This is a genomic window from Halomonas alkalisoli (genome assembly GCF_021412585.1).
Taxonomy (GTDB): domain Bacteria; phylum Pseudomonadota; class Gammaproteobacteria; order Pseudomonadales; family Halomonadaceae; genus Halomonas; species Halomonas alkalisoli.
Genome location: NZ_JAKCMI010000023.1, coordinates 229,939 through 286,479, shown reverse-complemented (window position 1 = coordinate 286,479; position 56,541 = coordinate 229,939). Strand labels below are relative to the sequence as shown.

Annotated in this window: 53 protein-coding genes and 1 other RNA gene (2 of these 54 cut by a window edge); 26 read left to right on the top strand and 28 right to left on the bottom strand. The window is 64.3% G+C overall.

The window, feature by feature from the left end; translation table 11 throughout:
• From LY622_RS09900 to LY622_RS09865, 8 genes are all read left to right on the top strand, one after another.
• Nucleotides 1-126, top strand: partial view of a CoA transferase subunit A gene (locus tag LY622_RS09900; protein ID WP_234290731.1) — the 3' portion only. It extends 576 nt beyond the left edge of the window; the window shows 126 of its 702 coding nt (coding positions 577-702); the start codon falls outside the window, past its left edge; the stop codon is at nt 124-126.
• Nucleotides 116-769, top strand: a complete 654-nt coding sequence (locus LY622_RS09895; protein ID WP_234290730.1) for a 3-oxoacid CoA-transferase subunit B — start codon at nt 116-118, stop codon at nt 767-769. The genes LY622_RS09900 and LY622_RS09895 overlap by 11 nt, the downstream gene beginning before the upstream one ends.
• Complete coding sequence (locus LY622_RS09890; RefSeq protein WP_234290729.1) at nt 769-2,052, top strand: ArgE/DapE family deacylase; 1,284 nt, start codon at nt 769-771, stop codon at nt 2,050-2,052. The genes LY622_RS09895 and LY622_RS09890 overlap by 1 nt, the downstream gene beginning before the upstream one ends.
• Nucleotides 2,049-3,239 carry an acetyl-CoA C-acyltransferase gene (locus LY622_RS09885; RefSeq protein ID WP_234290728.1) on the top strand — a complete coding sequence of 397 codons (1,191 nt, stop codon included), beginning with the start codon at nt 2,049-2,051 and terminating at the stop codon, nt 3,237-3,239. The genes LY622_RS09890 and LY622_RS09885 overlap by 4 nt, the downstream gene beginning before the upstream one ends.
• 40 nt (nt 3,240-3,279) lie before the next feature.
• On the top strand, nt 3,280-4,203 hold the full coding sequence (locus LY622_RS09880; protein ID WP_234290727.1) for a transporter substrate-binding domain-containing protein: 924 nt from the start codon (nt 3,280-3,282) through the stop codon (nt 4,201-4,203).
• 76 nt (nt 4,204-4,279) lie between these two features.
• Nucleotides 4,280-4,936, top strand: coding sequence for an amino acid ABC transporter permease (locus LY622_RS09875; protein WP_234290726.1), 657 nt, complete (start codon nt 4,280-4,282; stop codon nt 4,934-4,936).
• Nucleotides 4,937-5,005: 69 nt separating this feature from the next.
• The gene (locus LY622_RS09870; protein ID WP_234290725.1) at nt 5,006-5,659 is read left to right on the top strand and encodes an amino acid ABC transporter permease; all 654 of its coding nucleotides are present in this window, start codon (nt 5,006-5,008) and stop codon (nt 5,657-5,659) included.
• Between the two features lie 39 nt (nt 5,660-5,698).
• The gene (locus LY622_RS09865) at nt 5,699-6,454 is read left to right on the top strand and encodes an amino acid ABC transporter ATP-binding protein (protein ID WP_234290724.1); all 756 of its coding nucleotides are present in this window, start codon (nt 5,699-5,701) and stop codon (nt 6,452-6,454) included.
• Between the two features lie 88 nt (nt 6,455-6,542).
• Here LY622_RS09865 and mntR read toward each other — a convergent pair whose 3' ends face one another.
• On the bottom strand, nt 6,543-7,016 hold the full coding sequence (gene mntR / locus LY622_RS09860) for a manganese-binding transcriptional regulator MntR (RefSeq protein WP_234290800.1): 474 nt from the start codon (nt 7,014-7,016) through the stop codon (nt 6,543-6,545).
• Between the two features lie 202 nt (nt 7,017-7,218).
• On the opposite strand from mntR, the gene LY622_RS09855 reads away from it, so the two are divergent.
• The gene (locus LY622_RS09855; RefSeq protein WP_234290723.1) at nt 7,219-8,022 is read left to right on the top strand and encodes a metal ABC transporter ATP-binding protein; all 804 of its coding nucleotides are present in this window, start codon (nt 7,219-7,221) and stop codon (nt 8,020-8,022) included.
• Entirely contained in the window at nt 8,012-8,923 is a 912-nt protein-coding gene (locus LY622_RS09850; RefSeq protein WP_234290722.1) for a metal ABC transporter permease, read from the top strand. The genes LY622_RS09855 and LY622_RS09850 overlap by 11 nt, the downstream gene beginning before the upstream one ends.
• Nucleotides 8,924-8,995: 72 nt before the next feature.
• On the opposite strand, the gene LY622_RS09845 is transcribed toward LY622_RS09850, so the two are convergent.
• A complete protein-coding gene (locus LY622_RS09845) occupies nt 8,996-9,301 on the bottom strand; it encodes a hypothetical protein (RefSeq protein WP_234290721.1) in 306 nt (101 codons plus the stop codon).
• A 311-nt stretch (nt 9,302-9,612) separates the two neighbouring features.
• Nucleotides 9,613-9,709, bottom strand: an RNA gene (gene ffs, locus LY622_RS09840) — signal recognition particle sRNA small type.
• Nucleotides 9,710-9,949: 240 nt separating this feature from the next.
• On the opposite strand from ffs, the gene LY622_RS09835 reads away from it, so the two are divergent.
• Both LY622_RS09835 and LY622_RS09830 read left to right on the top strand, forming a co-directional pair.
• Nucleotides 9,950-11,173: a carboxylate--amine ligase gene (locus tag LY622_RS09835; protein WP_234281519.1), complete on the top strand. Its 1,224-nt coding sequence runs from the start codon at nt 9,950-9,952 to the stop codon at nt 11,171-11,173.
• 45 nt (nt 11,174-11,218) lie between these two features.
• Nucleotides 11,219-13,264 carry a hypothetical protein gene (locus LY622_RS09830; protein WP_234290720.1) on the top strand — a complete coding sequence of 682 codons (2,046 nt, stop codon included), beginning with the start codon at nt 11,219-11,221 and terminating at the stop codon, nt 13,262-13,264.
• Nucleotides 13,265-13,286: 22 nt separating this feature from the next.
• On the opposite strand, the gene LY622_RS09825 is transcribed toward LY622_RS09830, so the two are convergent.
• Nucleotides 13,287-14,324, bottom strand: coding sequence for an AbrB family transcriptional regulator (locus tag LY622_RS09825; protein ID WP_234290719.1), 1,038 nt, complete (start codon nt 14,322-14,324; stop codon nt 13,287-13,289).
• 114 nt (nt 14,325-14,438) lie between these two features.
• On the opposite strand from LY622_RS09825, the gene LY622_RS09820 reads away from it, so the two are divergent.
• The gene (locus LY622_RS09820; RefSeq protein WP_234290718.1) at nt 14,439-15,212 is read left to right on the top strand and encodes a TlyA family RNA methyltransferase; all 774 of its coding nucleotides are present in this window, start codon (nt 14,439-14,441) and stop codon (nt 15,210-15,212) included.
• A gap of 10 nt (nt 15,213-15,222) precedes the next feature.
• On the opposite strand, the gene mscK is transcribed toward LY622_RS09820, so the two are convergent.
• Nucleotides 15,223-18,630, bottom strand: coding sequence for a mechanosensitive channel MscK (mscK, locus tag LY622_RS09815; RefSeq protein WP_439649580.1), 3,408 nt, complete (start codon nt 18,628-18,630; stop codon nt 15,223-15,225).
• 150 nt (nt 18,631-18,780) lie between these two features.
• Here mscK and LY622_RS09810 point away from each other — a divergent pair, with 150 nt between their 5' ends.
• The 5 genes from LY622_RS09810 to LY622_RS09790 all read left to right on the top strand — a co-directional run bounded on the left by LY622_RS09810 (nt 18,781) and on the right by LY622_RS09790 (nt 21,433).
• The gene (locus tag LY622_RS09810; RefSeq protein WP_234290716.1) at nt 18,781-19,806 is read left to right on the top strand and encodes a phospholipase A; all 1,026 of its coding nucleotides are present in this window, start codon (nt 18,781-18,783) and stop codon (nt 19,804-19,806) included.
• Nucleotides 19,807-19,903: 97 nt separating this feature from the next.
• The gene (locus LY622_RS09805) at nt 19,904-20,236 is read left to right on the top strand and encodes an ElaB/YgaM/YqjD family protein (protein WP_234290715.1); all 333 of its coding nucleotides are present in this window, start codon (nt 19,904-19,906) and stop codon (nt 20,234-20,236) included.
• Nucleotides 20,236-20,652: a phage holin family protein gene (locus LY622_RS09800; protein WP_234290714.1), complete on the top strand. Its 417-nt coding sequence runs from the start codon at nt 20,236-20,238 to the stop codon at nt 20,650-20,652. The genes LY622_RS09805 and LY622_RS09800 overlap by 1 nt, the downstream gene beginning before the upstream one ends.
• Complete coding sequence (locus LY622_RS09795; RefSeq protein ID WP_234290713.1) at nt 20,633-20,950, top strand: YqjK-like family protein; 318 nt, start codon at nt 20,633-20,635, stop codon at nt 20,948-20,950. Before LY622_RS09800 ends, LY622_RS09795 begins: the two co-directional genes overlap by 20 nt.
• A 15-nt stretch (nt 20,951-20,965) precedes the next feature.
• Nucleotides 20,966-21,433 carry a CopD family protein gene (locus LY622_RS09790; RefSeq protein WP_234290712.1) on the top strand — a complete coding sequence of 156 codons (468 nt, stop codon included), beginning with the start codon at nt 20,966-20,968 and terminating at the stop codon, nt 21,431-21,433.
• A 621-nt stretch (nt 21,434-22,054) separates the two neighbouring features.
• Here LY622_RS09790 and LY622_RS09785 read toward each other — a convergent pair.
• Both LY622_RS09785 and LY622_RS09780 read right to left on the bottom strand, forming a co-directional pair.
• Complete coding sequence (locus tag LY622_RS09785) at nt 22,055-22,705, bottom strand: hypothetical protein (RefSeq protein WP_234290711.1); 651 nt, start codon at nt 22,703-22,705, stop codon at nt 22,055-22,057.
• A gap of 120 nt (nt 22,706-22,825) precedes the next feature.
• A complete protein-coding gene (locus tag LY622_RS09780) occupies nt 22,826-24,031 on the bottom strand; it encodes a BaiN/RdsA family NAD(P)/FAD-dependent oxidoreductase (protein ID WP_234290710.1) in 1,206 nt (401 codons plus the stop codon).
• 341 nt (nt 24,032-24,372) lie between these two features.
• Here LY622_RS09780 and LY622_RS09775 point away from each other — a divergent pair, with 341 nt between their 5' ends.
• The gene (locus tag LY622_RS09775; protein ID WP_369413782.1) at nt 24,373-25,305 is read left to right on the top strand and encodes a helix-turn-helix transcriptional regulator; all 933 of its coding nucleotides are present in this window, start codon (nt 24,373-24,375) and stop codon (nt 25,303-25,305) included.
• 102 nt (nt 25,306-25,407) lie between these two features.
• Here LY622_RS09775 and LY622_RS09770 read toward each other — a convergent pair whose 3' ends face one another.
• The 13 genes from LY622_RS09770 to LY622_RS09710 form a co-directional block, all read right to left on the bottom strand.
• Complete coding sequence (locus LY622_RS09770; RefSeq protein WP_234290708.1) at nt 25,408-26,691, bottom strand: TadG family pilus assembly protein; 1,284 nt, start codon at nt 26,689-26,691, stop codon at nt 25,408-25,410.
• A gap of 2 nt (nt 26,692-26,693) precedes the next feature.
• On the bottom strand, nt 26,694-27,161 hold the full coding sequence (locus LY622_RS09765; RefSeq protein WP_234290707.1) for a TadE/TadG family type IV pilus assembly protein: 468 nt from the start codon (nt 27,159-27,161) through the stop codon (nt 26,694-26,696).
• 32 nt (nt 27,162-27,193) lie between these two features.
• Nucleotides 27,194-28,141, bottom strand: a complete 948-nt coding sequence (locus LY622_RS09760; RefSeq protein ID WP_234290706.1) for a tetratricopeptide repeat protein — start codon at nt 28,139-28,141, stop codon at nt 27,194-27,196.
• Between the two features lie 83 nt (nt 28,142-28,224).
• Nucleotides 28,225-29,193, bottom strand: coding sequence for a type II secretion system F family protein (locus tag LY622_RS09755; RefSeq protein WP_234290705.1), 969 nt, complete (start codon nt 29,191-29,193; stop codon nt 28,225-28,227).
• A gap of 51 nt (nt 29,194-29,244) precedes the next feature.
• Nucleotides 29,245-30,237, bottom strand: a complete 993-nt coding sequence (locus tag LY622_RS09750; RefSeq protein ID WP_234290704.1) for a type II secretion system F family protein — start codon at nt 30,235-30,237, stop codon at nt 29,245-29,247.
• Complete coding sequence (locus tag LY622_RS09745) at nt 30,228-31,592, bottom strand: TadA family conjugal transfer-associated ATPase (RefSeq protein WP_234290703.1); 1,365 nt, start codon at nt 31,590-31,592, stop codon at nt 30,228-30,230. The genes LY622_RS09750 and LY622_RS09745 overlap by 10 nt, the downstream gene beginning before the upstream one ends.
• A 74-nt stretch (nt 31,593-31,666) precedes the next feature.
• Complete coding sequence (locus LY622_RS09740; RefSeq protein ID WP_234290702.1) at nt 31,667-32,857, bottom strand: CpaE/TadZ family protein; 1,191 nt, start codon at nt 32,855-32,857, stop codon at nt 31,667-31,669.
• Between the two features lie 66 nt (nt 32,858-32,923).
• The gene (locus LY622_RS09735; RefSeq protein ID WP_234290701.1) at nt 32,924-33,106 is read right to left on the bottom strand and encodes a hypothetical protein; all 183 of its coding nucleotides are present in this window, start codon (nt 33,104-33,106) and stop codon (nt 32,924-32,926) included.
• Between the two features lie 175 nt (nt 33,107-33,281).
• Nucleotides 33,282-34,832, bottom strand: a complete 1,551-nt coding sequence (locus tag LY622_RS09730; RefSeq protein ID WP_234290700.1) for a type II and III secretion system protein family protein — start codon at nt 34,830-34,832, stop codon at nt 33,282-33,284.
• A gap of 183 nt (nt 34,833-35,015) precedes the next feature.
• A complete protein-coding gene (cpaB, locus tag LY622_RS09725) occupies nt 35,016-35,843 on the bottom strand; it encodes a Flp pilus assembly protein CpaB (RefSeq protein ID WP_234290699.1) in 828 nt (275 codons plus the stop codon).
• The gene (locus tag LY622_RS09720; protein WP_234290698.1) at nt 35,840-37,198 is read right to left on the bottom strand and encodes a DUF8689 domain-containing protein; all 1,359 of its coding nucleotides are present in this window, start codon (nt 37,196-37,198) and stop codon (nt 35,840-35,842) included. Before LY622_RS09720 ends, cpaB begins: the two co-directional genes overlap by 4 nt.
• Nucleotides 37,199-37,315: 117 nt before the next feature.
• Complete coding sequence (locus tag LY622_RS09715) at nt 37,316-37,849, bottom strand: A24 family peptidase (RefSeq protein ID WP_234290697.1); 534 nt, start codon at nt 37,847-37,849, stop codon at nt 37,316-37,318.
• An 81-nt stretch (nt 37,850-37,930) separates the two neighbouring features.
• Entirely contained in the window at nt 37,931-38,104 is a 174-nt protein-coding gene (locus tag LY622_RS09710; protein WP_234290696.1) for a Flp family type IVb pilin, read from the bottom strand.
• 489 nt (nt 38,105-38,593) lie between these two features.
• On the opposite strand from LY622_RS09710, the gene LY622_RS09705 reads away from it, so the two are divergent.
• From LY622_RS09705 to LY622_RS09695, 3 genes are all read left to right on the top strand, one after another.
• Nucleotides 38,594-39,718: an efflux RND transporter periplasmic adaptor subunit gene (locus tag LY622_RS09705; protein WP_234290695.1), complete on the top strand. Its 1,125-nt coding sequence runs from the start codon at nt 38,594-38,596 to the stop codon at nt 39,716-39,718.
• Nucleotides 39,718-42,876, top strand: coding sequence for an efflux RND transporter permease subunit (locus LY622_RS09700; protein ID WP_234290694.1), 3,159 nt, complete (start codon nt 39,718-39,720; stop codon nt 42,874-42,876). Before LY622_RS09705 ends, LY622_RS09700 begins: the two co-directional genes overlap by 1 nt.
• Nucleotides 42,877-43,111: 235 nt before the next feature.
• Nucleotides 43,112-43,594 (top strand): group I truncated hemoglobin, encoded by a 483-nt coding sequence (locus LY622_RS09695; protein WP_234290693.1) that lies wholly within the window; start codon nt 43,112-43,114, stop codon nt 43,592-43,594.
• Nucleotides 43,595-43,789: 195 nt separating this feature from the next.
• Here LY622_RS09695 and LY622_RS09690 read toward each other — a convergent pair whose 3' ends face one another.
• From LY622_RS09690 to LY622_RS09660, 7 genes are all read right to left on the bottom strand, one after another.
• Complete coding sequence (locus LY622_RS09690) at nt 43,790-44,215, bottom strand: DUF3617 domain-containing protein (RefSeq protein WP_234278918.1); 426 nt, start codon at nt 44,213-44,215, stop codon at nt 43,790-43,792.
• A gap of 262 nt (nt 44,216-44,477) precedes the next feature.
• Entirely contained in the window at nt 44,478-45,866 is a 1,389-nt protein-coding gene (locus LY622_RS09685; protein WP_234290692.1) for a putative bifunctional diguanylate cyclase/phosphodiesterase, read from the bottom strand.
• A 356-nt stretch (nt 45,867-46,222) separates the two neighbouring features.
• Nucleotides 46,223-46,615, bottom strand: coding sequence for a hypothetical protein (locus tag LY622_RS09680; protein WP_234290691.1), 393 nt, complete (start codon nt 46,613-46,615; stop codon nt 46,223-46,225).
• A gap of 24 nt (nt 46,616-46,639) precedes the next feature.
• On the bottom strand, nt 46,640-48,190 hold the full coding sequence (locus tag LY622_RS09675; RefSeq protein WP_234290804.1) for a c-type cytochrome: 1,551 nt from the start codon (nt 48,188-48,190) through the stop codon (nt 46,640-46,642).
• A gap of 7 nt (nt 48,191-48,197) precedes the next feature.
• The gene (locus LY622_RS09670; RefSeq protein WP_234290690.1) at nt 48,198-49,553 is read right to left on the bottom strand and encodes an NADH:flavin oxidoreductase; all 1,356 of its coding nucleotides are present in this window, start codon (nt 49,551-49,553) and stop codon (nt 48,198-48,200) included.
• Nucleotides 49,550-50,458, bottom strand: a complete 909-nt coding sequence (locus LY622_RS09665; RefSeq protein ID WP_234290689.1) for a hypothetical protein — start codon at nt 50,456-50,458, stop codon at nt 49,550-49,552. Before LY622_RS09665 ends, LY622_RS09670 begins: the two co-directional genes overlap by 4 nt.
• Before the next feature lie 43 nt (nt 50,459-50,501).
• Nucleotides 50,502-52,313, bottom strand: coding sequence for a peroxidase family protein (locus tag LY622_RS09660; protein ID WP_234290688.1), 1,812 nt, complete (start codon nt 52,311-52,313; stop codon nt 50,502-50,504).
• Nucleotides 52,314-52,663: 350 nt separating this feature from the next.
• On the opposite strand from LY622_RS09660, the gene LY622_RS09655 reads away from it, so the two are divergent.
• The 4 genes from LY622_RS09655 to LY622_RS09640 all read left to right on the top strand — a co-directional run bounded on the left by LY622_RS09655 (nt 52,664) and on the right by LY622_RS09640 (nt 56,467).
• Nucleotides 52,664-53,041 carry a hypothetical protein gene (locus tag LY622_RS09655; RefSeq protein ID WP_234290687.1) on the top strand — a complete coding sequence of 126 codons (378 nt, stop codon included), beginning with the start codon at nt 52,664-52,666 and terminating at the stop codon, nt 53,039-53,041.
• 167 nt (nt 53,042-53,208) lie between these two features.
• Complete coding sequence (locus tag LY622_RS09650; protein WP_234290686.1) at nt 53,209-54,678, top strand: c-type cytochrome; 1,470 nt, start codon at nt 53,209-53,211, stop codon at nt 54,676-54,678.
• Nucleotides 54,679-54,830: 152 nt separating this feature from the next.
• Complete coding sequence (locus LY622_RS09645) at nt 54,831-55,058, top strand: hypothetical protein (protein ID WP_234290685.1); 228 nt, start codon at nt 54,831-54,833, stop codon at nt 55,056-55,058.
• Entirely contained in the window at nt 55,055-56,467 is a 1,413-nt protein-coding gene (locus LY622_RS09640) for a patatin-like phospholipase family protein (protein WP_234290684.1), read from the top strand. The genes LY622_RS09645 and LY622_RS09640 overlap by 4 nt, the downstream gene beginning before the upstream one ends.
• Nucleotides 56,468-56,479: 12 nt before the next feature.
• On the opposite strand, the gene LY622_RS09635 is transcribed toward LY622_RS09640, so the two are convergent.
• Nucleotides 56,480-56,541, bottom strand: the 3' portion of a protein-coding gene (locus LY622_RS09635) for an esterase/lipase family protein (RefSeq protein ID WP_234290683.1). It continues 1,345 nt past the right edge of the window; the window shows 62 of its 1,407 coding nt (coding positions 1,346-1,407); its start codon lies beyond the right edge, outside the window; it ends in the stop codon at nt 56,480-56,482.

Here is a 56,541-nt window from a genome sequence, read left to right as displayed (position 1 = left end):
TACCGGGTCGACGAGCCTGGCAGCCTGGCACTCGAGGCGATCCACACCCCCTGCGCCTTCGTCAGCCAGGTGGTCGAGGTCGCACCCGCCACCAGCGAACAAGGGAGGCGCGCCCATGTCGGCTGATCAGCAGCGGATTCTTGCCCGGGCCGCCCGTGAGGTGGTCGCGGGGCAGATCGTCAACCTGGGCATCGGCCTGCCCACTCAGCTGTTCCACCATCTCCCGGAGGAGATGGAGGTGCTGGTGCACTCGGAGAACGGCGTGCTGGGCTGCTGTCCACGAGCCGTGGGCGAGGCGCCAGACTGGGACATGATCGACTCCGGCGGCGCCTATATCGCCACCCGCCCCGGCGCCAGCGTCTTCGACAGCGCCATGTCCTTCGCCATGATCCGTCGCAGCCGGGTCGACCTCACCTTCATGGGCGCCTTCGAGGTCGATGAACTGGGCAATCTCGCCAACTGGAAGATTCCCGGCAAGTTCTCGCCCGGCATCGGCGGCGCCATGGAACTGGCGCAGAAGGTCAAGCGTCTGGTGATCCTCTGTTCCCACAACGACAAGCAGGGCAACCCCAAGATACTCAAGCGCTGCCGGCTGCCACTGACGGCGCCGACCTGTGTGTCGCGGATCATCACCGACAAGGCCGTAATGGACGTGACCCCGGAGGGGCTCGTCGTGGTGGATATCGCCGAAGGGCTCAGCATCACCGAGCTGCGCGAGGCCACCGAAGCCCACTTGATCGTCGACGAAGCTCGACTGGGGAGGTTCTGATGCTCAACGCCACCGAGAAGCGCATCGTCGAGCGCTGCGAGGCGCTGATGGACGACACCCTGGCGCTGACCTGCGACCTGGTGCGCGACTACAGCGTGCTGGGTGAGGAGCATGGCGCGCTTGCGACCATGGAGCGCTGGTTCGAGCGCCTCGACCTGCCGGTCACCCGGGTACCGCTGGATGCTCCCGGCTTCGCCGAACACCGCCACCGCGCCCCCGCCGACTGGGCCTGTGACGGACGCTACAACCTGGTGGCCCAGCTCAACGCCGGCGCCCCGGGGCCACATCTGGTGTTCAACGGCCACCTCGACGTGGTGCCTGCCGAGCCCACCGACATGTGGACACGACCGCCCTGGGAGCCGTGGCAGAAAGATGGCTGGCTCTACGGTCGCGGTGCGGGCGACATGAAGGCCGGCATTGCCGCCATGGTCATGGCCGTGCAGGCGGTACGCGAAGCCGGCGAGACCATCGACTTCCCCCTGACCCTGCAGACGGTAATCGAGGAGGAGTGCACCGGCAACGGCGCCCTGGCCTGCCTGCACCAGGGCTACAGCGGCGATTTCGTGCTGATTCCCGAACCCTTCGGCAGCCAGATCTATGCCGGCCAGGTGGGCGTACTCTGGTTTCGCATGCGCCTGGATGGCGTGCCGGCCCACGTGCTCGACACCCGCGCCGGCCGCAACGCCATCGAGACCCTGGTCGCGTACCTGCCCGCCTTCAAGGCGCTGGAGGCCGAGATCAACGCCCTGCCGCGCCAGGCGCCCTACGATACGCTCGATAGCCCCTTCAACCTCAGCATCGGCAAGATCGAGGGCGGCAACTGGGCCTCCAGCGTGCCGGCCCACGCCATCCTCGAGGGCCGCGTCGGCTTCCCTCCGGGCATGTCGCCCGACGAGGTGATGGAACGCGTGCGACGCTGCATCGAGGCGCGCCACGCCGAACTTGGTGATGGCAGCCCGGCACCGCGGGTGGAGTTTCACGGCTTTCGCTCCGAGGGCTTTGTGGTCGACCTCGACACGCCGGGCATCGCGCTGCTCTCGCGTTGCCACCAGGACCTGCTGGGTGAACCGCCGAAGAGCTACCTCTCAACCTGCACCACCGACCTGCGCGCCTTCCACGTCAGCGGCGAGATCAACGGCACCTGCTACGGCCCGGTGGCCCAGCGCATCCACGGCGTCGACGAGTGCGTGGAGATCGACTCGATTCGCCACGTGCTCACCACCTACGCGCTGTTCATCCACCGCTGGGCGGAAATGGCCAAAGCTGGGGAGAACGAGTCATGAAAGAGGCCTATCTGGTCGACTACGCCCGTAGCGCCTTCACCCGTGCCCACCCGCGCAAGCCGGAGGTGGACGGTTGGGGCGAGACCCGCGGCGATGCCCTGCTCGCCCGGGTGATCGACGCACTGCTCGCCCGCACCGGACTCGACCCTCAGGCGGTAGAGGATCTCAGTGTCGGCTGTGCACTGCCGGTCAAGGAGCAGTGGAGCTTCGGCGGCCGCTATCCGCTGTGGCTATCGCAGCGGCTGGGCTCCACGGGCCGCGATTGCGCCACTCGACAGATCGATCAACAGTGCGGCTCGGGGCTCGCCGCCCTGCGCAGCGCCGCCCGGGAGATCCAGGTCGGCGGCGTGGAGGTCGCCGTCGCCGGGGGCTTCGAGAACATGACCCAGGTACCCATGGGCCCCGCCCTGTTCAAGGAAGGGGTACTGACTTCACCCGAGGCGCTGAAGGATGCCGAATGGCTCGAGCTCGAGGTGGCGCTGAACATGGGCATCACCGCCGAACGCCTGGCACAGGCGGCCGGCATCGAGCGCGACGCGATGGACGAGTTCGCGTTGACCTCCCATCGCCGAGCCGCCAGGGCCGACGCCGAGGGCCGCTTCGACGGCGAGCGTCTGGCGCTGGCCAACCCCGGCGGGGAGACCATCCAGCGCGATGCCAATATCCGCCCCGACACCGGCCTGGATCGACTGGCCGCTCTCGAACCGGTCTTCCAGGAGGGCGGCCGGGTCACGGCCGGCAACAGCTCGCCGCTGACGTCCGGCGCCGCCGCGGCGATGCTGATGTCATCCGCGGCCCTGGATCGTCACGGCGCCAGCCCGCTGGCACGCATCGTCGCCATCGCCGACTGCGGCGTGCCTCCAGAACGCATGGGCGCGGGTGCCGCCGCCGCGGCGGAGCAGGCGTTGGCACGTGCCGGACTCGTCGCCTCGCAGATCGATGCCTGGGAGATCAACGAGGCGTTTGCCGCCGTGCCGCTGCATGCCATGCGCAAACTCGGACTCGACCCAGGCCGGGTCAACGTCTGGGGCGGCGCCCTCGCCCTGGGTCACCCCCTGGGCGCCACCGGTGTGCGCCTGGCCGGCACCCTGGCGCGAATCCTGGCCCACCGCGGCGGTCGCTACGGCTGCGCCACCGCCTGTATAGGCGGCGGCCAGGGTATCGCCATGGTCATCGAGCGGGTGTGAGTTGAGATATTGCTTGGTGACGTCGAATCGAGTCGTACCCATGGAGGTGACAAGACAGCAAGACCAACTCCGGTTGAATAGCGAGAACCGCAACGTGGCATGTCGCGACGCGCGTGTCGCAAAACCCAAAGCAACAAACCAACATCGAGCAGGAATCGACATGACAAATCACAAGAAAGTATTTCATCGTCCTCTTATCGGCGCCATGGCATTGCTTGGCGTCATCTCCCTCGCAAGCTTGTCGGCCCAGGCGCGAGATCTTCCCGAGATTCAGAACGACGTCTTTCAGGTGGCCAATTCCGGCGCCTACCCTCCTTTCAGCTATGTCGACACGTCCGGCAACCTGGTCGGTTTCGACGTGGATATCGCCGAAGCCCTGGCCGACAGGATGGGTGTCGACGTCAATATCCAGACCTCGCCGTGGAATGGCATCGTCGCCGCCCTGGCCGGCGGCCGCTTCGATGCCTGCATCTGCAGCATGAGCGTCACGGAAGAGCGCAAACAGGCCGTCGACTTCACCGACAGCTATTACAGTTCAGGCCTCTCCATTTGGGTTCAGGAGGGCACCGATGACGTCAACAGCATCGAGGATTTCGCCGGCAAGCGAGTCGGCTCCACCCTGGGAGAAACCGGCAACCAGTGGGCCACCGAAAACAGCAACGGAAACTGGCGCAACCAGACCTTCCAGGGCTTGCCCGACATGCTGAACGGGCTCACCACGGGACGCATCGACGTCATGATCGCCGACGACATCCCCGTTTATGTGGCACTCAATGACGGCAACATGGCCATCAAGCAGGTGGATGTCGGCGAATTGCCCAGCTGGCCGGCCGCCATTGCCATTCAAAAGAACAAGCCAGCGCTCAAGGAAGCTCTCAATACGGCGCTGGCCGAGATCAAGGCTGATGGCACCTATCAACAGATCGTCGACAAGTGGATCGGCGAAGGGGTCGAGTTCGACTAGCTGTTCCAAATGCAGCAGGGCGCAGGCCCTGCTGCATATCAGCATTTCTTAACACAACAATAGAGTAAAGGGGATCATGGATATCACCCTGATGTTCGAAATATCGCCGCTGCTAGTGAAGGCGGCCTGGGTAACCATCGATATATCGGTGCGCGCCCTCTTCTTCGGCTTCTTTATTGCCTCCGCGCTGGTGGCGCTGCGAAGCTCGCGCGTCCCTCCCGTCCGCTGGCTGGCTCGCAGTTATATCAGCGTCGTGAGAGGCACCCCCTATTTCGTCCAGCTATTGCTGGTCTTCTATGGCGGACCCGCCATCGGGCTGCGCCTGGACCCTTTCACCTGCGGCGTGGTCGTCGGCGCCTTCAACATCGGCGCGTATATGAGCGAGGCCATTCGCGGCGCCATCGAATCGGTCGACAGCGGACAGAACGAGGCATCGCGTTCGCTGGGGTTTGGACGCTTCGCGACACTACAGCACATCGTCCTGCCCCAGGCGGCCGGCTTGATGATCCGCTCAATCGGTGTGCTGGCCATCATCCTGGTCAAGAACTCTTCGCTGGTTTCCATTATCTCGGTGGTCGAGCTGACCTACCAGGCTCAACGACTGATCGGCTCCACCTACAAGCCCCTGGAAGTCTTTGCGCTGAGCGCCCTGATGTACATCGTCATCATCTATGCGGTCATGGGCATCGTCGAGTTCCTCTACCGTCGTGCCACGCGATACACCTATCTATAAGAATCAATAGAACGATGAGCCGATGAACCAATAGTACCGCCGGCAATAGTGCAACCAGGACACATCACCATGGAATTCGATTTCAGCCCCGTCATCACCTACTTCCCGACGCTTGTAAAGGGCGTAGGCGCCACACTCCTGATCGGCCTGGTGGTTGCCATCCTGTCGATCATCGGCGGCCAGATCGTCGCCGTGATAACGATTTATACGAAGAAAGCCGTCAGCTGGCCGCTGCGCTTCTTTATCTGGCTATTCATGACGACACCGCTGCTGCTCCAGCTCTACTTCCTCTATTTCGGGATCGGGCAGTGGGTCTTGATCCCGGCCATCGTGGTCGGCGTGCTGGGACTCGGCTTTCATTACATGGCCTATAACGCCGATATCTTCATCGCCACCATCAAGTCGGTGTCCAGTGGGCAGTACGAAGCCTCGCGATCACTGGGTTTCGGGCATCTCGCCACCCTCTTTTACATCATCCTTCCACAGGCCCTCTATCGCGCCATCCCCCAGCTCGGCAACAACATGATCATCATGGTCAAGGATATCTCGGTGCTCTCCGCCATCGGCATCGCCGAGCTGGTCTACATGTCGCAATATGCCATCAGCGTGACGTTTCGACCGTTCGAGTTCTATATCACGATCGCTGTTATCTATTACCTGATCAATATCCTGATGGAAACCGGCCAAGCGTGGGTAGAGCGCCGTGCCGCCATACGTCGTTAACAAGGACCTAACATGACAACAGCGACAAGAGACACTCCCATGGTCGAGCTGAAGGGCGTCAAGAAACGCTTCGGCGACCTCGAGGTACTCAAGGGGATCGACCTCAAGGTCGAGCGCGGCCGGATCATCTCGATCATCGGCCCGTCAGGCTCGGGAAAAAGCACGCTGCTGCGGTCGATCAACAACCTGGAGGTGATCGACGAGGGCAGCATCCTGCTGGATGGCGTGCAGGTCAACCGGCCGGATTTGAAGGGGCTTGCCTTCGAGCGGCATATCAACCATATCCGCCAGAACATGGGCATGGTGTTTCAGCACTTCAACCTGTTCCCCCACCTGTCGACGCTGGAGAACGTGACGCTGGCACCAAGAAAGCTGAAAGGGATGGATGCGAGAAGCGCCCGGGAGCTGGGCATGGAACTGCTGGAGCGCGTGGGGCTGGTGGACAAGGCCTCGGTCTACCCCAGCTCCCTCTCGGGCGGCCAGAAACAGCGCGTCGCCATCGCTCGCGCCCTGGCCATGCGCCCCAAGGTCATGCTGTTCGATGAAGCGACCTCAGCCCTGGACCCCGAACTGGTGGAGGAGGTGAACCTGGTCATGAAAGGGCTTGCCGAAGAACACATGACCATGCTCATCGTCACCCACGAGATGGGCTTCGCACGCGACGTCTCCGACTGGGCCATGTTCATGGACGGCGGCGTGGTGGTCGAGGAGAACACCCCCGACCACTTGTTCTCGCACCCTGACCAGGATCGCACCCGCAACTTCCTGCGCAAGCACCTGGGAAGCCAGGGATAAGAGCAAGGCCAACCCTGACGCAAACGGAGAGGCCACCGGCCTCTCCGTTTGCGATTCAAAGCTTTCCATCAATCATTGCTTGTGACGCCTAGGCACCACGGCCGTTCTGCTCGGAAAAGCGCTGCATGATCGCAAGCGTCTCCTCACTGACATGGTGCTCCATGCCTTCCGCATCGATACGCGCGGTACTGTCGCTGACGCCCAGGGCACGCAGGAAATTGAGCACGATATCGTGTTTCAGTCGTGACTCCTCTGCCATGATCTTGCCTGTCTCGGTCAGGAACAGCGACCGATAAGGCTTGCTCGACACCAGCCCCTGGCTCTTCAGGCGGCGCACCATCTTGGCCACGGTGGCCTGGCTGACCCCCATGCGCATGGCGATGTCGGTCGAGCGCGCTTCGCCCTGATGCTTCAGCAGATCCCCGATCAGCTCGACATAGTCCTCCACCAGCTCGGTTTCATGGGCGTCGCGAACGGCGGCATATTGCTGTGCGTGCTGCTCGCAGGGAGGCAGGGCATCGGGAGATCCAGCAGCGGGAGCGTCTTCAGGGGAATCTATCATGCGGCGAATATAGCCAACCTCCTCCGGCACGGCAACCGGCAATGCGCTCGACACCATGCCGTGGCACGGTTTCATGGCATAGAAAGTTAGCCTAGGCTAAAATACTTGCTGCATGCTCATCCTTGACCTAGATTTCGGTAAAGCAATTCATTCAGCACATGGCAAACTCGCCAGTGGCAGGACCCAATGAACAGGCTCGACCATGTCAGCGGTATATAATAGTCGTTGCCCGGCGATCGAAGCCCGCGGGCTCTATGCGGCTTATCAGGACCAGCCGGTGCTTAGCGATGTCTCGCTGTCGCTGCCCCAGGGCAAGTGGACCGCCATCATCGGACCCAACGGGGCGGGAAAATCCACCCTCTTCAACTTGTTGATCGGCAACCTTGCCCCGCTTCGCGGCGAACTCAGGGTCTTCAACGAATCGGCTGCCATTCACCGCCGGGCCGGCCATATCGCCTACATGGCCCAGCGCGAGAACATGGAGTGGGACTTCCCCATTTCCGTGCGGGAAACCGTGATGACCGGCCGCTACGGCCTGATGCGCAACGATCCGCTGTGGCGCCGGCTGCTACCCCAGCGCTGGTCCAACCCGGCCCACGCCGAAGCCGTCGCTGCCGCCCTGGAAGCCGTCGACATGACCTCCTACGCCAGGCGCCCCATCGGCGCGCTGTCGGGTGGCCAAAAGAAGCGCGTGCTGCTGGCACGTGCCTTGGCCCAGCAGGCCAATATCCTGCTGCTCGATGAGCCACTGGCCGGCGTGGACTCGCCCAGCGAGGCACTGATCCTCGATGTCCTGGACCGTGAGCGCAAATCGGGACGCACCATTGTCATGGTCACCCACGACCTGCCCAGCACGCGGCGCTACGCCGATCAGGTGCTGCTGATCAATCGCGTTGTCGTGGGGGCCGGCTCCCCCGCCGCCATGCTCAGCGATGCCATGCTGGCTCGCCTGGCCTCGGGCCAGACTCCCCTGCCGGATACCGAAGGCATTCACTATGCCGCTTGAGGCGTGGGGCGATGCCCTGATCGATGGCCTGATTGCACTACTGATGGCACTGGTCAACCTGCTGCCCGACACCTTGGCGGCACCCTTCGAATACCGTTTCATGCAGCGCGCCCTGCTCACCTCGATCCTGGTGGGCGCCATCTGCGGCATGCTCTCCTGCTATGTGGTGCTGAAACGATGGTCGCTGCTGGGTGACGCCATTTCCCATGCCGTGTTGCCGGGGGTAGCCATCGCCTACCTGCTGGGATGGCCCTTCTTCGTCGGCGCTTTTCTCACCGGCGCCCTGACCTCGCTCGGCATCGGCGCCATCGAGCGACACACCCGCATCAAGTCGGATGCCGCCATGGGGTTGATGTTCACCGGTGCCTTCGCGCTGGGGATCGTCATCATCAGCAAGATCGCCACCAGCACCCATCTGCTGCACATCCTGTTCGGCAATGTGCTGGGGGTGCAGCAGTCCGCCCTGATGCTCACCCTGGTGGCGGGCATCATCGCGCTGCTGTGTGTGTGGCTGGCCTATCGTCCGCTGCTGCTCTATGCCTTCGACCCGCAGCAGGCCCAGGCACTTGGCTTCAATACCGGCATGATCCACTACGGCCTGATTCTGCTGCTGACGCTCACCATCGTGGCCAGTCTCGAAACCGTGGGGATCATCCTGGTAGTGGCCATGCTGATCACGCCCGGCGCCACCGCACACCTGCTCACCGACCGCTTCCCGGTCATGATGGCAATTTCTGTCACGGTGGGGGTAGTCTCGGCGGTCGTGGGGCTATGGCTCTCGGTGGCACTGGACGTGGCATCGGGGGGCACCATCGTGCTTGTCGCCACCGGCCTGTTCTTCCTCACCCTGGTGGCGGCACCCCGCCATGGGCTGGTGGTACGCCAGCTGCGGCGTCTCTAGCACCACCCCTCCTGACCGGCCACACTCGCGGCACCCAGCGGCTTGGGCCCGATTCTGGCCCTGCATCTGCGCTCAGGCGTAGTCGGCGGCACCCGAACCGAACATGTCGAAGAGCAGCTCGCGACCCAGCGAGGTGAGCACGAACCTGCCTGACTCGTTATAGGAAGCGGCTTCGCTGCGCTCCAACACCTGCTGGCAGGTCGCCCAATCGTCGGACGCCTGGCTGAGCTGAAGGATGGCGCCATGATCGAGGCCGCGATGGGGAACGGTGACCGTCTCGAGGACGTGTCCATGGCGGTACAGGAGTGCGGCCATGTTGGAAATGCACTGGCGCAGGCTTCGCTGAATGCCGGCTGCTGCGGAAGTATCGTGGGTCATGATGTCTTTTGCTCCGCTCGCAAGAGTTTGCTGCGCTGCATTATACCAATCGAAGCGAATTACGACCATAGTCTATTGCGACGAAGGTCGCAGAGGCTGGCACAAGGCAGACAAGAATGGCTTGCCAGGGGCTTATGGCGTGATGTCGACGGGGAGCAAGGGGAAGCAAGGGCGCCGGGCAAGTGAAGTCGCTTCGTCTCGAAGCCGGCGGCAGAGCGTGAAGGCACTCACCGAAAGGCATGCACCGAAAATCAGAGGGGGTATAGAAAAAACCAGAACGAATCCAGGCGTACTACCCTGAATGGAGGCAGCCCCGAAAGCCACATCCCGGCACACGCGACCACCACTACCGTTGCTCCCTTCCGGGCCTGGCGGGGTTTGCGGTTTAGCGTTGCGGGAGGACCCACGGGGCCACCACTGCACGACGTCTGCTGCATGAGCCAGGCCAGGAAAATGGCCCGGTGAGCAGTGCCGAACTCGGCGCGGCATCAACGGCTTGCCGAGTGCGGATGCACTATACCAGCGGCCAGGCAGGCCAGCAAGCGCGGGCTCTCGCTATTGGACCCGACCATGCTAAGCGTTGACGATTCGTGTAGGGTAAATGGGAAAACGACGACGAAAAACACGACATCGCTCAGGAGGCGTACCATGAACAAGGACACCAACAAGGGCTATATCGCACTACTCGGCTGGAGCCTCAGCGCCATCGAAGCCGCCGAGAACTTCGACCGACGCTACGTGGTGGTAGCCCCCGACTGGGCGGAGGAGTATTGCACGAAGCACGACATTCCCTATGTGCCCTGGAATTTCGAGCGTCTCAACGACCGCTCCATGGAGATCGCCGAAACGCTGAATGAGATGGGCGTCGATGTGGCCATTCCCCTGTTCGAGGAAACCGTCGAGTGGGCCGGTGCCATCAACTCCTTGCTCATGGACAAGCCGCGTCTCTACGGCCAGTCGCTGCTGCTGCGTGACAAGGCGCTGATGAAGCGCCGTGCCCAGCTTGGCGGCATCCGCGTGGGTATTTTCGAGGAAGCCCACGACAAGGGCGATGTCATCCGCTTTCTCAAGCGGGTCAACCAGACCCTGCTCAAGCTCGACGGCGACCCCAACGACCCCATCCACCTCAAGGCCTTTGACAAGGCTGGCTGCCTGGGCCACCGGGTGATCCGCACCCCGGACGAAGTCGATACCATTCCGGACGAAGAATTCCCGGTACTGATGGAGTCGCACCTGGACGGCTGGGAATTCGCCGTCGAGGCCTGGATCCACAACGGCAAGATCGCCTTCCTCAACATTTCCGAATACGTGACCCTGGGCTACTCGGTGTTCGTCCCGGCCTCGCCGGAACTCGAGAGTTATCGCCCGCAGATCACCGCTCAGATCGAGAAACTGATCAAGGCCTTCGATATCGACTTCGGCCTGATTCACCCCGAGTACTTCGTCACCAGCGACGGTGAGATGTACTTCGGCGAAGTCGCCTATCGCCCGCCGGGGTTCAAGGTGTTCGAACTGCTGGAACGGGTCTACGGCTTCAACGCCTACCAGGCCAGCATGCTGGTCTTCGACCCCAAGACCACACCGGATGAGGTAAAGGCCTTCTTCCCCAGGGAAGTGGAGGATGCCAAGTGCTACGCCGGTTGCTTCGGGGTGTATCCGCGGCGCCGCGTGGTCAGCCGCCTGGAGATTCCGGAGGAGGTCGAGGACGACCCCTACTTCGAGTCCCATGAACTGACGCCGCCCATGGAGGAGACCGTCACCAAACGGACCGCCTTCGGCACCCACTGGGGGCTGATCTACTTCAAGGGCGACGAGGCTGCACGCATGAAGGAACTGCTCAAGAATATGGAAGAGCTTGATTTCTATGTCTGATCAAGGCGTCATAAGCACAATGACAGCCTGACAAAAGGAGTCGGCGTGACCACGCACCGACACACGCAAGAGATAAGCGGCTCACCGGCAGGCGACGACAAGCTTCAAGGCCTGCTGGTGAAGCTCGACGAGGCGACCACCCTGCTCGCGGAAGCGCGCGCGTTCACCAAGCCGACGAAGCTACCCCGGGTGCTGGATACTGCACGTCGGGTGCTGATGCAGGAGGGTGGCGCCGCCGAAGTCGAGGCCCGCTCCCAGGCACTGGAGGAAGCCGGTATCTTCACCGGCTCCGACTGGGAAACGCCGCAGTACCTGCTGCCCTCCCTGACCACCCATGCTCTCAAGAGCGCCGATCCCAACATGGTGGTGATCGAGTCGCTGAGCGAACTGCGCCTGGTGGCGGTGGCCAAGGGCGAATACCTGCACCCGCTGATATCCGCCGAACAGGCCCACCACTACTTGACCCAGGTGCTGGCGCTCAACCTGTGGCTGCTGTTCAGCACGCCGAGCGAGGCCGAGCGCGAGACGCAAGGCAGGCTGGCACAGATACCGCGAAACCTGTTTCGCCACCTGGCCGATCGCATCGGCTATGAACACATCATCGACAAGCTGATCGAGGAGATCTGGCGTATCCTCCAGCAGCGCCCGATCCAGGTCGATTCGGTCAAGCAGATGATCACCCAGATCGCCATCTGCCAGGCTGACCCATCGATCGACCTGGGTCTCAGCGGCCAGGGCGCCGACCGCCTGGTCAGTTCGCTGTTTGGTCCAACCCAGGCGTGTCGCGAGGATCCCGGCGTGGAGATCTATCGTGAGCGGCTCTCCAGCATGGACAGCTCGGCGCTGCAGAGCGAGGCCACCGGCTTTGCCCGCGCCATGCACGATACCGGCCTGGCATCGGCCTACCATCCGGTCCTGCTACGCCACCTGCTCGATCACGGCGACCACCTGGTGGCCGAGGCCCTCGGCCTCTCCTCGACCGGCCGGGACTGCCTGCTCTGCTACCGCGAGCTGGTGCATGCCCTGATCCGTGGCGCGGTGCATCCGGCAACCCCCCAGTCGGTCTATGGCCTGGCGCTGATGCTGGAGCGCGGCATCCTCTATCAGCCCCCCGTGGCGCCTGCCATGTGGCGCCAGCTGGGCCTCTCGCTCTCCGAATGGTCCAAGGCTCGGATCGAGCTGGCCTATGGCAACGAGGTCTCGCCGCGGGCCAGGTTGCTCGAAGGCGTGCTCTGCATGCTGGGGCTGCCGCTGGGTGTCGGCCAGGGCAACAACCCCACCTGCCAATCGGCGCGCGCCCTGTCGATGTGGGCCTACAACGACCCGGACTATCTGCTGCAGATGGTCGCCTGGGCCGCCCGTGACGACGAGATCATCATGCACTTCGAAGGCATGCCCCTCTCGTCCATGGCCAGCCTGGAAGGGGTCGCCAAGGAGCTGCCGGTGGACCTCGACCCGGTCTCCCTGCTGGTGGTACCGCACCTGGATCGCATCTATGCCGAGATGGGGCGGCGCTGCATCGGGCGCGACGGGGACCCCCATCGCTGGGTCAATCCCGAGTTCCACGGCTGGTGGTCCGGCCGCGGCTTTCGCATCAACGTCGATGTGGCAACGGGGCAGCTCCACGACCTGGACGCCTTCCTGCGCCATTTCTACGCCAGCTACCACCCCTACTACAACGGCAACCAGCCGCTGATCCACCCGCAGCCCGCCGGCATCGCCGTGACCGACAGCGCCGCGCGATTCATCGGCTGGCACGCCATCACGGTGCTACGTGTCACGCTGGACCCCAGCGATGTCATGCGGATCTATTTCTACAACCCCAACAACGACAGCGGCCAGGACTGGGGCGATGGCATCAAGGTCAGCACCGCCGGCAATGGCGAACGCTTCGGCGAGGCATCCCTGCCCTTCGAGCAGTTCGCCTCCCGTCTCTACATCTTCCACTACGACCCTCTCGAGCGGGGCGAGCTGAACAAGATCACCCTGGAAGAGCTCGACCGGGTGATCGGCTACATTCACCGCAGCTGGGGCTCGGACCGTATCCCGCCAACGGAACTCCAGGCCGACCAGGGCCCCGCGCAAGCCTAATGACCGGGCGCGATCTCGCGCCTCAGCGACTACCTGGCACTCCCCTGCTGATCAGATATCGCGCCCAGAAGGGCGCGAATACCATCAGGGCGACCATTCTCAGCAGGTGATGGAAGGCGACGAAGACAGGATCGATGTCCAGCGCCACGGCGAGTATCGCCATCTCGCCGATGCCGCCTGGCGCCAGCGCCAGCAGGGCGACGTCGCGAGGCACGCCGATCAGCCGATGGATCGCCTCGGCGAACAGCGCCAGCACCGCCAGCGCCAGCAGCGTCGCGACGCCGGCTTCGAGCAGGTAGCGGCCCAGGCGCGCCCGGGACAAACCCTGGAACCGCGAGCCGATGGCGCTGCCCAGCACCCAGAGCATCACGTTCAGCCCCCAATCGGGGAGTTGCAGGCTGGCCACGTCGAAACCCGATAGCACCGCGGCAAACAGCAGCGGAGCCAACAGCGACGCGCTGGGCAGCCGGAGCCGGTTACCCAGCATGATCAGCAGCGGCAGCATCAATAGCATCCAGAGGTGAGCCGATACCACCGCCGCCTCTTCAACCTGGGCGGCGGCACCGCCCTCCCAGAGCCAGAACAGGGGCGGCAGCCACAGTACCACCAGGATGATGCGCAGCGACTGGGCAATGGCGATGCGCTGGGGATCGCCGCCGCACTTCTCGCCCATCAGGATCATCGCAGTCATGGCCCCGGGCGCCGAGGCGTACCAGGCGCTCACCGGGTCGAAGCCGCAGCGCCGGTACCAGGCGGCCGCAGCCGCGGTGGAGACCGCCACACCGACGAGCAGCAGCGCCGCTGACAGCGGCCAGTCCAGCACCCGCTCAGCCAGCTGCGGCGTGACCTGGCTACCCAGCACCAGGCCCAGCACGCCAAGAAAGGCCTCACGCAGGCCTTCGGGGATGCGGACATCGACGCCCCGCGCCGAGACCAGCAGGTTGGCCACCAGCGGACCCAGCATCCAGGCCAGCGGCAGCCCAGTTAGCTGGAAAAGCAGCCCGCCCAGCGCCCCGATGCCCAACGAATTTGCCAACGACCTGCCTGCTCCACGCCCCATCCATCACCCTTCTGTTAACCGGCTAACGAAATGAGTATGCCATAATGCCGGCCCAGCTTCTTGCCGCCCATCCTTGCCATCTCATCCTTGCACACCTTCTTGCCGGAGACGCCCATGCCCCGCCTCGATCAGCTACTCGTCAGCCAGGGCCTCGCCCGTTCGCGCACGCGGGCCCAGCGACTGATCCGTAACGGCCGCGTCAGCGTTGCCAGCAGTGGCCGAGTGCTCGACAAGCCAAGCGAAAAACTGGCCGAGGATTGCCGCCTCAAGGTCACGGAGGATCCCGAGGAGCGCTACGTATCGCGGGCAGGACTCAAGCTCGAGGCATTGATCGAGGCGCTGGGGCTCGATCTCGAGGGCAAGTTGATACTGGACGTGGGCCAGTCCACCGGCGGCTTCACCGATTGCGCGCTGCGCTACGGAGCCCGCCATGTGGTCGGCGTGGAGGTAGGCCACGGCCAGCTGGATGCCGAACTGCGTGGCGAGCCACGGGTCACCTGCCTGGAGGGGCTCAACGCCCGGGCCATGGCCGACGAGCCGCGACTCCATGCGGCCCTGGCCGCCCAGGGCGCCGAGGGGCCCGACATCGCGGTAATGGATGTTTCCTTCATTTCCCAGACGCTGATACTGCCGCAGCTCTCCCGCCTGCTGCGCCCCGGCGGTGAACTGCTCAGCCTGGTCAAGCCGCAGTTCGAACTCGGCCCGGGGGGCGTCGACGGCCGCGGCATCGTGAAGGACCCGGCAAGCTACCTCGCCGTGGAAACGCGGCTTCGCAGCGGCTGCGACGACGCCGGTTTCCGTATCCTCCACTGGCAGGAGAGCCCCCTGCTTGGCCGCGACGGCAACCGGGAGTTCCTGTTACACGCCGTACGGGAAGCGAAGGACTAGCCCGGCGCACCTAACGCCCGCCACCGTCACTGTCCCCTGCGCTAATATCGCCGGGGTCGCCATGGGCCCCGGGGGCGGGGTGGGCGGGATCGACTGGCTGACCGGCCGGCGCGCTCACCACCTTCCTGCTGGCACCATCGGGGCGATGCAGCCATACCTCGAGCTGGTTGAAGGCGATGTCCACCTCGTGCTCGGCAAACAGCTCCCCTACACGACAGTTGATCTCGTCGGTGGCGTAGAGCCGATCCCCCAGGGCGTTGACGAAGATACGAAGTTCGAAATTCAGCGTGCTATCGCCATAGTCCATGAAGAACACCTGCGGTTCGGGCTCGGCCAGTACCCGCGGATTCTCATCGGCCGCCTGGCGCAACAGCTGATGGACCAGACGATGATCCGAGCCGTAGGCCACGCCGAAATTGAGCACCACCCGTGTGATCGTATCCGACAGCGACCAGTTGATCAGCTGGTCGGTGACGAAGGTCTTGTTGGGTATGATGATCTCCTTGCGATCGAAGTCGGTCACCGTGGTGGCCCGTATACGGATCTTGCTCACCGTACCGGAGAGATTGCCAAGCGTGATGGTGTCGCCAATGCGCACCGGGCGTTCGAAGAGGATGATCAGGCCCGAGACGAAGTTGGCGAATATCTCCTGCAGGCCGAAGCCCAGCCCCACGCCCAGTGCTGCCACCAGCCACTGAAGCTGGCTCCAGGCCACCCCCAGGGTCGCCAGCGCCACGATGAGGCCGGTGCCGACGATGGTGTAGGAGAGCAGCGAGGTGATCGCATAGGCGCTGCCCTGCTTCAGCTCCAGCCGCGACAGCACCATTACCTCCAGCAGGCCGGGCAGGTTGCGCGCCATCATCAGCGTGAAGCCGAACACCAGCAGCGCGGTGAAGATATCGGCCACCGAAAGGGCGCTGGTGACCAGGTCCGCCCCCACGCCGTCGGACGCCTCCCAGATGGCCACGCGCTCCAGGTAGCCCAGGACCGTGAGCAGGTCCGACCAGACCAGATAGAGCAGCAGCGCAAAGCCGATCAACAGGATCAGCTTGGAGAGACGCAGCGACTGCTGGTTGATCTGCTCCATGTCCAGCGGCGGCTCTTCAACCACTTCCAGCCCGCCTTCGGCCCCCTCCTGCACCTGGGACCGCCGACGAGCCAGCGCTCGCTTGAAGGCCAGCCGGCGGGCCGCCACCGCCAGCCCACGCACTACCGTAGCCTCGACCAGGATCCACATGGCCAGCAGGTAGAGCGTGATGACGAAGCGCCCCACCAGGCTCAGTGCCGTGTATTCGTAGCCGGAAACGATCAGGCCGATGAGCGCCAGCGGGACCGCCGCCAAGACCAGCCCCAGGACCAGGCGGAACAGCTTGACCCCGAAGAACGGCGTATGGGCCATGATCAGGCGTGCCAGCAGTACGCTCATGGCCAGCAGGCCGCCGAGCAGCAGCGTCAGCGCCAGGGGGCGCGTGGTGAGGCTGATCTCGCCATCCCGCGCCAGGGTAGAGATCAGCAGTGTCGGCACCAGCGCCAGGCCCAGCCATCGCAGCAGCTCACGCAGCCGGGCGACATACCCCGCCGGCCAATAGAAATGCTTGGTCGCCACACCGTCACGCACCAGCAGTCGCCGCGACCAGGCAATGAAGGCCCAGGCCAGGGCCAGGTGCCAGAAGGCCAGCCCCAGCCCAGAGGCGATGCCCTGGCCATCGGCCACCAACGCCGCACCGAGGCCACCCAGGGTCAGTGGGCCCGGGAGCGCCAGCAACGCGTTCAGCGCGACCGCCTGGGGTGTATGGCCCTGGGAATCGCTGCGCAGCCGACCTATCTGCTCGTGCAGTGCCGCCAGCCTGCTCTGGATGCGTCGGCGTGACCAGAGCAGCGCCAGCGACAACAAAACAAAAGGCACCCCGACCAGCGCCTTGGCATCCGGGCTTCGCCAGTGATGCGGCAGTGCCTCGCGCCACTCCCCCACCTGCCACTCCAGCATCAGGTTCGCCGGCAGTTGCCGGAACCAGGCCAGGTCCAGCGGACGGGTATTGGCGATCCAGAACAGCTGCTCGTCAATGGTGGTACGCAGCTCTCTCGACGTTTCCAGCAGCTGCTGCTGGTTGAGCTGGAACTCGATGGCCGAGCTCAACAGGTTGCCATAGCTCTGCTCGAGCTGATCCACCAGCTCACGCCGCGACTGGTAGAGGTGCTGCAGCGACTCGATCAGGGCCGGCGTCACCTCCACCCCCGCCTCCTCCAGGCGTTGGTTGGCCAGGCGCTCGCCCTGGCGCAGCATATCGCGCTGTCGCACCAGGTCGAACTGCCGCAAGCGCAGGTCGGCGATCTCATCCTGAAGGTCGCCCCGGGCATCCACCTGGGGCAGTGAGCGACGCTGTTCACGCAGAATACGCGACAGCAGCAGGCTGCCGCGGATCGCATCGATCTGCTCATTGAGGCTGCGCTGCAGCTGGCGCACATGGTCGAGCTGGCTGCGCAGTGCCAGGCTTTCCCGCACCAGGCCATTGATACGATCATTGGCCCGAAGCAGCTCCAGGCTGAGTTCACGATTGACCTGCTGTGCCCGCTCCAGCACCGGGTGACCCGCCTCGAGCAGCGGATCGTCCCGGGCGGCATCGGCAATGGCCTGCTCCGATGCGAGCCGCCGCTGCCGGTCGATGACGCTCTGCAATATGGCGAGTTCGGTCTCCTGGCGGGTTACCTGCTGCGTCAAGAGATCACGCCGCTGCTGTGCGAGCTCACGCAGACGGGTATTGCTGCCCAGCTGGCGCTGGTGCAGCCGCAGGGAGCGCTCGGCCAGGCGCCGCTCGACCAGGCGCTGCCACAGCTGCGGCGCATCTTCGGTCAACCCCTGCCCCTCCAACGCATCCAGTGCGCGCCGGGATCGCTCAGCGGCCTGCATCGCCTCGGAAATGGCTTGCTGCGCCCGCTCGGGCAGCGTCTGGGCAGAAAGCAACTGGGTATTGACCTCGGCCAGCCGGTCCTGGAGCTGCTGCAGCTCGAAAACCGCCTCCTGCTGACGATACTCGAGCTCCTCCAGGGGCTGGTCGTCCAGCTCGGTGGCCGACCGGTCGCGCGCGGCCTCCTCTTCCTGCAAGAGCTCCCGCTCGAGCCGCATCAGTTCCCCTGGGGCCTCCTCGAGGCGCTGCTCGAGAGCGCTGAGACGCTCCTCGACTCCCGCCAGCTGCTCCAGCGCTTCCAGCGTCGCCTCCAATGCCTCGATGGCACGCTGATCGGCTTCACTGACGCTTTCCCCTTCAGCGGGACGCAGTTCGTCCAGGCGTGCCTCCACCGCCGCTCTATCGGGCAGGTCTTCAGCGGCTACTACCGCTACACCCGGCAGCAACAGCAAGCCGACCAGCAGACAGAGCCCCAGGAGCGTGGACCGGATGGCACCGGCAGAAACAGAAATGGCGTACACGATATCCTCTTTGACAAGGGCCCTTGCCCGGCACGATTCTCGGCCTACCGAACGAACTTGGCAATGATTGTCGTCAGCAGTTGACTTGCGTCGGCGTCATGGTAGAAACGGAACTCAAATGCCACGCTTCGAGTTGCCCTCATGACCATTCGTTCCATCCTGTTTGCTGGTGCCAGCCTGCTGGGCTTGCTGCCGCTCGTTGCTCTGGCCCAAGACACCCCCCAGCGAGATATTGAACGAGAAGCCCTGGAAAGCCGCATCGAGGCCCTGTCCAGCGAGCTGGAAAGCCTGCAGCGCCAACTGGAAGTCCTCCCCGAGGACGCCGAAGCGGCGGTGGACCAGGATGACGTGGTGCAAGAAGAGATGGCCCAGCGGCGCCAGCTGGAGCGCGAGTCGACCCGCAACCCCTTCGCCATCACCACCCACCGGCGCAACTACCTCTTTCCTTTGAGCTACACCACCAACCCCAATCAGCCGGCATTTCGTGACATCTCGGCCGATAACGGCCCCAACGACCTCGAGGTCAAGTTCCAGTTCAGCGCCAAGGTCAACATCGCCGAAGACCTGTTCGGTGACACCGGCGATCTCTACTTCGCCTACACCCAGCGCAGCTGGTGGCAGGCCTACAATACCGATGCCTCCTCCCCCTTCCGGGAAACCAACTATGAGCCGGAAATCTTCCTCGACCTGGACAACACCTGGCGCCTGTTCGGCTGGACCAATACCCGCAACCGCTTCGCCCTCAACCACCTCTCCAACGGGCGCTCCGCCTCGCTGTCACGCAGCTGGAATCGCGCCTACCTGGAGAGCGTCTTTCAGCGTGGCGACTGGGCGGTCGCCGTCGCTCCGCACTGGCGCTTCCCGGAATCGTTCAACGACGATGACAACCCCGACATCGATCGCTACATGGGCTACGGCGATGTCACCGTTGCACGGCGAATCAACGGCGACCAGGAAGCCAGCCTGATGGTGCGCGGCAATCCCAGCGCGGGCAACATGGGCTCACAGGTCGATTACTCCTGGCCCCTCTTCGGCAACATCCGCGGACATGTCCAGTATTTCTACGGCTACGGGGAGAGCATGATCGATTACGACCATCGCAACCACCGCCTGAGCGTGGGGTTCAGCCTCAATCCGCTATTTTCCGGCAGTGGCAGTGTCCGTTGAGGCTATCCTCGAACGCCTGCGACAGAATGACGTGCATTGAAGTCGCACCAACGAATGCTATGCTGAGCCTGTCATTCATCGTCAAAGGAAGACCGTCATGGCATCTCGCAAACCCAGTACCGACGACACCACCCGACAACTCAAGGAAGACCTGCACCATCTCACTCAGACGATCGAGGACCTGGTCAGCGCTACCGCCGACGACTCCCGGAGCAACATCAAGGAGCTACGAGAGCGCGCCGAGAAACGCCTGAAAGAGACCCGCGACCGACTCGAGTCACGTGGCGAGCGCCTCTACGACGAAGCGCGTGATTCAGTGTCCCATCAGGTGGATGCCTGTGACCGCTACGTTCACGACAACCCCTGGACCAGCGTCGGCCTGGGTGCCGCCGCCGGCATCGTCATCGGCATGCTTATCGGGCGTCGCTGATGGAATCGAGCCAGGGACCGGCACAACGTCTGTTCAGCGCCGGCAAGCGGCTGCTCAACAGCCTGCTTGCCGTCGGCGAGACGCGCTTGCGTCTCGTCGTGCTCGAGCTCGAAGAAGAAAGAGCACGACTGTTTACCCTGCTGTTGCTCTCCGGCCTGAGCCTGCTGATGCTGCTGCTAGGCCTTTCCATGCTGATGCTGCTGGTGGTGGTGATCTTCTGGGACACGCACCGCCTGGCGGCCATTACGATCAGTGCCGCCGTACTGCTCGGTGGAGGTCTCTTGCTTGCCCTGCTGGTGATACGCCTGGCACGGCGCCATACCCTGCTGAAGGATACGCTGGCCCAGTTGGCCACCGACCGTAACCTGATGGACCGTGATCTGGTGGAGAGTACCCGTGACGAGCCGCGCCGCTGAGCAACAGCAGGACCAGCCCCCCAGCAGGGCCGAACGCAAGGCCCGACTGCTTGCAACCATCGAACAGCAGCGGATCGATATCCTGGTGGAATCCAGCCGCTGGCGCGAAGCCAGCCGGCCCCTTGACGATGGCTGGCGCTCCCTGATGCGGTTCAGGAGTGTCATACTCGCCGCGGGCGGCCTTGCTGTATTGCAGAGCGCCCGACACCCCTCTTCGCTGGTTCGTGTCGGCAAGCGTATCGCTGCCGGCGCCCTGCTGCTCAATCGCGCACGCCGGCTGTTCAATCAGTTCCGCTGAGATAGGTGGCACTTCATGGGGAATACGACAATGGCACTCGCCATCATCTTGCATGTGCTTGCCGCGGTCATCTGGGTCGGCGGCATGTTCTTCGCCTGGATGATCCTGCGCCCGATAGCGGCGGGTCAATTGGAACCGCCGCAGCGGCTGCCGCTCTGGGTTGGCGTGTTCAAGCGCTTCTTTCCCTGGGTCTGGTTGGCCGTGATCGTGCTGCTGGGTACGGGGCTATGGATGCTGTTCGCCGTCTTCGGCATGGCCGGGGCCCGTTGGCATATCCATCTGATGCTGCTCACCGGCCTGGTGATGATGGGTATCTTCGGCCACATCTATTTCGTGCCCTATCCCCGCCTCAAGGCTGCAGTAGAGGGCCATGCCTGGCTCGAAGGGGGCAAGCATCTGGCGCAAATCCGCCGCTGGATCGGGATCAACCTGATTATCGGTCTTGTCACCGTGGCGATAGCCTCCGGTGGTCGCTTTCTGTAAAGCCCGATACAACCGCTGGCGTTTCAGCCTCCGCCGAGGCGCCTGGCGGCGCCAGTCGCGACGCAGAGCGGCGCTCCAACAGATATCCTCTCAGCCGACGGTGCCACACCGCTGTAGGAGGAAGCTTCAGCTCACGACTGGAGGCCGAAGGACTCCCGGCGGTGTCACCAATGCTGGAGATTGCCGCCAGCGTTGGCAGCTTCCGCCAAGGCGCCTGCCGGCGCCAGTCGCGACGCGGAGCGGCGCTCCAACAGTGATTCTACCCACCGACGGTGCCACGCCGTTGTAGGAGGAAGCTTTAGCTCACGACTGGAGGCCGAAGGACTCCCGGCGGTGTTACCGGCGTTGGCGACAACCACTGACGTTTCAGCCTCCGCCAAGGCGCCTGGCGGCGCCAGTCGCGACGCAGAGCGGCGCTCCAACAGCTGTTTTTCCTGCCTTGGCAATGACCGCCAAGGCGCCTGCCGGCGCCAGTCGCGACGCGGAGCGGCGCTCCAACAGCTGTTTTTCCTGCCTTGGCAATGACCGCCAAGGCGCCTGCCGGCGCCAGTCGCGATGGGAACTCGGAGCGCCGAACCGAGCGCTCCAACAGCTGCCTTCTTCACCGATGGTAACTACCCGCTACAGAGAGGCCGAAGCCGGGCTGGCCGCCTTGTGCTTCATCCCCGGAATCCACTTCATGCAGTTTTCTCCGCCCTTCAGCCGCCGCTGAACGAACTGCCGGGTCCGGTGCTGGCCATCGCTGCTGTCACGGGACCAGACGGCAAGGGTAGCCAGGAACAGGCTGGTCAGTGCCACCTCCTCGACCTGGGCCCGCCGGGTCCCGTAGCGCGCCTCCAGCTGCGCCGCCTCGCGCAGCCACTGAACGGTGCGCGACAGGTCGAAGGCCATGGGTACCCAGGTATGCAGATGCGGCAGGTGAGCCTTGGTCCGCAGCATCTGCACGGTGACCCGGCGATGGGCGGCGAATGCGTCGAACCACGCCAGCAGGCAGTGCTCGATGCGAACCCGTTCGGGCCAGTCCTCGAAGGTTTCCGGTTTTTTGGCGAGCATCGCCTGCAGTCCCCGCTGGAACCAGGCATTGGCCACGGCATCCAGATCGCGAAACCGAGTCAGCACCAGTGAGATGGGCAACTCGAGGGCGCGTGCCACTTCCGTCAGGCGTACCGCCTCCCAGCCTTTCTCCTCGGCCTGACGGACAGCTTCATCCACCACCTGGTCGACATAGGAGCTATCGGTGGTCGAGGAACCATGTACGGCAATCATGGACATTGTGGAATCTCCAAGCCAGCGTTCCTGCCATGAGCATAGACCACCCGCATGAGCATAGACCACCCGGGCATGACGCCTAGCCATGAGGCAGGAAGGATTGGCGCATGCGCCAGGCGCTGGTCACAGAGCATTGCCGCAGGCCACTCCCGAGGCCCAGGCCCACTGGAAGTTATAGCCGCCAAGCTCGCCGGTCACGTCGAGCACCTCACCGATGAAGCGTAGCTGCGGCAGTTCATCAACGCTGAAATCCTGCGACGAGATCGCGCGGGTGTCGACGCCGCCCATGGTCACCTCGGCCGTGCGCCAGCCCTCGGTGCCCGCCGGCTTGATCCGCCAGCGGTTGAGGTGCCCCTGCCACGCCGCGATACGCGCATTGGAGAGATCGGCCAGGGTCGGATCCTCGCCGTGCCATTCGCCCAGGGACTGGGCCAATCGCTTGGGCAGGCGCTCGCCCAGCCAGGTGGATAGCTGGCGCCTGGGGTTCTGCCGACGAGCGGCCGCCAGGGCCTCTCCCACGTCGGTGCCGGGCAGCAGGTCGATCTCGAGTTCGTCGCCTGGCAGCCAGTAGCTGGAAATCTGCAGCATGCCCGGCCCCGAGAGGCCGCGGTGGGTGAACAGCAGGGGCTCGCGATAGCGTCGCTCACGCCTCGGCCCCTGTCGCTGGCCATCACGCAGCACGCTGACCGCCACATCGCAGGCCACGCCAGAGAGCGCCGCCGCACGTGCCTTCCACTGTGAGGTCAGCGTAAACGGCACCAGCGCGGGGCGGGTGTCGGTGACCTCCAGGCCGAACTGCCGGGCGATGTCGTAGCCGAAGCCGGTCGCCCCCATGGTGGGAATCGACAGGCCCCCGCAGGCCACCACCACGGCACCGGTCTCGATCCGGCCCAGTGACGTCAGCACCTGCATCCCCTCCCCCAGCCGCTCGATCCTCTCCACCGAGCACTGCAGACGAATATCGACCCCGGCCCAGTCGCACTCGGTGAGCAGGACCCGCAGGATCTCCTTGGCGGAGTCGGCACAGAACAGCTGCCCAGGGGCCTTTTCCACGTATTCGACCCCATAGCGCTCGACCAGCTCCACGAAGTGCTCGGGGCGGTAGCGCTTCAGCGCGGAAATGCAGAAATGCGGGTTGGCGGAGAAGAAGTTGGCCGGCGTTGTCGCCAGGTTGGTGAAGTTGCAGCGCCCCCCGCCGGACATGAGGATCTTCTTGCCCGCCTTGTTGGCATGGTCGACGACCAGTACCCGCCGCCCGCCGTAACCGGCCGTCAGCGCACACATCAACCCGGCGGCCCCCGCCCCGATCACCACCACGTCATAGGTCATGCGCACATGTCTCCCGGCCGCTGCTGTCAGGGCGCGCATTGTAGCAGGGATACCACCCCCTCCTCCCGCATCATGGCTTTCGGCTTTTCAAAGTCAATTTTGCCGTCTAGGATAAGTAAACTCAGCAACAAATCGAAACAATGAAACACTTATCGTCCATCTGACAAGGGAGGAATTTTACACTTAGTTTCAAAGCTCTAGAGAAACTCCAGTGACGCAAAAAAAATCACTATGCATATAACCAGCTACTGGAAAGAGTGCTCAAGAAAAATAAAACATGCTAATTAAAGGATTTAGCATATAGCACAGGGACGAGCTTCGAGCTGAACTGCGGGGGAGCCATGACTGTCTATGAGTATGTGCTTATTGTTGTGCGCAACGTTCAAGGGCAAGCCAACAGTGACTTTCACCATGCCTTGAGACATGAAGGGTATCGTATCGAGATTGTTGTCGCTGGCCAGGACCCCATCCCTATCATGCAGGACAGGCCACCGGTTGCGGTCTGCTTTCAGTTTGATTATCCGGATTTTTCCGGGCTTACCAGCCTTCGCGAGGCCAAACAGGCCGTTCCCTCCGTCCCCTTGCTGATGATCACCCAGGCTCATTCCGAACACCTTGCCGTATGGGCCTTCCGTGCCAGGGTATGGGACTATCTGGTCGAACCTTTCGATATCCAGCGGTTTCTCGAGGTAATGGCCAAGCTATACAGCGTGCGCTTGCCAGGCAAGGCCATCAATGCCGGTACCCCGCCTCAAAGGAGCAAGCCGCAGGAAAGGGAAGTGGTGGAAATCAACAACAGCATTCCTCACGAAGCCCGGCTGCACTGTTCGGCGGCAGGCGATGAACAGGCCCGCCTGCAGCGCGCCCTCTCCTTTATCGATCAGAACCTGCACCGCAAGATCGTCCAGCAGGAAGTGGCGGCACTTTGCGAACTGAGTGCTTTCCAGTTCAGCCGCTTCTTCAAACGACTGACCGGGATTACCTTTCAGGAGTACCTGCTTCACCGTCGCATCAATGAGGCCATGCGGCTGCTGGCCAATCCCAAGGTGTCCATCACCGACGTCTGTTTTACCGTGGGCTTTCGCGACCTCTCCTACTTTACCCGCACCTTTCAGCGCTATGTGGGAAAACCCCCTTCGCGTTACCGGCTCGAAGCCACTCAGTCCCAACCCCCCATTGCCAATACCACAACGGTGACGGCCAATAGCGACGAAGCCCCGATTATCCCCCCCTTGCCGGCATTGCCCGACCCCTTCAAGCCCATCGGTTCATAAGCCCTCGCTACACATTGCAGACTTGCAGGCAGCGTAAATCGCAAAGGGCCCCGCCACGGGGCCCTTCGAAGGGAATGCGCAACGAAACCAGGAACGCAGCATTCAATCCACCAATACCGGTATTCGCGCCAGGATGCCGAAGTTCTCGCCGCCGGTCTGCCCCTTGGGTTCGTGGAAGCTGCAGCTAGGCAAGAAGTAGATGGTCTTCTGACGCCAGCCGGTCTGCTGCGGCTCCGAGCTCCAGTAAGCCAGGTCGCCGTTCGGCTTTTGCAGGTTGAAGGTTTCGACGAAGCTATCCCAGCGTTCTGCCCCGCTGGCACTGTCGCTGCTCCAGTTACCGGGCGAGACACCTTCACTGTCCTCCGGAGGCAGCTCCATCTGCTGTGGGGCCCGGTCGTCGATCTGGTTGGCCTGGTCAATGATCCAGACGATGTTGACGGTCACCGCTCCCACTACCGGATTGCTGGGCGAGACCCCCTCTTCGCAATCGATTACCGGCAATGTCAGGGTCCAGACGATCTCCTTGTTGGTCTCCTCGACCCAGCAGTCGTAGAGGTCGCTGAAGGCCGACTGCACCTGACCGTTGTTGGTGGCGATATCCTCACCGAAGCGGATCTCATTGGGGTTGCCATCGCCACAGACCAGATTGCGGATTTCATTGGCATTGGTCGCACCGCTCTGGTCATGTTCGAAGTTGGTCCAGCCACCGGTCTGGTCGCCTTCTGGAATGAAGCGACCGACACTGCAGGAGTAGTTGCCGTCAGGGTCCAGCAACGCCTGCTGGCAAAGCGCAATCGGCTGGTCCACATCCTCCGGCCGCAGCGAGCCGGCGAAACCGATATAGGCCACCGAGCGTGCCGTGGCGTCGTAACCCTCGAAGCCGAAGATACGCCCGAAGAAGGCCTCTACCTGGGTCTGCTGCCGGGCCGTGACCACCTCCACGGCATTGATAAAGGGGTTGAAGGGGTCGTACTCATCCAGCTCAGCGGTCGACTTCTCGAACAGGTCGACCGGCTCCAGGGAATCATTCGGGGTGAAGGTGCGGTTGGCGAAGCTCCAATGGCCACGCAGGGCACTGACGACTTCCGACGCGGAATTCTGGCTGTTGTTGGCCTGGGCGGCGTCAGTTGCCACCTGGTTGGCGCCAGCATTGACCGAGCTTCCATCTACCGTATAGAGCATCCTGGCGCCCGCCAAGGAGCCGGCATCGGCCGCGTTGTGTAATTCATTCTTGGCGACGAAGAGATTGCCGCCATCCACCGAGAGGGCGGTAAAGCCCAGTAGCATGAACAGCGCCAGGGCTAACAGGACGAAGGAGACACCGCGCTGCCGGCCGGGTGAACCGTGGCGCCAGCCGCCGCGCCGTGAAGAGATAGGCGTTTTCATGGCTATTCCGCTCGCATGGTAGTGGTGGCAGAGAGTTCCAGGATGCCGCCCAGGGTGCCGACAAAGCTGGGCAGCAGCAGGAACTGGTAGGGGTAGTCGACGGTAACCACCAGGTCATCACCCGCCTGAATGGGGTTGCCGTTGGGGCGCACGATGGTGATAGCCATCTCTGCCGGCCCACCCAGGGAGATCAAGTACTGCTCGGCATACGTTCGAATCGCCTCTTCGATGGCGTCATCTTCGGCAGCGGTATCCCGGGGGTCAGGCCGAAAGAGAATGCCGGTTCTCGCCCCCTCCCGGCTGGCATTGGTCAGGGTCGCCTTGTCGTACAGCGCAACGCTGAACTCGATGATGCCGAACAGCAGGATAAACAGCAGCGTGGCGGAGATGGCGAACTCGACGGTTTCGCTCCCCTGCTGCCTGCGCAGCGAGTTCCGCTGCCCTCTCTGCTTGCGTGCCTGGTATTTCATGATCCATACCCTCCACAGCTGGGCGCCGCTGCTCAGTTGGGCCGGTTTGCGCCGCCGTTGCGTCGCAGCAGGCTGTCGAGATTGCGGGCGTTCTCACTGGCGGTAATGTAGTAGGCCGGTGATAGCCGCATGGCCTCCTCGAAGAAGCCCATGGCATCCTGGTAGCGTCCTTCCAGCATCGAGATATAGCCGATGTCGTTGTAGGCCTTGGCCCGGTCGCCGTTTCGCGCCACCGCCTCGATGGCGGTCTCATGGTCGCCCTCCCTTGCGTAGACCAGCCCCAGGTTGCGCCAGGCCAGCTCGTAGTTGGGGTTGGCACTCACCGCGGCGCGCAGCGAATGACGCGCCCCCGGCAAGTCGCCGGCCAGGTAGCGTGAATAGCCCAGGTTGTTGAGCACCAGCGGCGTGCCGGGGCTCGCCGACAGTGCCTGTTCGAAGTGGCTCCCGGCCAGGCTGTGCTCGCCGCGAATATCGGCGATCACGCCCAGGGCATTGTGCGCCTGCCAGGGAGAGTTCCGCCCGTTGGCGATGGGAGTCAGGTGGCGTTCGGCGCCCTCGTAGTCGCGCTGCTGCAGCAGCAGGACACCCAGCGCCGTGCCGGCGCCCACGTGGCTCGGCTCGATCTCGAGCGCCCAGCGATAGGCATTCTGGGCCAGGTCTTGATTGCCGCGCCCGTGGTGGATGATACCGACCCGATAGAGCGGATCGGCCTGGGGCCGCCGCTCCATGCGCAGGCCGCGCAGGTACTCGAACAGGGCCCTGTCGGCGTCACCGGCCCGCAGGGCCGCCTCGCCGTTGCGATAGGCCTCCCCCGGCGAGGCGACCGGGAAGGCGGTGCCATAGGCCAGCGAGGAGCCGTCATCCCCCAGCGGGCCGTAGAGGTCCGAATTCACACCGTTTTGCTGAGCCGTGCTGGCACAGCCGCTCAGTGCCAGCGCCAACGCCGCCAAGGCGATACAGGAGAGGGACTTGCATTTCATGGCTGATGCTCCCTGAATGACCGCTATCGTAGTGATTAACGGTGTCGTGATACTTCGTTGTCGTTATCAGCGTTCCTGCCGGTTCAGCGGCCGGCCACCGCCGCCGCCGCCCCCAGCAATGGCGGCCCCAGGGCCACAACGAAAAAGCTGGGAAACACACAGAAGATGAGCGGAAAGAGCATCTTGGTGCTGACCTTGGCGGCCTGCTCTTCGGCCTCCTGGGTGCGCTTGTCGCGTAGCTCGACCGCGTAGATGCGCAAAGTCATGGCGATGCTGGTGCCGAAGCGCATGCTCTGCAGCAGGGTGGTCACCAGGCCACGGATATCCTCCACACCGGTGCGCTCCTCCAGGTCGCGCAGTGCCGCCTTGTTGTCCATGCCGGCACGGGTCTGCAGGCCGAACAGGTGCAGCTCGTCGGCCAGCTCCGGGTGGCTCACTTCCAGGTCCCGGGCCACACGCTGAATGGCGGCGCCCAGGCCCAGGCCCGCCTCGCTGCAGACCACCAGCAGGTCCAGGGAGTCGGGCAGGCCGCGGCGCAGCGCCAGGGTGCGGCCCTTGATGGCCCGCTCCAGCCAGAAGCGCGGCAGCAGATAGCCGGCAATCGCCACGGCTATCACCATGATCACGCTGACAGCCGGATCGATGCGCACGAAGGGAATCACCAGTGTCAGCAACAGCACTGCAGGCACCACCGCCAACAGCAGGCGCACACCGAAGAAGATATTGACGGCCCCCGGCGAGCGCTTGCCGGCCCGGCGCAGGTCTCGTGCGATACGACTCTTGGTCTCCTCCTCACTGGGCACCAGCCGCTCGCCCATGGGGCCCAGCCACTGGCCCAGGCCCGACGCCCCGGCCGCCTCGGCATCGCCGCTGGCCTCCAGCCGCCGAAGGCGGCGGCGCAGCGGGTCCGAGGCGCCCATGACCAGCAGCATCAGCGCCACCATCAGGGCGAAGATCGCCAGCCCCAGCAGGGCGGCAAAGCCCAGCTGCACCACCTGGGGGTCCTGCAGTCGCTCACCGAGCGGCTCGAACCAGAGCGTCATGCTTTCCATGTCCTGCCCTCCTCACTCATCACGCGCACTCATTACGATCACCCAGCGCACTCATACCTCGATGCGTACGATCTTGCGCATCCACAGAATCCCGAGAACTACCAACACAAAGCCAATCACCACCAGCTGACGACCCACGGGGTCCTGGGTCAGCATGGGAAGAAAGTTCGGCGAGACTAGGCTCAGGATTCCCGCTAACACGAAGGGCAGCAGCGCGAGAATCCAGGCGGCCATGCGTCCCTGGGCCGAGAGGGTGCGCACCTTGCGGTGGAAGCGGAAGCGATCGCGCACCACCGCGGCCAGGCCGTCAAGCAGCTCGGCGAGGTTGCCGCCGGTTTCCTTCTGGATCAGCACCGAGGTGACGAAGATCATCACCGTCACGCTCTGGACCCGGCGCAGCAGGCCAAGCATCGCGTTGCGCACCTCGCCGCCGTAGTTGATCTCCATGAAGGTGGTGCGAAACTCGCCGGCGATGGGCTCGGCCATCTCCTCGGCGACAAGGTGCATGGCATCGCTGAAGGGGTGACCGGCGCGCAGCGCCCGGGCCATGACGATCAGAGCATCGGGCAGTTGCTCCTCGAAGCGGGCCAGGCGCCGGCTGCGAGCCACAGTAAGTCGCAGGAAGGGCACATAGGCCACGCCTAGCCCCAGCAGCAGGGCCAGCGGCAGCGGTAACAAATGGAAGCCTGCTACACCGGCTATGCCGCCCAGGCAAACCGATGTAAGCACCACCCGATAGCCCGGTGTTTCCTTTCCCGTCTGCTCGACCAGCCGCTCCACCCGCTCCATGCCGGGCAGCGACTCCAAGGCCCGCTCCAGGGGCCCCAGCTCACGCAGGTACTTGCGCCGCACCAGGGAGATATTGCCCTGATGCGCCTCGTCGGAGATGGCCCGCAGGCGCTTCTTGAGCCGCTTCTGAACCTGGCGGTTCTCGCCGAAGGCCGGCACCAGGAAGCTCTGGATCAGCAGGAAGGCGGCTATGAAGATCATGCCGACCACGATCATCTCGTCGGAAAGCCGGATACCCAGGCTGCTCAGTTCCATGGCCGCTGCACTCCCATGTTCTGGAAGATCTCCAGGCCCGGGTCGAGCCCGCGGCGCTTCAGGTGGTCATAGAAGCCAGGTACCACGCCGGTGGCCACGTGTCGACCGAGTACCTTGCCGTCGGCGTCGATGCCCTCCCGCTCATAGCGGAAGATCTCCGACATGGTGATGATCTCGCCCTCCTGGCCGTTGACCTCCTGCACGCTGACCAGCCGGCGCACCCCATCCTCCTGGCGTTCTATCTGCACCACCACATCGATGGCCGAGGCGATCTGCGAGCGCAGCGCCTGGGCCGGCAGCTGGTAGCCGCTCATGGCCACCATGTTCTCGATGCGGGTCAGGGCGTCGCGGGGGGTATTGGCGTGAATGGTGGTCAGCGAGCCGTCGTGGCCGGTGTTCATGGCCTGCAGCATGTCGAAGGCTTCGCCGCCGCGCACCTCGCCGACCACGATACGATCGGGGCGCATGCGCAGGCTGTTGCGCACCAGGTCGCGCTGGCTGACTTCCCCCTTGCCCTCGATGTTGGGCGGCCGGGTCTCTAGGCGACCCACGTGGGGCTGCTGTAGCTGCAGCTCCGCCGAATCCTCGATGGTGACGATGCGCTCGTCAGAAGGAATGAAACCGGAAAGCACGTTGAGCAGGGTGGTCTTGCCCGCACCGGTACCGCCCGACACCAGCACGTTGAGCCGCGCCTTGACCACCTTCTCCATCAGTTGCGCTATCTCCATGGACAGGCTGCCGAATGCCACCAGGCTCGGCGCATCAAGCTTCTCGACCGCGAAGCGGCGAATCGACAGCATGGGGCCATCGATGGCCAGCGGGGCGATCACCGCGTTGACCCGCGAGCCATCCTTGAGCCGTGCGTCCACCATGGGCGAGGACTCGTCGATGCGCCGCCCGACGCTGGAGACGATGCGATCGATGATGGTCATCAGGTGCGCATCGCTGTCGAAGCGCAGCAGGGTCTGCTCCAGCTTGCCGCGGCGTTCCACATAGATGGGGTTGGTACCGTTGACCAGGATGTCCGACACCGTCTTGTCGGCCAGCAGCGTCTCCAGGGGGCCCAAGCCCAGCACCTCGTCCTGCAGTTCGGTAACGATGCGCTGCCGTACGCCGGCATTGAACGGCAGGGTCTCCTTGCTCATCAGCGACTCGCACACCTGCTGCACCTGCAGCCGGGCCTCCCGCTCCTCCAGGGTATTGAGCAGGGTCAGGTCCAACACCTTGACCAGTTGACGGAACAGCCGCTGCTTATACTCCTGTTCGGCCTGGGACAGCTGGCCAGCCCCGCGGCCCGCCCAGGCCGAACGCGACTCCGCCTCTCCGCCAAGGGTCATCCGATCACGCAGGTTCATGGCCGTTCTCCTTGCTATGGTTCGCTTGAGCGGTGCTGCTATTCGTTAGTAGCGGTTGTTGTAAGTGGCGATAATCAGTGCCGGCCAGGCAATGCCCAGCCCAGCAGCGAGCGCTTCTTGCCCCGGCCGGCGCCCGCTTCCTGACGGGTCGCAAGCGACCGGGTCAGCTCCTCGATCTGTCGAGTCAGGGGTGCCCGGGGGGCGATTTCGTGAAGCGGGCTGCCCACGTTGATGCTGTGGCTGGCGCGCTTGAAGTCGTTGGGCAGCGTCTGCAGCGACAGGCCCGGCAGGGCATCCTCGATCGCCGCGAGAGTCACGTCACTGCGCTTGTCGTAGCGGTTGACCACCACGCTGATCCGGGAAGCCAGCATGCCAAGCTCATGAACGAGAATGTCGCGGAGGCGCTGGGCATCATGCAGGTGGGCCACACTCTGCTGCATCACCACCAGCACGTGTTCGGCGCGCTCCAGCACGCAGGCGGTCGCGCCGTTGATCCAGCGCGGCAGGTCGACCACCACCTCCTCCTGGCTCTGGCAGAGCACCGCCAGCAGCTGTTCGACGCGGGTTTCGGGCACTTCGCCGAGGCTCAAGTGGTCCCCCGGCGAGGAGGCCAGCAGCCCCACCCCGCTGGGGTGGTATTTCAGGTAGGCCTCCATGGCCAGGGCGTCCAGGCTGTCGGCCGATTCCAGTGCCCGAACCAGGCCATGGTCCGGGGTCACGTTGAAGTAAAGCGGCAAGGAGCCGAACTGCACGTCGAGATCCACCAGCACGGTATCCCGCTCCTGCCGTGCCAGGCAGTGGGCCAGGTTGGCGGCCACCAGGCTGGCCCCGGAGCCCCCTTTGGCATTGATCACCGCCGTTATCCGTGCGGCGTGGCTCGGGTCGTCGCGCCGATTCCGGGCCAGCTCGCGCAGGAAGTGGAAGATCTCAGCATCGTCGATGGGTGGCGAGAAGAAATCACGCGCCCCGGCGCGCATGGCCAGGCGGATCAGCTCCACGTTTCCCTTGGGGCCCACCACCAGCAGGGGTGGGCGCTCCGCCGCCGGTCGCTCGCACAGGGCCATCAGTTCCGCCTCCCAGTGGGTGCCCACCAGCAGCACCAGGGCATCGGGAAGGGGTGCCACCCCTTCCAGGGGATCGACGTTGCCGTTGATCATCAGGCGAGAAGTGACCTGGATATCGCCCTGGCTACTCAGCAGCGACTCCAGGGCACCCAGTTCATCCCGGGTTCTTCCCGCCAGCAATATCTCGAGCCGTTTACGCATTGCGTCACCTGCTTGTCATGGAAAACCCTGATTGCCGCGTGGCCTGCTGCCGATGGCTGGGGCCGTTCAGGGCAGTGAAGCCGGGGCCTGGCTACCGCCAGGTGCCTGTCGATAGTGGCGCATGGCCTCCGCCGCCTTGGCACCGTGTAGCGGCGGCACCGGATCGCCCGGCTCATAGGTCTGCATCGCCTTGGTATGCTGCACGCTCTCGCCATAGGGCGGCAGGTCGGCCCCCGGCTGGGGGGCCATGCAGCCCGCCAGAAGCGTGGCGAAGAGCAGCAAGGCTGCTGTCAGCCATGGACGCCCCCCGAGGAACCGCCGGACCGGCAAAGCAAAGTGGATGGTGTAAAGCCTGCCTGCACTGGATCGTTGTAAAGGAAACATGGACGCGCCCCCTGTTGATAAGTCGCCAAGGCGATAAAGGTCAGAGATCATGACCGAAGCGGCCTTCGGTGCCGCCATCGGGGCGGCTCGACATCAGCTCCAGGTCGAAGCTGCTCGGCCGCTGGCGCGGGTTGTCGCCACCTTCCTCCAGGGACCGAAAGCTACCCAGCAGGTAGAACTCCAGGTCGCTGGGTGGCACGAAGGAGCCGGTGGGCAGGCGCACCTGCTCCGGGGCAAAGGAGCGCGCCAGCCGCGGGGTGACGAAGATCACCAGCTCGGTCTGCTCCTTGATGAACTCCTGGCTTCTGAACAGCACCCCCAGCACCGGCAGTTCGCCGAGGCCGGGCATCTTGGCGACGTTCTCGCGCAGGCTCTCGTTGAGCATGCCGGCGATGGCGATCGTCTGGCCGGTGGCGAGCTCCACCGTGGAACTGGCGCTACGCTTGGCCAGCGCCGGGACGAAGAACTGGGTACTCACGCCACTGCCGACTCCCACCTGAAGGCTGTTGACCGGCACCAGGTCGGAGACCTCGACGTTCACCTGGAGGTTGATGGTGCCGGAGTCCAGCACCGTGGGCAGGAACCCCAGCCCCACCCCGAACTCCTTGTGCTCGATGGCCACCTGGCCGTTTCCCTGGGGCACGGGAATGGGAAACTCGCCACCGGCCAGGAACTGGGCCGGCTGGCCGGTCAGCGTGGTCAGGTTGGGCTCGGCCAGGATCTTGGCCACGCCCTCACGGCTGGCCGCGTCCAGCACCAGGTTGAGCAGGTAGTCGCCACGCTGGTAGCTGGCGAATATCCCGGTATCGGCGATGGTGGCAGTGGCCGGCGCGAACTCGGTGACCGCCGGGCCAAGGGGGGTGCCGCCGCCGAATACGGGGATGCGTGCACTCCCCAGGCCATCAGCTCCCGCGAATATGGCATCGGGAAAGCTGGCCCCACCACTGACCGCGCCGCCGCGGAATGCCGAAGAGCCCACGTTGAAGACGTTGAAGTTGGCCTCCAGGCGCTTGACCAGGGAGCGGGAGACCTCCGCCACCTTGACGTCGAGCATCACCTGCTGGGCGCCCCCCACCTGCATCAGGTTGAGCACCGCATCCTCGCCGCCGAAGCGACTGGCCAAGCGCAGGGCGGTTTCCAGCCGCTCGGCGCTGGAGAGCTGTCCGCTCAGCACGATGCCATCCTGGGCCGAGCGCACCTGAATGTTCTCGCCGGGCAGCAGCTGGTGCAGGCTACTCTTGAGCGTTTCCAGGTCGTGGGTCACCGTGACATTGAGCGCACCCTCGACTCGCTCCCCCTGGTCCCACAGCACTACATTGGTGGTGCCGGTGGACTTGCCCAGCACATAGAGCTGGCGAGAGCCCATCACCACGATATCGGCAATCTCGGGGTTGCCCACCGATACCACCCGAACCGCCCGGGGAAACTCCAGTACCTGCCCCTGGTTGATCGCCACGGACACCGCCACCGAGCGCCCCTCCAGGGGCATGGAGACGTTGCGGCTGCTGCCCGGGTCGGGCCGGCTCTGGGCCGCAGCCAGCCCGGCCCAGCTCACCGCAAGCAGCAAGACCAGCATCACTATCCCGCTCATCCCCCTGCAGCTCATCCACCCGCGGGCAGCCCCCCCGTCACGCCGTGTCCGCTGTTCGCCTTGTCTGGTCATCTTGATTCCCCCTTGCCCCGCGTTACCTGCTTGGTAAGGTGTTTTCATTAGCCTTACCCTGTTCTTTTCCGTTCTTTTCCGTTGTTACTGCTCCCTTGCCCAAGACCGCCGTCAGTTGCGTACATTGACGGTGCTGACCTGGGTGCCACGAATCACATGGACCTGACGCTGTACCGGTGCCGCGGGTGCCGGCGCCGGCCTGGCTTGTTGCCGCGGCTGGATTTCCGGCAGGTTGAGCACCGAGCGCTGGGCCGTCATGACGTCATTCTCGTCCTCCTGGTCCAGGGGATTGCGCAGGGTGAGCTGTACCTTGCCCTCCTGAGTGGCCTGGACCAGGGTCTCGGCCTGGCGCGGGTCCACCTCGAGAGTGACCGCGCGCACGATCACCGGGCCGTCACGCTCCTGGGAGGCGATCTGGTCCACCGCCAGCACCTTGATGTTGCGCAGGATCGTTTCCGACGCGACGCTGTTGCGGTTGCCGTTGTTGTTGCGCTGTGTGGAAACCACGTCGACCCGGTTGCCGGGCAGCAGGAAGCCCGCCACGCCCACCACGTCGTCGACCCGCACGCTCATCGCGCGCTTGCCGTGGTCCAGCAGCGCCGCCAGGGCACTGCCGCCCAAGTGTTCGGCCACCCGCCCCTCGTGGAGGATCTCACCGGAATAGATAATCTGGTTGCTGACACGCCCCACGACGCTGTCGAGATCGTTGAAGCTGCCCGGTGGCACCGACTCGGGCGGCAGCTGCATCACCTTGAGATCGGACGCCTGCACCGTGGTACCGAAGGGAATCTGCATCGCCGCCACCACCACCTCGCTGGTTTCGGACAAGGCGTTTCGCTCGCCCCCCTGCTCCTGCAGCCAGCTCATGGCCACCAGGGCGGCGCTCAGGGCCATGAAGAGTGAAATCGCGAACATCGCGAAGATACCTTTGCGTTTCATGATCCTTCCCTCCCATGCACGGCAGCGTCACCGTCGGTAAAATCGCCGAAGTAGGTTTGCCAGGCCCAGTTCAGGGTCTCGCGGTCAGGGGTGGTTTCACCCCGGTAGCTCAACTGATCCAGCGCCAGGCTCAGCAGATCGCGGGGGTGGCAGGCCAGCAGCGGTACGTTGTAGCGGGCATGCAGCTCGTCAATCACGAAATCGACCAGCGCCCCTTCGAACGGCAGCCCCTGCGCCTGGCACTGCTGGGCCCAGATGGCTCGATAGGCCTCGCGATCCAGGGGTGAGAAGCGGATCTTGTAGCCGATGCGGCGAAGAAAGGCGGCATCGGCCAGGGAGAGCGGGTCGAGGTTGGTGGAGAAGACCAGGGCCACATCGAAGGGCACGCTGAAGTGGTAGCCGTTGGAGAGCGCCAGGAAATCGCGCCGCTCTTCCAACGGCACGATCCAGCGGTTGAACAGCTCGGTGGGCGACATGCGCTGGCGGCCCAGGTCGTCGATCACCAGCATGCCGTTATTGGCCAGCAGCTGGACGGGGGCCTGATGGATATGGGTCGCCATATCGTACTGGATCTCGAGCCGCTCCATGGTCAGCTCGCCACCGGTGACCACGCAGGGCCGCCGGCAGCGCACAAAGCGCGGATCGTGGCCCTGCCCCAGGTAGAGCGCCGAGAGCACGGCGTCCTGCTCGGTCGCCTCCACAGCCTGGTGTACGGCCGGGTCGAAGCAGCGCACCGCCTTGCCTCCGACCAGGATGGCATGGGGGATCAGCACCTCGCCCTCCAGCAGCCGTGTCAGGCGCCGGGCGATATAGCTCTTGCCGGTGCCCGCCTCGCCGTGGATGAACATGGCCCGGCCGGAGTGCAGCCCCGGCCCCAGTTGGTCGAGCAGCGCGGGGTCGATCACCGTATCGGCGAAGGCCTCCGTGACCGTGTCGCGTCGAATCGCCACGTCGCTGAGCGCCTGGGCCTCGACCCGCTGCTGGTACTGCTCCAGGGTGACCGGCGCCTTGCCGCTGTAACCGTCGCGGTTCAGCGCTTCCAGCGCCGAGGCGCGGCCACGGTCGGTCAACCCGAAACGCAGCGCCCCGCCATCGCCCTGGCCGCGCACCTCTACCCGCCCCTCGTCGCGAAGGAAGCGACACACCTCCTCGACCACGCTGCCGGCCAGGGCCGCACCACCGCTCAGTTGGTGCAAGTCCAGCACGCCCTGCTCGAAGAGCTGCTTGACCAGCAGGTCGCCCAGGTAGAGCGCCGGGAGCCCGGTTTCCGCCACCGTGCCGGGGCGCGGCACGGCGATGGCCGCTGTCCGCTGGCCGGCGCTGGCTGAACTGGACTCGGTGGCTTCGATAGGCATGGCGAACCCCGCTTAATGTTTCGTTACAAAACTAATAAAAACACCTGAATTATCTGGCAATAACCGCTATCTTCTTGATCGAATCTATAAAAATTCGACCGTCCTATCCCACCACGCCTATCCCACCACCAGCGACCATTGCCAGATAATCCAGCCCGTTCCTCCGATCGCAATCGACACCGCAAAGGGAAACTTTTTGCCCATTACTTCGCCCTTATCAGGGGCAATGTACAGTGGCTTTCCAGTATATAACAGCGTCTTTGCCATCAATCCGTATCGGCTCCATGGCGAAATAGCATCTCGACTTAATATCGACGAAGCAACGAAGCATATTCCAACGATACCGCCAACAAGCATACTGACTATTGCCACTTGCAAAACACCCAACGGTCCCAGCAAGGTGCCAATCGACGCCATCAGCTTGGCGTCCCCCGCGCCGGTAAAGCCCATCAGATAGCCGGGCATCAGGATCGCCAGCCCCACCAGTAGACCAAGAGTGGCGGCCAGGATACCGCTTGGGCCTGCCAGCACTCCCTGCAGCAGCAGCCCGACGGCGGCCCCGGCCAGAATAAGGCGGTTAGGTATCCGCCGCGTGCGTAGATCCCAGGCTGCTGCGCACCATACCAGCATTAAGCAAACGGTATTTAACATATTATTTCCTGAGAAATAATCTTCCAATGGAAGAGTGCATCGCCGACTTCCTTGTCGGCGAAAATTGACTATTATTTACCCTTACGCAAGCATACCTGCAAGTGCAGTTAGTCTTGCCAGTGCCGCATCACCTATCGTGACCATAATTACAGTACCCACCGCAACAAGTAAGGCAGCCAACATCGCCCATTCCACCACCTCGGTGCCCTCTTCTTCTTTCCAGAAACGCTCGATACCCTGCATCAGCTTGCTCATGATTGCATCTCCGTCTGTTTGTCTTTTTCAAGCCTGCTGTTGTCGGTAACCGGCGCCTCTGGCCCCGGCTCTCGGGAATCAGCATTGACGTTACCAAGTGTTAATGCTTGAAGTATCTTGCAGAAGACTAGGAGTATCTTGCAGCGGCTTGAAGAAAACTGAAGGAGTGTGCCGAAAGCAGCGGAGTGGGGGCTGCAAGCTGCAAGCTGGAGACAGCAGCGAGGCCAATGGTGAGTCGCTGGGGCAGCGAGATGACCTTATCGTTGAACCGAGCCCTTGCCGGCTCGTCGAATGCAGAAGCGTGGCTCCCCCAGCCAACGCGCATCGCTTCTCTTTTTGTACAATCTATGTACAATTAACGTCACTGCGTGGAACTTGTGAATTGTTGTCACACTTCTGCCAAGCCGCGTGGCTAGTATTATCAACGGTGCCCCAAAGGATTGGGGCGTCTCTCAGTCATGCATCGTCCGATTCGCCACAAGAGCCCCGATGAACACGATTTCACGCCTCAAGCCCCCCACGTGGCGCGACACTGTGTTGTTGCTGCCATCGTTGTTGCTGCTATCACTCGCCCTGCTTTTGCTGAGCCTGCCGCTTGCCGCCCAGGAGCGCACCGCGGTGATCGCCTCCCGCGTGACGCTGGAGCCCTGGTCCGACCCCCTCGAGGCACTGGGCACCCTGCGCGCCGACGAGAGCGTCACCCTGTCCGCCACCGTTACCGAGATCGTCGCCGAGCTCAATTTCAGCGACGGTGACCTGGTGGAAGCCGGCCAGCTGCTGATCCGCCTGGAGGATGGCGAGCAGCAGGCACAGCTACGTGCCGCCCAGGCCCAGCGCGACGAACGACGCAGTGCGGTCAACCGGCTCACCCAGCTGCAGGAACGCAACATGGCCCCACGCGCCGACGTGGAGGACAGCCAGGCACGGCTGCGCCAGGTGGAAGCCGAGATCCAGGGGCTGGAGGCGCGCCTGACCAACTACCAGCTGCGCGCCCCCTTCGACGGCCGGGTGGGCTTTCGCAACATCAGCGTGGGCAGCCTGGTCACCCCCGGGACCCAGCTGGTGACCCTGGACAAGACCGACGTGATGAAGCTCGACTTCAACGTGCCCGAGGTCTTTCTGGCGATCCTCGAGCCCGGCCTGCCGCTGACCGCGCACAGCGCTGCCTTTCCCGACGATGTCTTCGAGGGCGAAGTGGCCAGTGTCGGCTCGCGGGTCGACCCGGTCAGCCGCAGCGTCAGCGTTCGCGCCGAGCTGGCTAATCCCGAGCTTCGGCTGCGCCCGGGCATGCTGATGGAGGTCGTGGTGCAGCGCAGCCCCCGGCAGGCCGTGGTGGCGCCCGAATCGGTACTCGTTCCCAGCGGTGACCGGCAGTATGTGATGGTGATCGATGAAGCCGACGGTAACCGGCTCGAACGCCGCCGGGTCACCGTGGGAGAGCGCCGCACCGGCCAGGTCGAGATACTCGAAGGCCTGGCCGAGGGTGAGCTGGTGGTCAACCATGGACTGCAGCGCGCCCGGGAGGGCGACAGCGTGAGGCTGCTGGGCATCGCCGACGACGAGGCCACGATCCGCAAGATACTCGAGCAGAACCGCAGTGAGGAAAGCACCTGATGCGGCTCTCGGACCTCTCCGTCCAGCGCCCGGTGATGGCCACGGTACTGGCACTGCTGATCGTCGCCTTCGGCCTGCTGGCCATGCAGCGCCTGCCGCTGCAGGAGTACCCCTCCATCGACCCACCGGTGGTCAGCATCGACACCCGCTACGCCGGTGCCTCGGCCAACGTGGTGGAGACCCGGATCACCCAGCTGCTGGAGGACCGCATCGCCGGGGTCGAGGGCATTCAGTTGATCACCTCCTCCAGCCAGGACGGTCGTTCACGAATCAATATCGAGTTCCGCCTGGACATGGACATCGATGCCGCCGCCAACGACGTGCGCGACCGCATCTCCGGTGCCCTGCGCAACCTACCAGACGAAGCCGACCCGCCGGAAGTGCAGAAGGCCGATTCCAGCGAGGAGGTGGTGCTGTGGCTCTCCCTCTCCGGCGACGACTACACGATTCCCGAGCTCACCGACTATGCCGACCGCTATCTGGTGGACGGCTTCTCGGTACAGCCCGGCGTGGCAAGGGTACGCGTGGGGGGCGGACGGGAGTACGCCATGCGGGTGTGGCTCGACCGCAACGCGCTGGCGGCCCGCAACCTCACCGTGGGCGATGTGGAAAGCGCCCTGCGTGCCGAGAACGTGGAATTGCCGGCCGGGTCGATCGAGTCCCGCGACCGGCAGTTCATGGTGCGCCTGCCACGCACTTTCAACCAGCCCGATGATTTCGAGCGCCTGGCGCTGACCCAGAGCCCCGATGGCTACCTGGTGCGCCTGGGCGATGTGGCGAGAGTGGAAATCGGCTCGGTGGAGGATCGCTCGATCTTCCGCGCCAACGGCGTGCCGATGGTGGGCCTGGGGATCATGAAGCAGTCCACCGCCAACGTGCTGGAGGTCTCCGAGGGCGTGCAGGCGGAGCTGGCGCGGGTGCAGGACAGCCTGCCCCAGGGCATGTCGCTCGCCCTCAACTACGATGCCTCGGTCTTCGTTTCCGGTGCCATCAAGCAGGTGGTGATCACGCTCTTCATCGCCATGGGCCTGGTCGTCGTGGTGATCTTCCTGTTCCTGGGCAACGTGCGCACCACCCTGATACCCGCGGTAACGGTGCCGGTGGCGATGGTCGGTGCCTTCATGGCGCTGGCCCTGATGGGCTTCTCGATCAACCTGCTGACCCTGCTCGCCCTGGTGCTGGCCATCGGCCTGATCGTCGATGACGCCATCGTGGTGCTGGAGAACATTCACCGGCGCATGCACGACTACGGCGAGACCCCGCTGGTAGCGGCCTTCCGCGGCACCCGCCAGATCGCCTTTGCGGTCATTGCCACCACGCTGGTGCTGATCGCCGTGTTCGTGCCGCTAGGTTTCCTGCAGGGCAACGTCGGCCGGCTGTTCACCGAGTTCGCCTTGACCATGGCCGCCGCCGTGGCCATCTCCAGCGTGCTGGCGCTCTCCCTGACCCCGATGATGGCCTCGAAGATTCTCAAGCCTTCGATGCACGAGGGCCGCATCGCCCTGGCGGTTCAGTGGCTGCTGGAATTCACCCAGCGCATCTATCGCACCCTGCTGATCTGGGTACTCAGGGCGCGTGCCGCGGTGCTGGCGGTATTCGTGGCGCTGATTGCGGCCACCGTCTGGCTCGCCGACCTGCTGCCCAGCGAATACACCCCGCAGGAGGATCGCGGCAGCTTCATCATCCTGGTCAACGGCCCGGAGGGGGCCACCTTCGACTACATCATGGACTACATGGATGAGATCGAAGTCCGGCTCGACCCCATGCTGGAGAGCGGCGAGCTCGAGCGAGTGGTGGTTCGCGCCCCGCGCGGCTTCGGCAACATCGAGAATTTCAACAACGGCTTCGCTATCATCAGCATGGCCCCCTGGGGCGAGCGTCGCGATGCCTGGTCGATCATGGACGAGGTTCGCCGGGAACTGGGCGACCTGCCCGGCGTGCAGGCCTTCCCGGTGATGCGCCAGGGCTTCGGCCAGCGCATCAGCAAGCCGGTGGAGTTCGTGCTGGGCGGCGGCACCTACGAAGAGCTTGCCGAGTGGCGCGACACCCTGATGGATCATATCCGCGAGGACAACCCGAGGCTGATCGGGCTGGACAGCGACTATCGCGAGACCCAGCCGCAGCTGCGCGTCGATATCGACTATTCCCGCGCGGCAGACCTGGGCGTCACCGTCACCGAGATCGGCCGCACCCTCGAGGTGCTGCTGGGTGGGCGCAACGTGACGCGCTATCTGGACGCCGGCCAGGAGTACGACGTCATCGTCGAGGGCGACCGGGGCAGCCAGGCCAGCCCCCGTGCGCTGGACAACATCCAGGTGCGCTCGGCGCGCTCGGGCGAGCTGATTCCCCTGGCCAGCCTGGTGAGCTTCTCCGATTTCGCCGGTGCCAGCACCCTGAACCGCTTCAACCGGCTGCGCGCCATCACCATCGAAGCCAACCTGGCCGACGGCTACTCCCTGGGTGAAGCCCTGGACTACCTGGAAGCCGCCGCCGCCGAGGTGCTGCCCGGGCAGGCCCAGACCGACGTCAGCGGCGCCTCCCGCGACTTCCGCCAGGCCAGCGGTGCCACCACCTTCCTGCTGATCCTGGGTGCGCTGGTGGTGTTCCTGGTCCTGGCCGCCCAGTTCGAGAGCTTCATCCACCCCTTCGTGATCATGCTTACGGTGCCTCTGGCCATGAGCGGCGCCATGCTGGGGCTGTACGTCACCGGCCAGTCGCTCAACATCTACAGCCAGGTAGGCCTGGTGATGCTGATCGGCCTGGCGGCCAAGAACGGCATCCTGATCGTGGAGTTCGCCAACCAGCTGCGCGACGAGGGCCTGGCCTTCCGCGACGCCCTGCTCGACGCCGCGGTGACGCGGCTGCGGCCGATCCTGATGACGGCGGTGACCACCATGGCCGGTTCGATCCCGCTGATCGTCTCCAGCGGTGCCGGTGCCGAGTCGCGCATGGTGATCGGCACGGTGATTCTTTCCGGCGTCGCCGCCGCCACCCTGTTCACGCTGTTCGTGGTACCGGTGGCCTACGACCTGCTGGCACGCCATACCGGCTCCCCCGGCGATGTGAAACGCCGTCTGGAAGCGGAGATGACCTCCGGCCCGGCCGACCGAAGCGACGGAACTCGCCATCAGGACGGCACCGACAGTCAGAAGGCATGAACGACGAAGGCCACCCCGGGGTGGCCTTCGAGCTTCCCGCAACTACCAGCCCCTCAGCATGAGAAGGCTCCCGGTCAATGTAATGGCATGTTGCTATTCGCCCGACTTACCCCAGCCAACCTGCGAGCATAAGTGATTCCATCCAGGGGCATTAATTGATCTTGTAGCCAGGGCGAGGTGTCACTCCCGACGCTATCCTGAATAACGCAGGATCCAGATCTATGGGAGAAGACCCATGACAACGTCAATAACCAACCGCAGCCAGGTGCTCGGCGCAGCTCTCGCCCTCTTGATCCTCATCAATGCCAACCCTGTCTCCGCGGATGACCCACCCCTGTATGAACGTCTCGGCGGACTGCCGGCCATCTCGCTGGCCGTCAACAACTTCGTCGATGATTTCATTCAGGACCCGGTGATTCTTGCCAACCCCGCCGTCGAAGAGAAGAAGACCCCGGAAGCCGCACCCTATATCAAGTTTCAGGTGACGGCCCTGGTCTGCGAGATCACCGGCGGCCCCTGCCAGTACACTGGGCTGAGCCTGGCGGAGGCACACGACGGACTCAACGTCTCCGAGCAGGAGTGGGATCGTATGGTGGAGCTGTTCATCGATACCCTCGATTCACTCGAGGTACCGGAAGGTGAAAAGGAAGAATTGCTCGGCCTGCTGGGCCCCACCAAGGACGATATCGTGGTGACGAGCGCCGGTGAATCAAGCTGAATGAATAAGCGCCCAGCTATTACCAGACGCAAGGAGGCGGCCTCACGCAGCAAAGCCAGCAAGACTCATCGCCCGTCGGGACCTCCCGATGGGCGATTCTCGTCCATGGATGGCCGTGTCGCAGAGAGGCGACCGATTGAGTACCACAAGGGGCACCACGACACTGCCTTCGCGCTTCCCGCGGCTGTCAGCCGCTCAGCAATCGCCGAGCCGCTCGCCTTCGATCGTCGTGTCCATGACCATCTCACCCATCGGCGAGTCGGTCTGGATATTGACGTTGCCTTCCACGCGCTCGCCCAGGAAATCCATCCGGCCATCGATATCGGCCTGGCCACCATCGGCGTGACACACCATCTTGTAGTCGACACCGTCTGCGGACACGTTGTGATCCAGCAGCTCACACCCCTCTTCCACTTCGAGGAACTGGAAGTCGGCATCGTCGAGGTCGCCCTGCACGATGCACTCCTGATGGCTCTCGGTCTGGTCGGGAATCGGCATGTCGCCTTTGACCGAGGTGGTGCTGGTGAACTGCCACTGGCCGGGTACGATATTCGGTGACTCTGCCACGGCGGTCAGCGGCAGCATCAGCACGGCGGCGGCAAGCAGGGAACGAAAGGGCATGAAGACTCTCCGGTGGTTTAGTGAAGGGCGGTAGCGGAAGACTGGCCGCCGCTAGGCATTGTCCGAAAACTGTCTGCGCTCGGCCATACTGCGTTAAAAATCAGCTCAAACTACTCATTTACACACCGTAAACTCCGTCTTTTCACTGATTTTTGCCTTGTCTGACCATCGCTCGTCGACTTTTCAGACAGTGCCTAATGTCTGGCATGTGACATAGCTTACCCCAGACAGGGAGCCGGAGGGAAAGCCGACCGATGCACTCTCACGTATCGTAGATACAGGAAAGCTGATCGACCTGCAGCTCCGTCACCGGCTGCGGCCTGCCGAAGAGATAGCCCTGAAAGGCTTCACAGCCGTGCGCTCGGAGCCATTGGTGCTGCGCCTCGGTCTCCACCCCTTCCGCGGTCACGTCGAGGCCAAGGCTCGCCGCCAGGGTGATGGTGGCCTGGACGATAGCCGCATCCACCGGGTCGTCGAGCACGCCATTGACGAAGGCTTGGTCGATCTTCAACTCGTCCAGCGGCAACCGCTTGAGATAGTTCAGTGAAGAGTAGCCGGTACCGAAGTCGTCCAGGGCGAAACGGATGCCGAGCTGATTGAGACGCAGCATGATAGTGCGTACCCGCTGGTGATCATCCATCAACAGGCTTTCGGTCACTTCCAGCGTCAGCCGGTGCGGGTTGGCCGCCGTCTCCTCCAGTATCTGCTGCAGCCTCGCCACGAAGTCCGGCTGGTGGAACTGCACGGAACTGACATTGACGGCGATGCTCAACCTCTCCCATTCCGGCTCCCGCGCCCAGGCAGCCAACTGCCGGCATGCGGTTTCGAGGACCCAGTAGCCGATCGGCAGAATCAGGCGATTCTTTTCCGCCAGGGGAATGAACATGCCGGGCGACACCATGCCACGCTGGGGATGCTCCCAGCGAATCAGCGCCTCGACCCCGGTGACGCGGGACCGGGCGTCGACCTGCACCTGGTAATGCAGGCGAAACTCATCCCGAGCCAGCGCCTGATGCAGGTCGGCTTCCAGATGGACTCGCGCCATCACCGTGGCCTGCATCTTGGCATTGAAGAAACGCAGGGTATTGCCCCCCGCCCCCTTGGCCTGCTGCAGCGCCATGTCGGCCTGCTGCATGGCACTCTCCACGCTGATCTCGCCATCGGCAAACAGCGTGACGCCGATACTGCCGGTAATCGGCAGGGTCAGGACCTGCTCCTGATCCTGCTGGGCTTCCAGAATACAAGTCAACAGCTTCTTGGCCACGCCCTCGGCAGCATGAGCCGCCTGCTCCTGGTTGGGAGCCAGGTCATGGATCAGCAGGACGAATTCATCCCCCCCCAGGCGGGCCAGGGTATCGCTCTCCCGCACCACACTCGACAGGTGCTTGGCGACGTGACGCAGAAGGTGATCGCCCTGATAGAGCCCCTGGGTGTCGTTGACCAGTTTGAAGTTATCCAGATCGATGAACATCAGCGCCGCATAGCGATCCGTACGCCGGGACCCCTTGACCACCATTTCCAGGCGATCGAGCATCAGGCGCCTGTTGGGCAGGCCGGTCAGCGGATCATAGAAGGTCAGGCGATAGTTGCTCTCCTGGATCGCATGGCACTCGGTGATATCCGTGGAAATACCACATGGCAAAGAGACCATGTCATCTGAATCATTGGCCAGCCCTGCCTTGTCGGCCGACGAGTCAGCGCGCTCCCGCCCTCCTCTGCGACGGTCCCACCAGGCACCGCCCACTGCCGCCAACGCCATGCATGCAATGGCTACAATAGCGAGCACCGCCCATCCCAAGGCAGGCACCGACGCTGAACCCTCTACGCTGCCAGCCGCTGTCGTCGACAGCCCGGCCAGTATCCCTGCGAGCGCATACCGTCGAGTTATCGACAGCAAGCCAGTCAATGACATCCCGTCACCATTTTTAGTCTATAGGCCTAGTTATAGCAGAAAAATCTGAAATGACCGATAGGTAAACGACGGGTGCCTTTCGCCGACCCCCTGCGTCAGGGCTTGGCCATCAGGTCGCCGCGCCAGGCCCGCCAGAAGGTCACGCCCTGCAGCACGGCGAACACCGCCTCGAACAGCGCCGGCAGCCAAAGAAAGCCTGTGGCGAACAGGAAGAACAGCGCGAAAAGACTACGAAACAGAATCGACAGCAGCCCCACCAGTCGATTGTGCAGCGGTGCCAGGGCAGCCGGCAGGTAGAGCAGTCCAACCACGATCATGGCCAGGCCGGCGTAGCGCACCCAGGTCAGCGGGTACGGCAGGTCGGCGCCCATCACGCCCAGCAGGCTAACCGGCCATAGCCACAGCCACAGGCCCAGCAGCACATTGAGGGCGATCCCCACCGTCATCACCCGCCGATAGGTCGCGAACACATCGTTTGAGGTCTGCATTTCAGTGCTCCCGGGCCGGTTGTCTCAAAAGGTCAATAGATAGTCGAGCAAGTCCGAGCGCTCCTGCGCCGTCAGCTCGGTCCCGTAGGCATGCCCCTGGCGGCCGTTGCCGGGCTGGCTGGTGTCGAAGCAGAAGCCCTCTTCCAGGGGCTCGCCGGGCGTGCAGTCGGGCGCCACGAAACCGCCCTTCTCCTCATCCAGCACGTCCAGCCCGCGCACGAAGGCTTGGGGGCGCTCCGCCGGCGGCAGCAGCAGGTCGTAGAGGGTCGGCACGGCGCCGTTGTGCAGGTAAGGCGCCCGCAGCCAGAGGCCGTCGAGGGGCAGGTTGGCGTAGCCATCGGTCTTGCGGAAGTGCCGGAAGCGATAGCGCTCGTCGTCCTCGAACAGGGTCAGCTGATAGCGCTGCAGGGTCTCGGTGTAGCTGTCGAGCCGGGCCGGATCGACGCCCAACTGCTCATTGGGCACCACCTGGCCGAGGCGCTCCCCTTCGAAGACGTAGCGCTCGCCCTCCTGGTAGCCGTGACAGTCGGCACAGTGACGCATGTAGAGCGGCTTGCCGGCTGCCACCCCCTCGGGATCGGGGCGATAGGGGCTGGGCGGCGGCTCGAGGTCCAGCAGCCAGTCGGCCACCCGCTCGATACCTCGGTGATCAACGCTCTCCTCGGTCACTCCGGCCCCGATGGCGGCGCTCAGGTTGCGCTCCTGCAGCGAGGCGTTGTTGCCATCCCAGTGCAGATCCATGCCCTGACGGGGGCGCTGCAGGAAGACGGCGGGGAAATCGCTGGTGCCGATCCGCTCCGCCTCGTCCAGCGCTGCCGCGCTCATGCCGAACTGGAGCAGCTTGTAGGGATTAAAGGTATCCACGCGCCCCGGCCCCCAGGGCGGCTGCTCGGCCAGCAGCGGCGCGAGCATCGCCCGGGTCTCCAGCAGCCCCTCGCGCACCCGGGGCAGGACCGCATAGCGCCACACCCGCCGTTCGATCCAGCCCAGCGACTGCCCCTGCTCGTCCATGGCCGCCAGAACGCTGTCCGGCGCCAGCCGCGGGTCATCGGCGATCTCCAGCAAAAAGCCGATGAAAGCGTAGAGGTCCAGGTTGTTGGACGGCATGCCGGAGATCTGTCGCGGGGGCGCATCGGGCGACTCGCGGACCGTCCCCACGTGGCAGAGCGCACAGTTGAACCAGGCGACGTCCACGCCGCGCATCTCACGGGTTCCGACGCCGATGGGCAGATCCCCACGGCTCGCCTCATCGCCCGGCGCGTAGAGAAAACCGAATACCTCGTAGTGCCGATCGTCGAAGACTTCCGGAAACAGGCTCGGCAGTACCCGCCACAGTCGCACCGGCAGGCCGCTGACCTCGCTGCCGATGGAGCCATGCCGAAAGTGGGTCTCCGGGTCGGCGTAGTGACGCACCGACTCGCCACTATAGCGCCACACAGTCGGCACGCCGATCGCCAGGGCCAGCAGGCCGGCCGCCACCACGGCCAGGACGAGCAGGGTCAGCGGCAGGCGTCGCCAGCGCCGGCGGCGGGCCTCCTGTTGCACGGCGGTGACGGGCGGCTCCTGTCGTCTCATGGCAGCCTCACGGATTCTGCGCCGGCGGCACCGGGGGCAGGCGCAGCTCGGGGCGGGTGTCGTAGATGCTCATCAGGGTCGCGATCATGCGCTCGTGGTCGCCGTCGAAGCGCGACAGTTCGTAGCAGCCCAGGGGATTCTTGGGCGCGTTGAGCAAACACTTGTTGCAGAAGGTGCAGGGGCGTTCCGGTTCATCCTGCCCGGCCTGCCACTGCTTCGGCAGGTCGGGATTGGCGATCAGCGCCCGGGCACTGGAGACCGCGTCGCAGGCCCCGCTACCGATGGCTTCGCGTACCAGGGCGGCGCGCTGATAGCCACCGGTGCTGATCACCGGAATGCCCACCGCCTGGCGTACGGCACGCGCCTCGTCCAGGCTTACCCCTTCCACGGCATGGCCGCGCTGGTGACGAAACCACAGCCAGCGAAAGATCCAGCGCAGCGACGAATAGCGAAACAGCAGGTAGTTGCGGAAGGTGTCGACCCCGGCGGAGAGCATGGCATCGTAGGTGCTGGCGATGGTGTCGAAGGAGAAATCCCCCGGCGGATTCAGGGGGTGAGGAAAGAGGCTCCCGACCGACACGTGCAGGGCATCGGCGCCCGCCGTCTCGACCCAGCGGCACACCTGCAGGCTCTCCGCCAGGGTATTGCCCTTGCCTTCCCAGGGCAGGATGTCGTTATGGTCCACGGCGCTGATCTTGACCTGCAGGTGGAAGTCCGGCCCCACCCGCTCGCGAATGGCGCGGATCACATCCAGCAGAAAGCGGGCCCGGTTGGCGAGCGAGCCGCCGTAGCGGTCGCGCCGGTCATTGATGGCGGAACTCAGGAACTGGGTGAACAGGTAGCCGTTGGCGGCATGCAGCTCCACCCCGTCGAGCCCGGCCTCCCGGGCCCGCCAGGCCCCGTCGGCGAAGGCCTCGATGGTGCGCTCGATCTCGTGGCCGCTCATGGCCCGGCACAGGAAGCCGTGCAGGGCCTCCTTGTGGTCGGTGGAACTGAGCGACCGGCGATGCTGATTGTGGACCCCGGGGAGATCCATCTGCCGGCCGGAATGGCTGAGCTGCAGGATGTACTTGCAGTCAAAGCGGTGCACCGCCTCGCCGAGCCGCTGCCACAGCGGGATGAAGTCATCGCGGTGAATGGTGGCGTAGCCCGCCACGATGCGCCCCTCCATCTGTACCGGCACGAAGGAGGAGATGATCGCGCCCACCCCTCCCCGGGCGAACTGGCACTCCCAGTTGATGCGTGTCTGGGTCAGGCTGCCGTCCTCGTTGTCGAATCGCCCGGAAATGTTCGAGCGGAACAGGCGATTCTTGACCTCCAGGTTACGCCACTTGAGCGGCGAGAAGATGACATCCTCGCTCATCGTCCGCCCTCCCCTGACCGGGATGCCACGGCCCGCTCCCAGATATCGGCCAGCAGCGCCAGGATGAAACGCTGGGCCGGACAGCGCGCCCAGCTATCGCTCATAAAGGCCAACTCCCGATCGCCGCTGCGCCGGACACCCTCGGCGAGTCGCAGCAGTACCAGATCACCGGGCACCAGGCGACGCGGGGAACAGGGTGTCGAGAGCGGCGCCAGCACCTGGCGCAGCAGCGTTTCCGGTACGCTGAGGCAGCGTGCCAGCACCGCCGCCTGGGGCAACTCATAGGCCCCTGGGGTAGCGGCCAGGGAGCGCATCGCCTCGAGCGCCCCCACCAGGTTATGCACCGCCACGCTGGTGGCATGCAGGGACATGGCATCCCCCCGGGCGCTGTCATGCAGCAGTTGGCGGTCGCGGCGGAGTTGGCCGCTTAGGCGCTGGAGAAGGGCACGTAACGCCTGGGTGCGCGGATAGTCATTGAGCCGACGGGCCGCCGCAAAGGTCGCCTCGTCGGCCCGGTAATCGTCGTGGAACCGCCGCCCCAGCAGCCCCTGGGCGGCGGGGCCCAGCGCCTCGACGTCGGCCTGGCCGGCGACCCCCTCCACCAGGGTCTTGAAAGCCGGGTCCTGGCGCCAGATCGAAGTCTCGGCGCCCTCGTCCAGGCGCCGCCCCAGCTCGGCGTGGCGCGACTCGCGCCCCTCGGCCTCGCGGCCCAGCAGGGCCGGCAGCGGCTCACCATCGAAGACGAAAGCACCGCGCAGGCGCGCCAGGCGCAGGCGGTTGATCAAGCCGCCGCTGGGTGCCAGGGAACGGTCGAGGCGTGAGTCGCCGTCGAGCAGACGAATCTCACCGGGATCGGTGACCTCCAGAACGTTGATCAGCCCGGGGATGTGCCTGCGTCTGGCCATGCTGCCTCCCTCCCTATCCTTCTATCCGTGCCTTCTATCCGTGCTAGCCGCGGTTCCACGGGAAGAAGGCATTGCGCACACCCTCCAGCCGCGGCGCCAGTTCGGGGAAGTGACGTCCGATGACCGACTTCATGCCGTTGTTGTCGATCCACTCCATGCCCGCTTGGGTGTAGACCTCGGGGGTGTAGTCGTCGGTGAAGAAGCGGTCACTCTTGAGACGTCGCGAGGCCATCAGGATGAAGATCCGGAAGGCGGTATCGCTGAAAGCGAAGCCGGGTGGCGGGGTCTCGGCCAGGCAACCGATCAGCAGGTCGACCTCTTCCACGTCACCATAGACCGCCTCCAGTTCGCGCTGCCACTGGGGATTGTCGGTCAGTTCGGCAAAGCTCGCGGGGGCCGGCATGTCGATCAAGCGGCGGAAGCGGCAGTAGCGCGGCACCCCGCGCTCGCGGTCGCGAAGCACATCCACCGTGGCCAGGTCGATCATTCGATGATGGGGCGCCTGCTTCTCGTGCTGCTGCAGGTGCCTCGGAAAATTGTGCAGCACCAGGGCGCCGGGGTGGCTGGTGCCCAGCGAGTAGAGCGCATCGCTGAGCGGCATCTCTTCATAGAGCGCCTGGGTCAGAGAGCCGGCCACCTCGGTGAGGCCGCACTCCTTGATCAGGCTGTCGTCGTCCAGACGCCGGAAGCTGAAATCGTCGGGAATCAGCGGGTGCATGCGATAGACGGCGCTGAACTCCTCGGTGATGGCATAGGGTGCGGCATGGTGATCCACCGGCGAGCCGACGATGCCGCTGAACAGTTCGCTGTCGCTGACACGGCCCCGGCTGCGGTAGAAGTGCTCGTCGAGCACGCCCCACCAATTGGCGCGCATGCCGAGCCGCAGCTCCGGGGTATCGAGCAGCGCCGGGGTCCACTCGACGGTATGGATCTTGGCGATCAGCGCCGCATTCACCAGCCGGGCCTTCTGGAACAGCCACTCGCCGTCGCGGTCGGGATGCTCGATGCGCAGCCGGTCGACGATGGCATTGTGCTCCATGGCGAACAGGGTGTGCATCAGCGACAGTCCCACCCACCAGTTGCCGTTGGCGCCCGCCAGTTCGATGCCATGCTCATCCAGCGGCAGGTGGCCATCGGGCTTGAGGTAGAGCTTGCCGTCGGCCAGCATTTCACCGCTGTCGGGGTCGGTGCGCACCAGGCGCTGGCGGCGCAGGCTGCTGCCGTAGATCTGGGACGCATCCCACCACTGGGTCTCGGTATTGAGGAAGGTATCGGGATGCCCCTCATCGGCGGATGAGCGGGTGGTGTCGCGCCGGCTGCGCAGCACCGTCATGCGCTCCCAGGGCCAGTCATCGTCCTCGTCCAGGGGCACCTCGTAGCGCTCGGCCTCGGTGTCATTGCTGCCATGGCTGAACCAGTCGTGGACCATGAACTGCAGCCAGGCAGGGACCAGGACGTTGAGGGTGGTCGCCGGCACGAAGGGATCTCGCGTCATCAAGCGACGGCTGATCACCCGGGGACTCGGTGTCATCAGCCTCTCGCCGGTCTCGCCGAAGGTCTCGGCAGGCGGCACGTTGCGCCCGAAGCGGGTATACGCCTTGCCCATGGCGGGTTCCGCCAGGTCGTTGTAGCTGCCGTCGGCGGTGCGGAACTGGTGCACGTCGATGTTTTCCCGCTCGGGATCCTGCGGACGCTCCCGTTCGGTTGAGTAGAGGTTATGCCAGCGCAGGTTGCGGCGCAGAGCGACGAGATTGAGGACGGCGATGGGGAAGGGAAATCGATACCACTGACGGCGCCGATTGATACACCGAAAGGCGCGACCGAGCAGACCGCTACCACCACGTTGACCGAACATGGGACTCCCCCCCTGAACAAAGCCGTCGCTACCAACCCAATCTCGCCTAGGCCTAGGAGCCTGTCGGACTTAACGCTGATCTACTGCGAGATCCGGTCTTTCGGCCAATTTCATTCGATCTGATTCGTTAAATAGCGGGCTATTCGCCTCATCAGATCGATAAACTTGTCTCGAAATCCAAATCTCTCGTGACGATCGGTCAAATCCGACAGGCTCCTAGAGATCTCAGTTACACAAGTCTTACGTGACCTCACCGAACTTGACTACTAATCTCTAGCACAGGGTTTGACTTCCCACCAGAAAACGAATGGGGACCGACTAGTCTCGTCGAGGGCAGGGGGCATCGGGGGATGGGCAGCTACGCAGCGGGATTTCGCGCCATGGTACTGCTGGGAGTGGTGGCCAACCTCCTCTTCGCCCTGCCTGCGGTCTTTGTCCCCAACGCGGTGATCAGCCTGGTCGGGGGCGCCCCGGTTGCCGAGCCGATGTGGCCCGCCTTCGCAGCCTGGCTGCTGATTTTGCTAAGCCTGTTCTACCTGCCGGCGGCGTTCGATCCCTTTCACTTCCGGGCCATCGCCGTGCTGACCGTCCTGGCGCGTTTCGCCGGGGTGGTGTTCTTCACCTTGCTCCATCCGCAGTTTCCACTGTTCGCCCTGATCGATCTTTTCTTCGGCGTGACCCAGGGCATCCTGCTGCTGCTGCTCCGCCGCGCCGAAAAGACGACATAACAAAGGAAGCGCTGAACAAATCGACGAGCGAGATGAAGCGCAAGGCGCCCGGAGCACAGGAACCGGAGCCTATGGGGTATAGGTGAGGATTCCGCGCACCGCGCAACGCAGCGATTCGCTCGCGTAGGCATTTGTGCAGTGTTTCCCAAACTCGAGGAGAGACAGCCATGGCATCCAGTCACCGAGACACTTCAAGGACCTCGCGGCGCTGGTGGGTATGGCTGCTCCTGCTGCTGATAGCCGGCGGGGCGATTGCCGTCGTTGGCTGGTACCAGCTGTTCCGCGAGGAGCCACAGCGGTTCGACAGCGTTGAGGCCTACTACCTCTACGGCTCCATCGGCGCCGAGCAGGAAGAGGGCATTCCCTACTGGATCTGGCGCGTGCTGCCGGATGTCTTCCCCCAGCACCTGCCCGGGGAAGGCGGCTACGCCGCCCTGGGCATGCTCTGGGAGGAGGGCGAGGCGACCCCGGCCGGCTTCTCCAGGAAGACCATCGGCTTCCCGCGTATCGCCATTAACTGCGCGGCCTGCCACACCGCCAGCTACCGCATCGCTGAAGACGCCGAACGCCAGATCGTGCCCACCGGCCCCCACCAGACCTTCGATCCCCAGGCCTACCTGACCTTCCTGGGGAATGCCGCCAATGACCCGGACTTCACCGCCACCACCCTGCTGCCGGCCATCGAGGCGGAGACCGACCTCTCCTGGCTCGACCGCCTGCTCTACCGTTTCCTGATCATTCCGCGAACCCGAGACGGACTTCAGGAACAAGCCGCCCGCTTCACCTGGACCGACGAGCGCCCGCGCTGGGGGCCGGGGCGCATCGACCCCTTCAACCCGGTCAAGTTTCACCCCGACCTGCTGGCACTGGACCCCGCCGAGGACGACACCATCGGCAACTCCGACATCATGCCGCTGTGGGCGATGGACGAGCAGGAGGGCTTCGCCCTGCACTGGGACGGCCTCAATGATTCCTTGACTGAAGTGGTGCTGAGCGGCGCCATCGGTGACGGTGCACGCCCGGATTCGCTGCCCGTGGACGACCTCGCCAACCTGGAAGCGTACCTGCTGACCAAGCGTCCGCCGCCCTACCCCTTCCTGGGCGATCTCGACGCCGACCTGGCCGCCGAGGGCGAAGCGGTGTTCCAGCAGACATGCGCCGGCTGCCACGGCCTGGAGGGCGCTCGAACCGGCACGGTGATCCCCCAGCCGGAGGTCGGCACCGACCCCCACCGCCTCGAGATGTGGACCGCCGAGGCCGCCGAGCGCTACAACGCCTACGCCGAGGACTACCCCTGGGACTTCAACGCCTTCGTCAAGACAGACGGCTATGTGGCTAAGCCGCTCACCGGCATCTGGCTGCGCGCGCCCTACCTGCACAACGGCTCGGCCCCTACCCTGGAAGACCTGCTCCAGCCTGCCGATCAGCGCCCCGAGCGCTTCTACCGCGGCTATGACGTCTACCACCCCGAGCGCCTGGGTTTCATCCATGACGGCGAGGCCGCCGAACGCCATGGCTTCCTGTATGACACCGCCGAGCCGGGCAACGGCAACCAGGGGCACGACGGCGCCGCGTTCGGTACCCAGCTCGACGACGATGACAAGGCGGCGCTGATCGAATACCTCAAGACGCTATAGGCTTTGCCTGAAAAGCCGGCGAGCGATGGGCAGACAAGGCAAAAATCGGCGAAAAGACGGAGTTTACGGGGTGTAAATGAGTATTTTGAGTCGATTTTTAACGCCGTATGAGCGAGCGCAGCCAGTTTTCGGCAGAGCCTAGGAGACATGCCATGGCAGAGTACTTGAAGGTCGTCTTCCCCCAGCGCCGCGAGGTCTGGATCGACGGCGAGCCCGCCGCCTGGACCCAGTCGGTGTGCCAGGTCGATGCCGGCTGGTACACGGTGACGCTGGCCCCACCGCCGGACTTCGAGCCCGAGTGCCAGCGAGTGGAGATCGTCGACACTCTGCCCTCGGCACCCTTGGTCGTCGAGTTCACCCTCAAGGAGCCGGGTCGGTGAGCCCCGTCGCAGGACGGTTGATCGGCCCGCTCGCGGCGCTGGCAGTGCTGGCCGGCTGCGCGGCGTTCCCCGAGACCCAGCCCCTGGAGCAGGTCGATACCGGCAGCGGCTACCGCTACGCCAATCTCGAGGGTGCGGAAAACAGCGAGGAGCTGTTCGTGATCCTCAGCTTCTCCGGCGGGGGCACGCGGGCCGCCGCCCTCGCCTACGGCGTGCTGGAAACGCTGCGTGACAGCTGGGTCGAGATGGACGGGGAGCCGCGAAACCTGCTGGACGAGGTGGACGTCATCTCGTCAGTGTCCGGCGGCAGCTTCACCGCGGCCTACTACGGGCTGCACCGTGACGACATCTTCGAGGAGGGGGGCCGGTTTCAGCGCGACTTCCTCTATCGGGACGTCGAGTCGGACCTGAAGCGCCGGCTGCTCAACCCCTACAACTGGGCCAGGCTGGCCTCGCCCACCTTCGGACGCATCGAACTCGCCGAGGAGGTCTACCAGGAGCGGCTGTTCGGCCAGGCCAGCTTCGCCGACCTGGCGGATGACGGCCGCAAGCCCTTCCTGCTGATCAATGCCACCGACATGGACAAGGGGTCCCAGTTCACCTTCGTGCAGTCCCAGTTGGACCCGATGTGCGTCGATCTCGACAGTATCCCGCTGTCACGCGCCGTGGCAGCCTCGTCGAACTTTCCCATCGCCTTCACGCCGCTGACGCTCAACAGCTACCCCGGACGCTGCGGCTACCAGGAGCCGCCCTGGGTGGCCAACGCCCTGGAGGGCCTGAATACCAACCCCCGCCGCTACTATCGTGCGCGCCACTGGCAGCGCTACCAGGAGCCCGAGCGAGACCATGTACATCTGCTCGACGGCGGCGTCTCCGACAATATCGGCCTGCGCCCGGCCCTCGATGCCCTGCGTGCACCCACCCTGCAAGAGGTGGAGTGGAGCGTGCTGAACAAGATGAACCGGGAAATCGTCGACAAGCTGGTGGTGATCGTGGTGGACGCCAAGTCGGAAGACCTGGCGGCAGACTTCGACACCTCGCCCCGCTCTCCCGGTCCCAGGCAGGTGATCAGCACCATCGCCACCACGCCCCTGGCCAACTACTCCTTCGATACGGTCGAACTGCTCAGGGATGCCCTGCGCGACCGCGCGGACGCCCAGCGTCTATCCCTGGACGCCGGCACCGGGATGCACCAGATCGATCTCTACTATATCTACGTCGGCTTCGATCAGTTGACCGACGACGCCACACGGGAGCGCTTCCAGCGCATCCCCACCCGTTTCCGGCTACCCAGCGAGGAGGTGGATGCGCTGCGCCAAATCGGCGCCGAGCTGCTGGAGCAGTCGCCCTGCTTCCAGCAGCTGGTGGGCCAGCGCGAGGGCTCAGGCGGGCGCCTCTGTAGCCATTGAAGCCCCAGCCAGTCAGTCTTGCGGATCGTTCAGTCGGAACACGTTGTCGGCCTGGGAACGGTGTAGGCAGATAT

Excerpts from the sequence above, each read along its gene's own strand:
- LY622_RS09825 (WP_234290719.1), bottom strand. The coding sequence starts at position 14,324 with ATGGGGCGTGGAGCAGGCAGGTCGTTGGCAAATTCGTTGGGCATCGGG.
- LY622_RS09665 (WP_234290689.1), bottom strand. The coding sequence starts at position 50,458 with ATGGCCAGACGCAGGCACATCCCCGGGCTGATCAACGTTCTGGAGGTC.
- LY622_RS09690 (WP_234278918.1), bottom strand. The coding sequence starts at position 44,215 with ATGCCCTTTCGTTCCCTGCTTGCCGCCGCCGTGCTGATGCTGCCGCTG.
- LY622_RS09845 (WP_234290721.1), bottom strand. The coding sequence starts at position 9,301 with ATGACCCACGATACTTCCGCAGCAGCCGGCATTCAGCGAAGCCTGCGC.
- LY622_RS09835 (WP_234281519.1), top strand. The coding sequence starts at position 9,950 with ATGAACAAGGACACCAACAAGGGCTATATCGCACTACTCGGCTGGAGC.
- LY622_RS09730 (WP_234290700.1), bottom strand. The coding sequence starts at position 34,832 with ATGAGCGGGATAGTGATGCTGGTCTTGCTGCTTGCGGTGAGCTGGGCC.
- LY622_RS09650 (WP_234290686.1), top strand. The coding sequence starts at position 53,209 with ATGGCATCCAGTCACCGAGACACTTCAAGGACCTCGCGGCGCTGGTGG.
- LY622_RS09755 (WP_234290705.1), bottom strand. The coding sequence starts at position 29,193 with ATGGAAAGCATGACGCTCTGGTTCGAGCCGCTCGGTGAGCGACTGCAG.
- LY622_RS09710 (WP_234290696.1), bottom strand. The coding sequence starts at position 38,104 with ATGAGCAAGCTGATGCAGGGTATCGAGCGTTTCTGGAAAGAAGAAGAG.
- LY622_RS09675 (WP_234290804.1), bottom strand. The coding sequence starts at position 48,190 with ATGAGACGACAGGAGCCGCCCGTCACCGCCGTGCAACAGGAGGCCCGC.
- LY622_RS09735 (WP_234290701.1), bottom strand. The coding sequence starts at position 33,106 with ATGGCCCCCCAGCCGGGGGCCGACCTGCCGCCCTATGGCGAGAGCGTG.
- LY622_RS09775 (WP_369413782.1), top strand. The coding sequence starts at position 24,373 with ATGACTGTCTATGAGTATGTGCTTATTGTTGTGCGCAACGTTCAAGGG.
- LY622_RS09655 (WP_234290687.1), top strand. The coding sequence starts at position 52,664 with ATGGGCAGCTACGCAGCGGGATTTCGCGCCATGGTACTGCTGGGAGTG.
- LY622_RS09810 (WP_234290716.1), top strand. The coding sequence starts at position 18,781 with ATGACCATTCGTTCCATCCTGTTTGCTGGTGCCAGCCTGCTGGGCTTG.
- LY622_RS09705 (WP_234290695.1), top strand. The coding sequence starts at position 38,594 with ATGAACACGATTTCACGCCTCAAGCCCCCCACGTGGCGCGACACTGTG.
- LY622_RS09785 (WP_234290711.1), bottom strand. The coding sequence starts at position 22,705 with ATGTCCATGATTGCCGTACATGGTTCCTCGACCACCGATAGCTCCTAT.
- LY622_RS09790 (WP_234290712.1), top strand. The coding sequence starts at position 20,966 with ATGGGGAATACGACAATGGCACTCGCCATCATCTTGCATGTGCTTGCC.
- cpaB (WP_234290699.1), bottom strand. The coding sequence starts at position 35,843 with ATGAAACGCAAAGGTATCTTCGCGATGTTCGCGATTTCACTCTTCATG.
- LY622_RS09680 (WP_234290691.1), bottom strand. The coding sequence starts at position 46,615 with ATGCAGACCTCAAACGATGTGTTCGCGACCTATCGGCGGGTGATGACG.
- LY622_RS09660 (WP_234290688.1), bottom strand. The coding sequence starts at position 52,313 with ATGTTCGGTCAACGTGGTGGTAGCGGTCTGCTCGGTCGCGCCTTTCGG.
- LY622_RS09800 (WP_234290714.1), top strand. The coding sequence starts at position 20,236 with ATGGAATCGAGCCAGGGACCGGCACAACGTCTGTTCAGCGCCGGCAAG.
- LY622_RS09715 (WP_234290697.1), bottom strand. The coding sequence starts at position 37,849 with ATGTTAAATACCGTTTGCTTAATGCTGGTATGGTGCGCAGCAGCCTGG.
- LY622_RS09805 (WP_234290715.1), top strand. The coding sequence starts at position 19,904 with ATGGCATCTCGCAAACCCAGTACCGACGACACCACCCGACAACTCAAG.
- LY622_RS09780 (WP_234290710.1), bottom strand. The coding sequence starts at position 24,031 with ATGACCTATGACGTGGTGGTGATCGGGGCGGGGGCCGCCGGGTTGATG.
- LY622_RS09745 (WP_234290703.1), bottom strand. The coding sequence starts at position 31,592 with ATGAACCTGCGTGATCGGATGACCCTTGGCGGAGAGGCGGAGTCGCGT.
- LY622_RS09765 (WP_234290707.1), bottom strand. The coding sequence starts at position 27,161 with ATGAAATACCAGGCACGCAAGCAGAGAGGGCAGCGGAACTCGCTGCGC.
- LY622_RS09865 (WP_234290724.1), top strand. The coding sequence starts at position 5,699 with ATGGTCGAGCTGAAGGGCGTCAAGAAACGCTTCGGCGACCTCGAGGTA.
- LY622_RS09740 (WP_234290702.1), bottom strand. The coding sequence starts at position 32,857 with ATGCGTAAACGGCTCGAGATATTGCTGGCGGGAAGAACCCGGGATGAA.
- LY622_RS09850 (WP_234290722.1), top strand. The coding sequence starts at position 8,012 with ATGCCGCTTGAGGCGTGGGGCGATGCCCTGATCGATGGCCTGATTGCA.
- LY622_RS09885 (WP_234290728.1), top strand. The coding sequence starts at position 2,049 with ATGAAAGAGGCCTATCTGGTCGACTACGCCCGTAGCGCCTTCACCCGT.
- LY622_RS09760 (WP_234290706.1), bottom strand. The coding sequence starts at position 28,141 with ATGAAATGCAAGTCCCTCTCCTGTATCGCCTTGGCGGCGTTGGCGCTG.
- LY622_RS09870 (WP_234290725.1), top strand. The coding sequence starts at position 5,006 with ATGGAATTCGATTTCAGCCCCGTCATCACCTACTTCCCGACGCTTGTA.
- LY622_RS09670 (WP_234290690.1), bottom strand. The coding sequence starts at position 49,553 with ATGAGCGAGGATGTCATCTTCTCGCCGCTCAAGTGGCGTAACCTGGAG.
- LY622_RS09720 (WP_234290698.1), bottom strand. The coding sequence starts at position 37,198 with ATGCCTATCGAAGCCACCGAGTCCAGTTCAGCCAGCGCCGGCCAGCGG.
- LY622_RS09875 (WP_234290726.1), top strand. The coding sequence starts at position 4,280 with ATGGATATCACCCTGATGTTCGAAATATCGCCGCTGCTAGTGAAGGCG.
- LY622_RS09880 (WP_234290727.1), top strand. The coding sequence starts at position 3,280 with ATGGAGGTGACAAGACAGCAAGACCAACTCCGGTTGAATAGCGAGAAC.
- LY622_RS09685 (WP_234290692.1), bottom strand. The coding sequence starts at position 45,866 with ATGGTCTCTTTGCCATGTGGTATTTCCACGGATATCACCGAGTGCCAT.
- LY622_RS09700 (WP_234290694.1), top strand. The coding sequence starts at position 39,718 with ATGCGGCTCTCGGACCTCTCCGTCCAGCGCCCGGTGATGGCCACGGTA.
- LY622_RS09695 (WP_234290693.1), top strand. The coding sequence starts at position 43,112 with ATGACAACGTCAATAACCAACCGCAGCCAGGTGCTCGGCGCAGCTCTC.
- mntR (WP_234290800.1), bottom strand. The coding sequence starts at position 7,016 with ATGATAGATTCCCCTGAAGACGCTCCCGCTGCTGGATCTCCCGATGCC.
- LY622_RS09855 (WP_234290723.1), top strand. The coding sequence starts at position 7,219 with ATGTCAGCGGTATATAATAGTCGTTGCCCGGCGATCGAAGCCCGCGGG.
- LY622_RS09750 (WP_234290704.1), bottom strand. The coding sequence starts at position 30,237 with ATGGAACTGAGCAGCCTGGGTATCCGGCTTTCCGACGAGATGATCGTG.
- LY622_RS09890 (WP_234290729.1), top strand. The coding sequence starts at position 769 with ATGCTCAACGCCACCGAGAAGCGCATCGTCGAGCGCTGCGAGGCGCTG.
- LY622_RS09645 (WP_234290685.1), top strand. The coding sequence starts at position 54,831 with ATGGCAGAGTACTTGAAGGTCGTCTTCCCCCAGCGCCGCGAGGTCTGG.
- LY622_RS09770 (WP_234290708.1), bottom strand. The coding sequence starts at position 26,691 with ATGAAAACGCCTATCTCTTCACGGCGCGGCGGCTGGCGCCACGGTTCA.
- LY622_RS09895 (WP_234290730.1), top strand. The coding sequence starts at position 116 with ATGTCGGCTGATCAGCAGCGGATTCTTGCCCGGGCCGCCCGTGAGGTG.
- LY622_RS09820 (WP_234290718.1), top strand. The coding sequence starts at position 14,439 with ATGCCCCGCCTCGATCAGCTACTCGTCAGCCAGGGCCTCGCCCGTTCG.